The sequence below is a fragment of the Paraburkholderia sp. GAS33 genome (assembly GCF_050436645.1).
In the GTDB taxonomy this organism is placed as follows: domain Bacteria; phylum Pseudomonadota; class Gammaproteobacteria; order Burkholderiales; family Burkholderiaceae; genus Paraburkholderia; species Paraburkholderia phenazinium_B.
The window spans coordinates 1-57,671 of the sequence record NZ_JBNDMP010000009.1; the positions used below are offsets into that span (position 1 = coordinate 1).

A 57,671-nucleotide genomic window follows, 5' to 3' on the forward strand; every position below is an offset into this window, starting at 1 on the left:
TGTGTCAAAGTGATGCCCATCAGATCGGAAATGATGGACATCACTTTGATGTCGCCCTCAGCCAGCGTCTATAACGGCCGGGACGAGCCGCTTACGCAGTACCACTCTGGAATGACACGGTACGCATTGCGTATGAAATCCAGACCGTCCGGGATTTGAGAAAATCCATACCGAGCAGCATGTCCACCCCGGAGGTGGATGCGTCCTGCACCAGTACCGGGCCACGTGGATACGTCGCGGTTCCGATCTCAATCGTTTCAAAGATATGAACGTGTCCATTGGCGCGCGCGCCCGTTGCACTGCCAATCGTCGCAGCCCGCTCCTGATCGAGGATTTCTTCATCGACGCCTGACCTGATCGCTGCATCTCGCGTCGCCGACGTACGATATGAACCCGTGTCTATCAAGGCGTGGACCGGATGGCCATTCAGGCGAATCCGGATCATGAGCATAGCTCGGAGTGAGTCCATCGAAGGACGCTCAAGTTCGAGCACCTGCAAGTCGCCAGTCTCGGGTGCGAACGGGCCGTCACAGAGGGTGTACAAAGTCATCGTGTGCTTCGGAAAATCCAGCACTACGTTATAGCGTGATAGAAGATCGGCTCCAATCGAGCCTGAAGGCAAAGTGGGATCGAGGTCGTCGGGACCGAGAACATTTGCTGTAACCAGGTGCACGTCTTCCCAGTTTTGGGTACCGAACTGAATCGAGCGCGCAACCATGAGGTGTTGCGGTCCAAGTTTGCCGCCGATTCCGTTCACAACCGCCATGCGATTTTCATCGTAAGGCAATCGAAGCATCGCGGCAGCATGTGACGTCAACGTGCTCATGGTTGTACCCGTGTCGATCATCATCGATACGGGGTGACCATTTATTCTGACAGTCGTAACGAATCGACGGTCCACTTCTCGGATTGGTAATTGCGCCTCGATTGTCGTCGGGCACTTTCGCGCCGCGGCGGGCATATCGTTGGACGTGCATCCGCAAAGAACGGGCACAGCGAGCATGAACAGAACAAGAAACAGGAGTGTTGATGATGCGCACCTGACCGAAGATGCCAAGCGGTTCGCGAAGGGCATCGTTGCTCCGTGAATACTCATTGCCTGTTTCTCCAGGACGACACACTTGCGAAATGGTCAACGCTCCCTCGCGTTATCAAGATCGAGCCTTCCCAGACTTCCAGCGAGCCGCAGCCGCGCCGCACGCCAGTCTGCGAGAGCCTGGACACGCTGTTGTTGCGCATTGGCCAGAGCGGTTTGCGCATTGAGCAATTCGAGGATGTTTCCTACGCCGGCCTGATAACGGTGCTGCGCAGCGGTGAAGGATCGCTGTGCGATGTCGAGTAGTTCCGCGCTGTCCTTCACGCTGTCGATCGAAGTCTGAACCGCCTGGTAACTATTCCAGACCTCCAGCCCGACCTGTCGACGCGCGTCGTCGAGTGCGTCTTCCTGCTGCTCAAGCTGGGCCCGACCCTGGCGAACCTGATACATGCGGCCAAAGCCCTCGAAGAACGGAATCGTTACCTGTACTCCAACGTACCATTCGTGTCCAGTGGCGGGAAATTCCGGGATACCGAGCCCCAGACTCGCCGGCTGGTTGTCCCGCGTGTATTTGGACACCAGGCTGATATTCGGTAAGCCCTCTGCACGTGTCTGGTCGACCTTCGCCGCCGCTGCGTCAACCTGGGCCTGCGCGGCCAGCACCGTAGGATGATCGCGCCTGGCGTCCTCAATGAGTTCGCCTACTGATTGCGTAAAGGTCGCATCAGGCTGCACCCCGGCAGTGACAAGTGGCAGTTCCAGCGGTATGTCCGGGGAAAGGTCCATGTCGGACGCCAAGGTGCCTGCTGCCGTTTGCCAGGCACCCTGCGCCTTGATCCTGTTCAGCACGGCCTGCGTATACGCGGTCTCTGCCTGAAGCGCATCCGATATGGGTGCAATACCCTTGTCGACACGTGCAGATGCAGCCTTCGCGCTGTCAGCAGCCATGTGCTCGATATCAACCGCCGCAGCGAGCGCAGCGGAGGCCGCTTGCGCGGCATAGTAGTCCTTTGCAACAGCGACGAAGAGACTCTGCAATGTTGCATTTTCGGTCGATTGGGCGGCAGCTAGCAGGGCCGAAGCATTGTGAACTGCCGCCGCACGTGCGCCGAAGTCGTAAAGCGTCCAGTTCAGTTGCACGCTTTCGGAATTGATGGTGGCAAGAGTCGCCGAACTCAAAGTCGGATGCCCTGTTACGTCGGTAATGGAATCGTCGCGCACAACCTGGCCATTACCGGTAATTGTCGGCAGATATGCCGCTCGCGCGACACCCAGGCCCGCCGCCTGGGCCTTGACGTCCGCCCAGGCTTCGCGGGTTTTAGGATTGCTGCATAGCGCGCGCTGAACGGCTTCCGCCAGCAGCAGGGGCTGTTCCGGCGCCCCGAACTGGCATCCGTTCGGGTCCGGCACGATCACACCAGCCGGAGTTGGCGAAATCCCTCCCTCGGTGCGCAGAACGTCAATAGCGTGCGTGTACGGGGATGCCACAAGCAGCCCTGCCACAGCAACTTTAGCCAGTCGTCGCCTAACGCTCACGCATACTCTCCTGAGCGCTTTCCACCAGTGGACCAAGGAAGTACCCTGCCACGCTCCGCTTACCGGTCTTGATGTCTGCCGTGACCTGCATGCCGGGAGTAAGCGTGATCCATTTGTCCTTCACACGAATTCTGTTGGTCGACAGCCGGATGCGAACCGGGAATGTCAGGCCAAGCTTTTTGTCCTGTACAGCATCGTTTGACACCGACACCACGGTACCGGTGATAAATCCATAGCGGGCATAGGGAAACGCTTCGACCTTGATGGCGACCGGCTGGTCGACGTCGACAAAACCGATATCCTTGTTCTGGAGTTGCGCCTCCACTTCCAACGTATCTGCTGGCACGATCTCCATGAGGGACTGGGCCGTCGTCACCACGCCTCCCAGCGTGTGCGTCGCCAACTGCTGAACCGTTCCGGACACCGGGGCAGTAAGGCTCAACAACGCCTGACGGGTTTGCGCCTTTGTTTCGTCATCCCGGCTTTGCGTGGCCTGCTGGGTATCCTTTTCCAATTCATCGAGCTGGTCATGCCGGAATTTCGACGAGGTCGATTCGATGTCCGCGCGCTGCTCGGCAATGCCTTCGGCCAGTTCACGGGCGTGACTCTGCTGTGCGACCAGTTCGTGTTCGAGACCAAGCGCCGTCTGTTCCTTGTCGAGATAGTCGCTCTGCGCAACATATTTATCTCCCGCGAGCGAACGATAATCATTCGCCTGCTGCCGTGCGAGGGGGGCCGTGGCCTGAAGTTTGGCCACCTCCTCGCGGGTGCTGTCGAGGTCAGCTTCGCGCTTGAGAAGTTCGGCCTGGGCGCTGTCTATGTTGTCCTGATACTCGCGGAACGCGCCGTCCGCGAGACGCTGGGCCTCCTGCATCCGCTCCCGCGGCGCCCCGTCGACGCCAGCGACCACCGGTGGCCGCTTGTCAATTAGCGCGGCCAGCAGCGCGTTTGCGCGGGCTGCGCCGAGTTCCGCATCAAGCCTCGTCGAACGCGCCTTGTCTGCGTCAGCCGCCGCCTGAGTCGTATCGAGCTTCACAAGCAACTGACCGGCCGTAACCTGCTCGCCGTCTTGAACCAGTATTTCTCTGACCACCCCGGTTACGGCGGGCTGGATCACCTTGACGCGCGCATTGGGCACAAACTTACCCGTCGCCGAGACGACGATGTCCAGTCTGCCGAAGATGCCAATCAGCAATACCAGCAGTGCCAGGATGACGATGATGCGCATCGCCCAGTGCGGTGCCGGATGAACCGGCGTCTCAACCAGTTCGAGCTGTGCGGGCAGAAAAGCGAGTTCGTGAACGACGCGGTCAGGCGAGTCAAACTGGTGCCGAACAGCCCATGCACTGCGAAACACTGAGGCATACCGCGCGCAAAGGTCGCCGAAAGCCTGCAATCTCAAGAATTTCATGGCTAACCGTCCTGCAATGAAACTAGGTGAGCGTAGTAGCCCCCGAGCCGAAGCAGTTCGGAATGGTTTCCCCGCTCAACTATCTGCCCCTTGTCCATCGCGACGATCTGGTCAGCGTGCCTGACGGCGGTCAGCCGGTGCGCGATGATGATAACCGTGCGTCCCGCACACATCGCCTTCATGTTGCTCTGGATAACACGCTCCGTTTCGAAGTCGAGCGCACTCGTCGCTTCGTCGAATACGAGAATGCGCGGGTTGGTCATAAGTGCTCGTGAGATCGCCAGACGTTGCCGCTGCCCCCCCGACAGATTCGAACCGTGTTCCCCGACGATCGTGTCGTAGGCTTCGGGCATTTCGCAGATGAAGTCATGCGCGCCAGCAAGCTTCGCTGCGGCGATCACCGCCGCGAGTGGCGCACCAGGGTCGATCAAGGCAATGTTGTCGCGGACAGAGCGGTTGAAGAGCAGGTTCTCCTGCAGCACCACACCAATCTGGCGGCGTAGCCATGCCGGATCCGCCAGCGCCAGATCAATGCCATCGATGCGCACGGTTCCCTGCTCAGGGAGATAGAGACGTTGCAGAAGTTTCGTCAGCGTGCTTTTCCCCGAACCGGAGCGCCCCACTATACCGATTACCTGGCCGGCGTCGATGTTCAGCGTTACGCTGTCGATTATCGGGGGGCCGTCAGGGCGATAGCGAAACCGGATGTTCTCAAAACTGACGTCGCCCTTGAGCGCGGGTAGCACCTGACGGCTCTGAGGTAATTCGGTACGCGAATTCAGGATGTCGCCCAGCCGGCTCATCGAAATACCCACCTGCTGGAAATCCTGCCAGAGTTGTGCGAGTCGGAGGACCGGCGCGCTAACACGCTGCGACATCATGTTGAACGCGATTAGCTCCCCGACGGTAAGTTTGCCGTCGATCACCAGCTTCGCTCCAAAAAACAGGGTGCCCAAGGTCACCAGCTTGCCCACCAGTTGTATCAGTTGCTGGCCAAGGTTGCCGAGAGAACTCACCCGAAAACCCGCCGCGACATAGGCCGCGAGTTGCGTCTCCCAGCGTTTGACGAACTGCGGCTCGACTGCCATCGACTTGACGGTCTCCACGCCCGAGACAGCCTCGACGAGAAATGACTGGTTATCCGCTCCGCGGGCGAACTTCTCGTTCAGGCGTGCGCGCAGCACCGGGATCATGCTGGCCGAGATCACGCCGTAGACCGGTAGCGAGATCGCAACGATCAGCGTCAGCCAGACGCTGTACACGCACATCACCCCTAGAAAAATGAATGAGAACGTCAGATCAATCAGCGCAGTCAGCGCCTGTCCGGTCAGAAAATTCCGGATGTTTTCAAGTTCCCGGACACGCGCAACCGTATCTCCGACACGACGCACTCCGAAATAAGCTAGCGGCAGTGTGACCAGGTGCCGGAAAAGACGCGCACCCAGTTCAACGTCGATGCGATTAGTCGTATGCGCGAAGACATAATTGCGCAGTCCGGTTAGCAAAACCTCGAATATGGAACTAACCAGCAGTGCTACGCATACGACATTGAGCGTGCTGTATGTCTGGTTGACCAGGACCTTGTCCATGACCACCTGAAACATTAGTGGTGAGACGAGGCCGAAAAGCTGCAGGACAAGAGACACACCAAGTACCTCGAGCAGAAGCCTTCGATACTTGACGATAGCCGGGATGAACCATGAAAAGTCGAAGCGAGCCAGCTCGCCAGCCAGGGACGCCCGCGAAGTGAACAGCAACATGCGGCCGCTGGAACGTTCTGCGACCTCTCGGGCGGGACGCACTGCGGGTGTCCGCATACCCGGCTCGAGCAGAAGTGCAGTATTGCCGTCCGATCCTGCCAGAATAAAATGCCTGCCCGTTAGATCCATGACAAGGGCAGGAAACGGTGTTTTGCTGATGCGATCGGGCTGCAACGGAACTGCACGTGCCTTGAGTCCGATGCTTCGTGCAGACAACACAAGATCAGCCTCGGAGAACGCCTCGCTCCTGACCGCCGCTGAGTGCCTCAACTGGGACGCATCCGTCGCAATGCCGTGAAAGCGCGCGATAAATACAAGTGCGGCAAGGCCGGCATCTTCCAGTTGTTCTGGTTGTTCTTCAATGCCCATTATTTAGCCAGAAAAAGTGCTGCTCAATCTGTCGGGCTGCCGCATCGAACGCCGCCTCGAGTGGCCCATATACACGTGCAAGCCTTAAAGAATCGGTACGTCCCGTACGTTGAGCTCGGGTTTCTCCCAGAAGTGGGTATGCGCAAACTTCGCGAAGATATCTGGCGGAATGCCCGGTTTGCGCTCCTGATGCTCAACTTTCTGCCGAACCTTGTGCAAGCCCGGCATGCCGAGCAGCGCGTCATAGTCGGGTTCGTCGTATACGACGTTGTCGAAATCGTGACTAAACCACGGTTCGCCCAGTGCATCATAGAGTCGACGCAGCGTCCTTTCCGGGGCGCGTACCAGATGGTCGTAGGGGACGATGATCAGTCGTCTTGCTTCGTCTCCGAACCACGCTTCACGCAGATTGCTCCATGACAAGCCGATCAGTCCGCTCTCGGAGTTCATGAGCGATTCCACCCGCGAATAGACCGATGTCCCGGGTTGGAACTGGAACATACGCGAAAGCTGCAGCGGATTCTTCGCAAGCATCCGTTCGATGCTGTCAATGATCCAGCCCGTCTCGCGCACGCAGCAGATGATGCGGGACGCGGGGTACAACTCTCCAAGTAAAGCCGCTCTTCCGGTCCACGTTCGGTTGGTGTCGAATACCACCTGGCTAAACTGGACGTCTGCGTAATAGGCGTCGAACACGCTGCGCAACATGGCGGCGCGTTTCGCGTCGTCGAAAAACACAGCAAACTCTCCGCCACACATTTTTTTATGAAGCGCAGTGCACAAAGACGAGACTGGGCTCGTCATGGCCGCCTTGAAACGCGGATTCTGGCGCAGTAGGGCACAAAGCAGGGTTGACCCGGAACGCGGCAAACCCGAAATGAGATGAAGCGTGTTGACCACAGAAAATCCCCGGTAGGTCCGAAGCGAACGCTGCCGGACCATAAGCAATTGATACAAGCCGTCGTACGCGGGTGGTCGCATGCTTGCGACCACCCGCGGTGCGTTCTGCGTCCCCGCTCAGGCCTGATGTGCCGACATCGCAAGTTGTGCTTGCACGTTCTGCTGGTCGATGGCGGCAATGCCCGTCACGCCGGCTGGCGCTGGCGCATACGAAGCCATGGCCTGAATTAACTGGGCGAGCTGCGCAGTTGAAGCACTGGGTGCAAGTGGAACTGATCCCGAACCGTACAACAACTGGATTCCCGCGGTATCGGTGCTGTCCAGCGTGCGATTGCTCGACGTCAGGTCGTAGTACATGATCGAGTTCTGGTCGGAATTGTCAGCCAGACCGAGCGCATGGCCGATCTCATGAAGTAGCACCTGCTCAAGGGTTGCTTCGGTGCCCGAGTATGTTAGTTGACCATCTGCCCCAGCGACAAGTGCATCCTGATCAGGGCTTTCGAGTTCGATGTTTGTACCGGGCGCCATCTGTCCGTTCTGCGCCTGGTACGTCGTATAGCCCACCACGCCGGTACTCGCTGTATTGAGGTCGCTCCACCCAATGCTGATGTCGGACTGGGCCGAACCGGAGACTTCCTTGAAGGTGATGCCCGACGCCGCTGCCCAGGTAGCGAACGCCTGCTCGACGTCGGCCTCGTAGGCGGCTTCCGAAGCACTACCTGATTGGGAGCCGCTCGCGTCCGGCGCTTCAGCGAAGCTCCAGGTAATGATCTGACTATCCCACTTCGCACCCTCGAGTACCGAGGAACCCGTTCCGGCCGTTGGCGTTGCCATTGCGGTATCGTGAGCCTGCTGAAGAGCGGTTTCGGCCGCCGCGGCGCCAGCCTCATTGCCCTTTGTCACGTCGCCCTGGGCGATCGATCCGATGCTGCTGCCTACCGCAGCCTTTACAGTCGATTTTTTACCGGCAAAACCATATCCACCGTAATACCCGCCACCACCGTAATACCCGCCTCCGTCGCCGCCGATGGGGTCGCCATCGGGATCGAAATCCCCATATCCGATTTCGCTTCCGCTTGAGTTATAGAGCTTCTCCTGGTACGAGGTCTCGTCGCCAGCCGCGTTATAGTCGAATGTAAAGTTTGCGATGTCGCCATTGGTTTCGGAAACGGACTGGGTCGTTAGCAGACCTGTCGCGTTCGTACTGGTGAAGATATCCGTAACTGACGCGTCTCCGGCCGGCAAGTCGGTATAGAACGTTTGCTGTGAAGTGCCCGAAGTAGAGTCGCTCAGTTGCCAGTTCAGGGAGCCTGTGCCATTTGCGCCGCTGTAATCGTCGACCAACTCAGTGAGCCCGCTCCCCAGGCCCGCGAGATACTGGACCTGCGAACCACCGGCACTGAAGTTGTACAGATCCTCGGTTTGTGTGCCTGAGGCATTTTCGCCGCTGAAGTATTCGGTAATCGAAGAGTCGCCGCTGGGTAGGCCAGAATAGAAAGTCTGCTGCGAAGTTCCGGAGGTGGAATCGCTGATCTGCCAGTCGAGCGAGCCGGTACCGTTCGCGCCGCTGTATTGGTCAACCAACTCAGTGAGCCCGCTCCCCAGGCCGGCGAGATACTGGACCTGCGAGCCGCCATCGGTAAAGTTGTATAAATCCTCCGTCTGGGTCCCCGTGGTATTCGTACCGCTGAAATACTCCGTTTCAGACGATTCACCGCTGGGCAAACCAGAGTAGAACGTCTGCTGCGAAGTTCCAGAGGTGGAATCGCTGATCTGCCAGTCGAGAGAGCCCGTGCCGTTCGAGCCGCTGTATTGATCAACCAACTCAGACAGGCCGCTACCCAGACCTGCAAGATACTGTACCTGCGAGCCACCATCGGTGAAGTTAAAGAGGTTTTCGGTCTGTGTACCCGTGGCGTTTGTGCCGCTAAAGTACTGCGTTTCCGACGACTCGCCGCTTGCCAGGCCAGAGTAGTAGGTTTCCTGGGAATTGCCCGCCGTGTAGTCGAGTAGCTGTGCAGTCAGCGTACCCGTGCCGTTCGCACCCGAGAACGCTTCGGCTTCGTAGGAGAGGCCATCGCCAAGCCCAGTAAGCAGTTGTTCCTGCGAGGTACCATCCGTGTAGTTAACGAGGTTCTCTGTCTGCGTGCCGGTTGCGTCTGTGCCAGTGAAATATTCCGTGACCGAAGAATCGCCGCTGGGCAGACCCGTGTAGAAAAGCTCCTGTGAATTGCCCGCGGTGAAATCCGTGATCTGGGAAGTTTCGGCACCCGTACCGTTCGCGCCAGTATAGTCGGAGACCAATTCGGAAATGCCGCTTCCCAGCCCCGTAAAATACTGAGCCTGCGAACCTCCGGCGGTGAAGTTGTAGAGATTCTCAGTGAGTGTTCCGGTGGCTCCGGTAGCGCTGAAGTCTTCCGTTTCCGACGATGTGCCGCTCGGCAGACCCGTGAACAAAACTTCCTGGGAATTGCCCGCAGTGAAATCGAAGAGCTGCCCTGTCAACGAGCCTGTGCCGTTCGCACCCGAGAACTCTTCGGCCTCATATGAGAGACCGTTGCCGAGTCCCGCGAGTAACTGCTCCTGTGAACCCCCATCTGTGTAATTGATGAGGTTCTCTGTCTGGGTGCCAGTCGCGTTTGTGCCGCTGAAGTATTCGGTAACCGAAGAATCGCCAGTGGGCAGACTTGTATAGAAAAGCTCCTGCGAATTGCCTGTAGTGGAATCCGTGATCTGCGACGTTTCCGTACCCGTACCGTTCGCACCGGTATAGTTCTGTATCAGCTCGGATATCCCGGCACCTAGCCCTGTAAAGAATTGATCCTGAGAACCTCCGGACGTCAGGTCATACGTGGCCTCGGTCTCCGTACCGGTAGCATTCGACCCGTTGAAATCTTCCGTTATCGAAGAATCGCCAGTGGGCAGTCCGGTATAAAACTGCTCCGCCGAATTGCCAGCCGTAAAGTCCGTGATCTGCGACGTCTCGGTGCCCGTTCCGTTGGCGCCGGTGTAGTTCTGTATCAGTTCGGAGACGCCGCTTGCGAGCCCGGTAAAAAATTGATCTTGTGAGCCGCCATCGGCGAGATTGAATACGGCCTGAGTCTCATCGCCGGTCGATGGGTCATAGAACACTTCGTTAGAAGAACCATCCGCGTTGTACTGGGTTGACTCGGTTTCCTGACTCGCGGTATTGAAGAAAGCCTGTCCCGTCAAGGCACCAGTACCTGGATCGTAGAACGAATCGGTGGAGGAACCATCTGCGTTGATCTGTGCCGATTCGGTTTCTTGACCGTCTGAATTAAGCATGATCACGCTCTGTGAGCCGTCGCTATTGAACGTGTAGTCGGTCTGAGAGCCATCCGCGTTGACAAGGTTCTCGCTGGTCAGTGTGCCGGTCGACGGATCGTAGAACATCTCCGTGGACGAACCGTCGGTATTGAACTGGGTAGACGCAGTTTCCTGTCCGGCCTGGTTGTAGAAGTTCTCGCTGGTCTCAACACCATTTGTGTAGTTGATCGCGTCGGCGATATACCCATTGCTGAATTGCTGATCCTGCGTGAGTTCACCGGTCGAGCTAAATGTATCGTTGTCCGTTTGTGTGCCGCTGGCATTCTGCACGGCCACGCTGAACGACCCATCGGCATTGAGCGTGACAGTATCGGTCACGCCGGCGCTCACACTGCCGCTCACGCCAGCTACGTCGATCGTGCCGTTTGAGATCGTAATATCCTGGCTCGTCACGGCATCAATGATTTCGTCGCCGCTATCGGAGCTCAAGGTTACGGTCGAGCCTGCGCCCTCCGTAACGAGATTTGCACTACCGCCAATCGTCGCACTTGAGCCCGCTGCGGTAGTGATGTCTGCGTTACTGATATTGGAAACAACCCCCAAACCGGTGATCGATTCGGATTCGACATCTGATGTGCCATTTTCGGCCAGCTCGACACTACTTGTTTGCGTCCCCTGACTGTTCTCTTCTGTGTAGAGAAAAGCATCGCCGCCCAATGCGGTTTCCGTGATGGTGTCCCCAGTCTGGCCCGGCATGACAAACTGGTCCGAACTACTACCCGGATCGTTCATGGGAAGTTGATAGTAGTTGCCAGGATCGGATAGCCAATCCTGCATCTGGTTATCCAGATTCTGAAAATAGTACGTAATACCATTGAGAGCACTGCTACCTGCCTGAAACAGAGCAACTCCGGCTCCGATCCCGGTGGCCACCTCTCCAATTTCGGCAAGGAGTGCAGCGTCGCCTGTCGAAAATCCCAATCCCTCCAAGGTGCTGAGCGACGCAGTGGTGAGGCCCGTTGCAGCTGTTCCAGCAAATGACCCGACTGCACCAAAGGCGTCGGATGTCATGGAAGTTAACGCGTCGCTCGCCGCGTCCGCATCGTTGGACTGAATCGCGGATTCATAGTTATTGTAGTCTTGATAAAAGGCGGCCGAGTTGGCTACGAAACCTGTTCCGTTTGAAAACGCAGACATCGCAGGGCTTTCAGAAAATGCTGTCAGCGCCGACATTAGTGACGTGAGTCCCGTCGCAATCGTCGGTGCAGTGGCATTCTGTAATGACGATAGAAACGTAGCCCATGTAGCCGCAAAAGAGCCGACGTTGACATCCGTCTGAAACACCTCAATTCCGCTCATATCACGTCCTTTTCAATTTAATTTGATAAAGTTGTGGCCATGCGAAACCCGATTGAACTATTTCGGGTATCAATCTTGTTTCCGGCCCTGTCGGCTGCACGCACAGCAAATGGAATGCTCGCCCAGCTCCCGCCTCGGGTGCGTCGGGCAGAGCACGATATAGCAATCGACTCAGGGGTCTCGCGATAAGGAGTGGTATATCCTAGACCAGAGCAATCCGAAACCCATTGATAAACATCGCCGAGCATGTCGAATAATCCCCATGGGTTGGGCTGGAATGATCCAACGGGTGATGTTCTGACGTACCCGCTGTCGCAATTCACATATGGACCGATCGGGTTAGCTCTTTCCTTTGAGAGATCCCGGGTGTTCTCATACTTACATTGTTTCGATCGATCGTCGCCCCAATACATGGCCGAGTCTGTTCCTGCTCGCGCAGCGTATTCCCATTCAGTCTCGGCAGGCAGGCGGTACCTATGTGTGCTTTCATTGGAGATTCTTGAATTAATCCACGCAATGAATTTCTGGGCGTCATTCCAGGAGACGCAAACCACAGGGTCCTGTTCTGACTGCCTGAATCCCGGATTCTCCCAGTCAGCTGTTTTGTCGAAAAACCACTTTCCCCCGTCGAAAATCCTGCATCCCTTACCTTCGAATCGGGTTTCCTTGGCAAAAACTGAAAACTGCCCCCGTGTCACATCAAATTTTGCGATACCAAATGAACTCACATTGACCAGATGTCGCGGGATTTCATCCTGATACATGAATCTGTAATTATCCTCACCTCTGAATTCTTCTTCAGTTGCGCCCATCATATATTTTCCAGCCGGAAGAACAATCATTTCCGAGCAGACGTCACAATCACGAAAATTTCTGAATGATGGCACTGCAACTTCCGCACTCGCAAAAGTCGATATAACACAAGGTAGTAGCAGAAAAAATAACGTACACAACAGATAAATCGCCTTATTCCGGGCGAGTTGATATTTATACAAGCCAGAAATCATTTTCTTTACACACTCAATCTTTCCGTCGATCCGGACGCCAAAGAATTTTTCCGACGGTGCCCGCGAAGCATTAGCTACCATATCCCGGAAGAATTGCGAATAAAAATCTGACATGACAAGGCCGATAATTTGTGCTTAAAGAAGAACGTAAAATCCAGTGAATTTTAATCTGCTTTGCCGAAAATCATAAAATTAATATCTCAACAGGTGTTCGGGTGTCGAAAACATTGCACCCGTGCATCTACTAGGTAAAGTTTTCTTTCGCAATGTGCGCCGCACAAAACCCCACACAGCTTCAGGCACATTTATTATCTTGCGTTCTTCTTAAAAGAGGTGACTTGTATAGAGCATAAAATAAGCTGACCAACCCCAGACAAGGTCGGCAAAAATGAGATAGCCGCGATAATTGAGCCAGACCGGTCCTATTTGATCTCTGGTTCACGCCAGCTTTTGCGCTAATCTGAACTGCCCGCCACCATCGGTGACGACCAGCATCACCGCCATTGGCTAGACGTGTCAAAACTCGAAACTTATCGGCTTCGAGGCCCCTCATCTCCTCTCCCGAATTTCCATGAGCCCACACAGAACGTTCCGATAGACGGCTTCTTTGTTGAACAATAGCGGCTCACGTTTTGAAACAGTCTCGACCAGTGAATATCTATGTTTTATTAGCGCTCACCAGCGGCAATAAATTAACAATCGACGCCAGATATTCAGAGCTTTATACACTTAATACTTCGTAGATTAAAATTTGCATCTATCGATGCAATCCGTCAACACAAAAATGAAAATGTAATATTTCAAAAAGTTACGCAGAATGTAACGGCCTTATCTTAAAGAGTCACAGGATCCGTTTGAAGTCGTTTGCCGGCCTGTCTATTTTATCTATGGCGCATAGTCGAATGCTGCGTTAGTTTGAAGTGATCTCTGCGATCAGGGCGATTCGCATGCCCGTCATTGAACGCTTCCCCTATCCGCTCTTGCCCAAAACGGTCGCGGCGCAATTCCGGGGCATCAGACTGTTACGCTCTCCTTTTGACTAGTGCAGTATCTGCTGCATTCGGCCTGGTTGAACGTGTCAGTCGCGCGATTCCATGCGGGCCTTTTGTATCGCAGCATACGGCGGCGCTTAGCCACGGGCAAATCCGTGACCTGACAATTTGAGAGTCCAATTCCGACCACGGAAGATTTGTTCCCACCGTCAGGTCGAATGGCCGTTTGTGGCCCAAACAGAGTCTTATGCGACCAGATAAACCGACCCACGAGGACGAGCCACATTGCTCGCAAGGAAACGTTCGTTGCCAAGCCTCTCGTCCTCACAAGGGAGGCTCGGTATTTCATAACGAGAGCCATTCCATGAACCCCAACATGCCTAGACAGATTGCGAATCGGGAGCCCTTTTGCTGATGTTTAATCCGACTGGGTGGCGAAGTCCGGTCGGTGAGGCAATCAGGTGCTGCGGTGACGCTCGCTGGGGCAGAGTTGCATTCGATCAGTAAGCGCTGGCGTCATCCACTGCCTCGATTGACTGGACGAACGGTGCATTAAGCAGTCCAGGATTCAGTTTAATGTCGTAGACGCGCGACTGTGGGTCAGCCCGATAGTGCGCCTCGCCACAGGTCAACGGCAATTTCGTTAATGTCGTGCCTCTCACCAGAGTCGGTGACGGCCTGTCGAGATACAGCCAGCAGTTCATATGCTTTCCACGGGTGATGACAGTGGTGCCCACCACACGAATCAACTGGGCCGTTAATAGCTTCTCCCCCAGATAAGTGTTCGCGATCATAGCCAACCCCGATCCAATGAAAATCGAACAGATCAGCGCCGAGATGACTGCGTTAAAGGCGGCTGCACCGCCTAGCGCGTGATTGCGCAAATGCGTCGGGATGACGAATACGCCCCCTGCGATCGCAAACACCAAGCCGAGCGCAAATGAATATTTCACGATAGTCAAAGGTGTTAGCGACGACTCCAGAAATGCAAGAGGAACTCCGTACACCAAACTGGCGCCGATCGCATAAGCGACATAAGGCCGTCCAATCCGATCGACACCAGTGGCGTCGTTCACATAAGCGCCCGCGACCGTTTCGAGCCGTGTAGCCACCGTCCCGACATAGTACGAAGACGCCTCTTTCGACTTGCTCGCGTTTGAATTCCCGATCGTGAATGTCAACTGGCTGTTTTGCAGCGTAATTCGCGAACCGGTCTTGAGCAGTGCCACGACGGCCTCAGCAAAGGCGTCGTCCCTTCTGAGACGCTCTAGTATTGAACCGTTCAAGCCAAAGACGACAATGCCGTCACCGAATGGCTCAGGCGGAGTGAGCTTGAGCAGGCGGACGAGGTGCGATCCCTGGCCACTCGCGCCGGCCCGCATGAAACAGACAGAGCCGGCTACGTCGCATGAGACTCTAATCGACGTCGTCTGCTTGCCTCGCAGCACCCGCACAGCGCGGGGCAGTTCGGCGATGACCGTGCCGCTATCGTTTGAAGGGTTCTGCTGGCTATTAAACATCGTTCTAGAATCCGATTCGTAGAGGCGACTAGTGGTGGATCTTTAATGGTATCGGCAGGGGTATAGGCCCTCACGCAAAGCCTACCGTATAAGGGCATCGTCGCTTTTTCTTCTCCGTTCTCATTTACAGCGCCCCCGCCAACATCTCACACCGAGCGGAATTGCGTGGAAACGTCGATGCGCTGGTTGCTCTCGAATGGAATCCTGATACTAAGACGTTCTCATCGCTTGTGGAATCATCTGCTAACGACCTCCACGCTTACGTAATCCAAGCCAACAATTGAACCGCCCCGGCAAATCCGGGGCGGTTCAAATCGCAAGTATGGCGACAGTCGGATCAGATCGCCTGCCAGGCAAGACTATGCCCGCGACATCGTTCAAGTCAAAGGTGGTGTAAGCAACTACTCCGTGCTCGGTGAGATTGACCAGCGGAGACAATGAATAGAACCGTGGCATTCGACGCCTCCTCGTCGGCAAAAGCAGCCTTGTAGAAATGACCACGCACCGGCACGGAGATAACCGGATTGATCGCGACACACCACTGGCAGCAGTGTGTCGGCCGGACGGGTGAGCCATTAGCGACCAAGCGCAAGATGGCACGTGCGGGTCTTCTCGCCGCGCCAGTTCGTCAGCGCGCCGTCTGCCTGAAACGCTGGCTGCTCCGTCGTCCCGGCAAATTGTCCAGTGAAGGCGGTAGTCCACGCGTGCTGCGCATCGGCATACTGGCCGGTGCCACCCAACCGCAACGTCAGATCGTTGGCGACCGTGCCGGACAGAACCTCGCGGTATGGGTGATCGCCGTGTGACTGGCGTACGAGCCGCGCCCGTCCGTTGCGGACGGTCAGCCTGACGTGATGAGACCATGCCTCCAGATCGGGCACCGAGCCTGAGCCACTGAATGCACCGCATTCATAGATGCCGTGCCAGTCGCCTTCGAGATCCGCCAGCACCAGCGTCCGGTTCGCCGGTTGTGGCGCGGGTGGCGTCGTCGGTGCCGGTGTCGACGTCTGGGTCTGGGCCCGCGCTATCGCCTGAGGCGGAGCCACTTTGGCGAGTGCCTCCTGCTCGGAGCGGAGCGCCCTGGCCCGTAACTGCTTTGCCTGCGTGTTGGACGGGTCGAGCAGCAGGATGGCTTCGGCGGTCGCAACAGCGCTGCCGTATTGCGCAGCGTGGAACTGATCCTGCGCCTTCTGCAACAGTAACTGAAGCTTCGCGGCTTGCGGCAATGCGTCTGCGACGGGAGCGGCGCTCGCGCTGCCCGGTGCCGGTGCTGGCGTACTACCCTCCGCGTGGCCCCACGGTTTTGACAGGATGGTCCTGAAGCCGCTCCCGGTGAATTCGATAAACTTCACCGTGTCGTCTCCATCATTGCCGTCATTGATCACGCCCGCAACGACCATCAACCGGCTATCAGGTCGCGTTTCGAGATCTTCGTCCTGCCCCGGCCTGGCCTCGCCATCAGCGTCCCTGTACTCAGGCTTAACCGGGGAGACACCTTCGAGGGTGACCGGGAGCTCATAGGCCTCGCCGGTTTTCAGATCGACCAGCCCACCCGTGATACACCCTCCCGTACCGCATCCCCATGTCGCGATGGCGTAGTGGCCAGCGACGATGCCCTGTGTCTGGGTGATACGCCCGTGGTCGCGCAAGTCCTTCGCATAGTAGTCGAGGACCGCGGACAGGTTGGTTCTGTATTCCTTTCCAAACTCATCGGGAACGAGTGCGTGAACTGGGCCGTTATACAGCGGCCCGGACGGATAGTCGGCAAACTTCGGAGTGGGGCCGCCAACGGAAGTGTCAGGCTCCGAAGTTGCGGGCGTAGCACTGGCGCTGTCAGATGCCACAGCGGTCGCTTCAGGGACGAACGCGGCGACGTCCGATGAACCCTGCGCCGAAGGCACGGTTGCCGCCGATGAAGGGGCGCCAGAGACCTGGGAAGCGCCGCCGGTTGCGACACTGGACGGTTGCGTATCGGTTGTATCGGTCGTGTTGCTGGTCGCGCCGGTCGCAGCCACCGGGGACGACGAAGGCTGAAACAGCGACGCAATCCTCTCACCCAGTCGGTGAAAGAGGCCGGGCGGCAATCCGCTGTCGGGCGAATTAACTGCTACCGGCCCATCCCCGTACAGTGGCGTTATCGGCGATTGATCGCCGCTGAAATTCAGGCCCATGTTCATCACGCGCATGGTGTCCGCGATGACGTCGGCGGAAACGTAATCCCTGTTCAGCATGTGCCATCCGCTGTCACTCTGGGTCAGCGGAACGGCGTCGAGAACCTGGTAGCGGTTTGTTGTCTTCGTGCTGTTCATGGCCTGACGTATCCGCAGAACGACCAGAGTCGGACATCCGGCAAAGTCATCCTCGTTGGTGGACGTTCTGAACTGATCGGGGTCCGTGAGCGTGACGACAGCGGAGAACTTGATCGCGTACATCGGCCCAACGCCCGGCTCCCGGATGGGCACGCCGTCGAGACGTTTGATGTCGCCGACCGTCCATTGCCGGCACGTGCCATCCATTGCCTGCACTGCGGTATTGAGTTGAGCATCGTTCGGTTTCGAGGTATCCAGCCTGTCGCAGCCGCCCAGCAATACCCCGAGAGCAATGGCCGGCGCGATCAGCAACGCCGTCCTGAGTGTTGTGTATATGTGCATGTTTTTGTCAGATTGATTGAACTGCCCGAGTGAGCGTGGCGTCTTTCGGGTCTAAATTAATACTTTGAGTTTGGTTTTTGAGCGTACTTTACTCCAAACCAAACTCAAAGTGTGTGGTCTTGAACGAGTCATGCCGGAACACTTCCGGCATGCCCAACCCAACTCAAAAGTGTGATGTCCAGCGCCTGTTTGCGGCCAACATGCGCCGCATCCGCAAGGCGAAAGAACTGACGCAGGAGAAGATCGCTGAGCTGGCCGAACTGCATCCGAACTACGTCAGTTCGGTCGAGCGCGGCGAACGCAACATCTCGATCTGCAACATCGAACGAATCGCGAAGGCGCTCGGCGTCACGATGGCGGAGCTTGTCGCCGCACCGGTACGCGACGCCGAAGCAACGGCGGTGGCACCCGGCGACGCTCCTCGGTGAGTTGCGCGCGTCCACGCGAATCAGCCATCATCGGCGCCCCTGCCGTCGCCCACGTAGTCGACTGTGTACCTGCGGCACTCGAACGATAGCGTCTGCGCGTACGCGAGGACTTCGCCCAGTTCGACCTGCAACCGGCCAACGGCGACCGCATGATGCGCGCCGATGTTGCCGTCCGCGATCTGCTGTGCCGTGCAGGCATGAAGCAGCCCGATTGCCGAGAATCCGTCGTGCACAATCTGAAGCACGAGTTCGGCCGACTCTGCCAGTTGCACCAGCAGGTCAGGCTCAGCCTGCGCGTAGTCGGGCTGGCCGGATTGCGTCACGGGCAATTTTGGCAACCCTGCGAGCAGATCGCGCAACGGGCGGCGAACCAGGTCAGGCGATGCCATTTGTGGCGCGGCGGGAAACGAGCCTGTCATGTCGTCGCCTTCCGCGTGTGATTGAGCAGCATGATCACCTTGCTGCCATATTCCCCCATCGGATACACCTCCATGTACCAGTGGATGTCCGGCAGGCTCGTTCGCACGTAATCGTGCGGCTCGATCCAGTACGCCGGGTCGATCACGTACTCGACCTTGACGCCTGGGTCCTGGCTGGCGCGGGCGCGGTGGAACAGCACGTGCCGGCCAAGATTGCTGAGCTCGTCGTAGTCGACAAGAGCAATCGCCAGATCGGGTATTTCGCTGGCTGACGCAGGCTCTTCATACATGCCTGTGTTGTAGCCGTGGTGCGCAAGCAGCTGGGCGATGAAGTCGCCGGTTATCCAGTATGGGCCGTGCACCGGATGCCGAAACCGCCTGATGGCGACGTTGCGAACTTCTTCAAGGGTCGTGCCGCAGATCATGGCGATGACCGCAAACGGGCAATCGAAGTCGTCGCATTGCTGCACGCGTCGGAACGCCGGTACGAACCCGGCTCCGATCATGGTGACGGTGGTTGGGATGGCCAGCATGGTCAATACTCCGAGGGGAACAGCAGCGTTGTGGAACTGCGGTCGGCTTCGGTGATGATCCACACCCGCTCGCCGGCCACTTCATACGACGACAGGATGCGCGAGCCATGCTGTACGGCCAGCCGGTTTGACCTTGCATCTTCGGGCGGCACGTCACCCCAATCGCCGGTTACGTGCCGTCTGAGAAACGGGTCGGCCACAACGCCATGATGTTCGAGATGCGCCAGTACCCCCCTGGTCGCCACGATTCGCCCCAGCCGGAACAGCGGCGACGGCTTTTGCAAGGTGCGGCACGGTGCGGTGCCCGGTTCGGGACTCTGGTTGTTGGTATTCATCTGTTTCTCCTTGTACGCTTTCTTGCGGTCACGATAGGCACCGCCAGAAATGCAAAAAGGCCAGCGCGTTCAACACTGGCCCCGGTGCGATGGGTAACTTTGGCTCTGGCTGCGCGACTACTTGCTGGCCGCCTTGACGTTCATGGCGTGGATGCCGATCGCCCAGTGACCGGCAATACTCTTGAAGTTGGTTCGAACACGGTCTGCGGGTTTGCACCATGGCGCCGGATCGAGTGCGTATTCGATCGTCGTGCCGGAGGCGTGACTAGCCTTCGCCCGATGGAAAAGGATGTGCCGACCGACCTCCATGTCGGCGTTGTAGTCAACCATCAGAAAGGCGACATCGGGAATATCAGCGACGCGACTGATCTCCTTGTACACGGTCGCGACAAGCCCTAACTGGGCAAGCAGCGCTGCGATCTGCAACTCGCCGAGGTAGTACGGACCTCGCGCTGGATGCTTTGTTTTGGCGATAGCGATGTCCCGGACTTCTTCGATTTTCTTGCCAGAGAGCATCGCCGCACATGCGAAGACGTCATCGAAGTCGTTGGTTTGCGGAACGAACGTGAACGCAGGGGTAAAGGTTGTTGGGGTGCTCTCGACTGTCGTCGGAATGGTGATGGTAGGCATAGAGGAATCCTTAACAAAAATGAAAGCGCGCAGCAACGCCTGCCTGGCGGCATTGGACATTTCGGGTGGGTCAGCGGGAGAAATTCGAAGCGAAATCCGGCTAACTTCCGGCGGATTTGCTCAGGCATGCGCTGCGGCGCGAGCGGCGAGCCGAAACCGGCTTTTTGGTCGGTTTTTCACTCGTATCGTTATGCTACCAGGGTCAAATCGCGTCTTCAACGCCCAAATAACTTTGTCAGGCATGCACGAAAGAGGCGATTTTTGCAGTCAGATTCCGGGGATCGACCCGTCCTCAAGAGTCACCGCGTAACGGTGGCCACAGCCGGGCGGTATGAACCAGCGCCAGTACCCACACTAGCTCGCCGGAAACCTCGTACACGATCTGGTAGTTTTCGTGGGCAACCAGTTCACGGGTTCCCGGGATCCGGCCCAGACGGCCTAGTTCCGGGAATTCAGACAATCGTTGCGCAGCGGTATCGAACAGTTCGTCCATACGCGCAGCAGCAGAAGGGCTATCCGTGGCAATGTACTCCCAAACCAGTTCACGATCAGCTTCGGCTTCGGGAGTCCATATAACCCTCATGCCTTGCCCGCGACGTCAGCGCGCCGTTTTGCAAACCGGGCTGCAACCTCGTCGTTCGGGCTGCCTCGACCTGCCCGTACGGACGCACGCGCCGCTTCAACCTTTTTGCCAAGGAATTCGTCGTACTCGCGCCCTTCCCGCTGGCGCTGTACGAATTCCCGCATCAGTTCGCGCACGACCTGCGACGCAGGCCGATGCGTCGCCTCAGCTTCGGCCATGAACGCATCGCGCAGTTCGGGTTCAAGCTTCATCGTGAAAACGGCCTCTTTCGACATGGCGCCCTCCATTGGTCATTACATACTAACCAAGTATATACGTTTTCAGTACATAACTCGTGGTCGAGATAGCGCTTTAACCTGTTGACGTCCCGACACGGCGTAGCGTGTGGGATATTGAACCGCCAAGGCAGTACAGCTGCTTGAGTTCGAGGAGGTGACGGATCGGCGGAGACCCGAGTTGAGCGATGATGAACGAGGAATGGGTTATGACGTGCTTCTCTGGGTAAAGGAAGCCGTGGCGCTCTGCGGATTCGTTCTTCTGAGAATCAGCGTGGACTTAGCCAACGCTTCGGCTGCCGAGAAGATGCACACAGATATCGAGGCAATCAGGAGAATAGCGTCTGATGCGTCGGGTGACGCGGAAAGATAAGGCATTCGCCCCAACCGGAGGTATCAAGTTCGGGCAGAACTTGCCGATAGAAGTGATGTTGCGCGAAGATTTGTCATACCCCAATAAAGACAGGTTGCAATACCATCCTCTGAGCGTTCCTACGCCGAATCCGGATCCAGCGGCCCTGCACAAGAAAATGGCGGAATACATCTACGTTGCAAGCAATCCCTCAATGGACGGCCTGGTGAAAGTCGGCAAAACCACCACGTCACCGTCCCAGCGAATGGTCGAGTTGCATTCGACCGGCGTGCCGACTCCGTTCGTGATCGAGTTTGCCGCAGAGGTCGACGATTGTCATGCCTGTGAGAAGGCTGCGCACCGGGTGCTCGCTAAATATCGCTTGTCATCAAACCGCGAGTTTTTCCGGACGACCGTGAGACACGCCATAGCGGAGATGCTGCCAGTCCTCGGCGAGTATCGGCTGATTGACGTGAGAGAATCCCACGGGATCGAAAAGATCGAGTCGGACCTCACGCGCAAGCGTGAGGAAATCGCGGCGCAGGAGCGAAAGCGTAACGCCGAACGCGCCCAGCAGGCGCAGGCGCGCACACTGAAATATCGAGCCGAACTGACTGCTATCCAGGGCCAACTGGCCATTGCACGGGCGAAACTGGCTGCTCTCGGACCGCAGCCGGTGCGGCCGCAAGCTGGCTCGCTCGCAGTGCTGTTATTTTTCTGCCGACTGCCGATTCCGCCGCTTGGCCTAGCTATCTGGCTAGGGACGCTGATGATATTCAAGACAGAACTCCAGACAGGCGGTCTCGTTTGTCTCGCAATACTCGTCGCGTCCTTTCTTTCCCGGGCACATGAAAAGGAAAAGGAGCAGAAATACAACATGGCCGCGCGGCCGTTTGAGCCGCTGGAGCATGAGATCGGCGAGCTGGAGGCAAGGATCGCTGCAATCTCGGTTCCGAGCCAGGCAGCCTCCGCACCCACGCCGGCGAATACGGTTCAATCTAACAGCGGAGCCGTCGTTGCATCGATGTCCAAATCGCGCGCGGCATTGCCCGAAGGCCAAGCCACTGAGGTAAAGGCCATCGTACCGTGTCCTGAGTGCGGCGGCCGGATGCGGCTGCCGGCATACAGGCGACTCGATGCGACCTGCCCCCATTGTCGGCACGTTTTCCGGACAATTGCCGACTCAAACTTCGTGGACCAATCTGTGCGACCCGTCAAAGAGGCAGAACACGTAGCGGTCGCGGTTCAGGCCACAGCTTCTGAAAAAAAATCACTCAGTCCTGAGTCAGCCCTTCAAAAGGGAATAGCTCCGTCCCGGTCGGCCGACCAAGGCTGCAAGTCCGGGCCGAACATTGAAAGGCGTGAAGAACCCGTCCGCCCAGCCCAGGAATCGCTTCCAGCGAACATCTCGACGCCCGTTTCAACCGCGATGTTAATCGATCGTTGCATCCAGCAACTTGCGCGACACGGGTATAAGGTTTCGGCGAAGGTCGGTGCTTGGAAAATCACTGAGCCGCCAGGTGGTCGGGCCGAAGTCCGCACACTCGAAGATTTGATCGAATATGCGCAATCAAAAACTCGCCAAACGATACTTGCGTTCGACGAACACGTTCAAGAGGTCGACAAGGATAGCGAGAACGTTCAACTCGAAAGCGGTATAAAAAATTTGTCCGCGTTAGGCTACCGTGTTACCAAAACCGGCTTTGGATGGACGATCCGCGAACCACTTGGTGGTCACGTTCGCGCCACCTCGGCCGGACAGTTGATTGAATACGCGGCATCAAAGCTCACCCAAAATCGCGAGCCTTGAACTCAGGAATACCCAGCGACGCAAGCCCGTGGTTCTGCCGCGTGCCGAGAAGGTATAGGCGATGCTCGTTGAAATGGTGGTCGCCATTTACTCGCGACGGCACGCGCAACCTCTCGACCGGTTACCGTCTACCGACGTCTCACTGCAGACACCGGCAAGTGACGGTATTTCTGACGGTATACTGGCGCCGTTTCACCACCTCAACTATACAGGCCAAGCGTTTGCGACCAGACTCAACAAATTGCACGTAGATGCTCCTGATCGTCTCCTCAGCGCCAGGTGCCAGTGATGATCGATCGAGGCTCCCGTTCTCGATCCGCGCCACGAACAAGCTGGTAGTTCGCAGCACACCCTGGATGCCCTTGATGAGCGCCTGGCGCTCCCGCATTCGACGCCGGGCATCCTCACGTGCGAGAAGAATCGCCGCAAAAACTGCGGCTATGGTGCCAAAACTTCCTGCCCATGTTGCCCAGTCCCCAGTCTCATGCGGCGGCCATTTGGCGAGCCCGGTAATGACCGGGACTCCGATCAGGGTTACCAGCGGTCCGATCCAGTCCGATTTTTTCATCGTGAATGCTTAGGTAGATTTCGCGTGCGGTATCGAGCTACGCATCGATGAAATCGATCACGCATGGAAACGGCCAACCATTCGTGCGCCTGCTGCGGTGGAAGGATAAGGCTGGTGAAATCGTTGCGGCGGTACTTCCGCCAGTAGTGTTTCAGGCGTTCGAATCGATCGATCCGGCCATTATGTTTTAAAATGTGACACGCAAAGTGACGGAACTGTTGTGCAGACAGCCATTGAGAACGCAGATTGTCCCGATCAAAGCGAGAATCAGACACAAAGAAAGTCGACTCGAATTCGAGAACATGCTTTCCGTCTATGAAAGTGTCACTCAACTGCCGTTGCTCAACTGTGATGTCAATACCACGGTCACGAAACTCATACAGTTGTTTGAAGAGATCCAACGTCTCAAGGTCAGCGACGTAGGAATGTTTTAAAACTCCACAGACAAGCGGATAACTGCCGTTTTCATTAGATAGATATTCGCACGCAAATTTTGCAACGATGGTCCGATGATTTCCACCCGAATCGCAGTACCACAGTCCGCCATTCAATGAACTGAAGTACATGTCATTCTGCACCTCTCCGGAAAAGTAGTACGACGGATTGTCGTCGTACTTTCGAAAGGCCGAATCCGTTTTGGATGGCGCACACTGAGGGTCCGTTACCGCCTCCAACCAGGTCTGGCCGGCAAAATGCCCGTCCTGACCGATGACTTGGCGCATGTCGATCTGTGACAACGGCTCATATACCTCCTGCGTGACAAAGTGCATCACATTCGCCACGCCGCTTCGGTCAAATATCTCTTCCCAGTTGCGAATGACTTCGTGTGCCCAATCGGGAGGATTCTCGACGACAGTTTCGATGAAAGGCTTGCTCAAACCGGACTCCACCAGGTGGGGTTCCAAAATTCAGACTCACCACAGATAACGTCGTCAACGAGCAAAGCTTTAGAGCCACGCTACCGTGGCTCATGTTGAGCATTGGTTCAGATGACGCAGCGAGCGGTATTTCACCGTGAGGAAGGACGCCCCTGATACGGGAGCGAACATCCTTGCCATGTCGGCATGGCCAACAGAGATGCAACGCCCCTTGGCAAAACCGAACTTCCCGAACATGTTCACTCGCGCAACCCTAATAGCCGCCAACGCTGTATAGGCTGCGTGAATCTGTGCAATTGAGAGCTCGAACATCACTTAAGTTTCGACGAAAACAGCCGATATACATCCGCTAGTCAAAAATGCTCGTGTGCGCGAACGGGTACAAGCGGATTGTTTCTCTCGCGATACTCGCCATTAATGGCTACCACATCAACGACACGCAATTAACTGGAGAACAGCTTGAGCAACAACAAGCCACCAACGTCTGAAATCGTCTTTGCCTCCATTAGCTTCGCTTTGCTTTTGATACTTTTCCCCCTCGCTGAATGGATCAGAGTCCACTGTCCGGACTGGGCTTTCAAAAGCGTCGCAGGATACCTGCTCGGCACCATTGGCGCATTCTCATACGCGACGATAAGCAGGTTATGCCACGACATCAAGAAGGACGGCGCAGCAGCAATTGACGAGAACGTCTGGACACGTCCTTTTTCGATCTTGTTTTACTTGCTAATCGCTGTATTCGGCCTTATCGCTTGGATTACGAGCTGGGAAGGAAAAACCGGCATCGCATACGGCGTTGGCGTCTTGATCGGTGCAACTCTTATGGAAGCGGGCGGCGGTTCGATCATCAAAAAACGGTGAGCGACGGCAGGGACGGCCTATCCTACTGACACAGCCGCCAAGCGGGAAATCCTAACGAGCCAATAGGCGACTTGCTCCGTGACACGACAGTGGTCGCCTTACCGAGCTGGCACGTGCGGCTAGCTCGAAATATCGTGATCTGTGCCAGTCTTCCGATCGAACAAGATGGCTAAGGATCCATTCGTCATGCCAGTTGACCAGCACATCTCGCAGTGGAGACCGACGAAGAGTCTATTGGCGCTTGCTAAGAATGTTCCCCTTTTTCAACAATTCCACATTTGTTATGAACCCCTCGTACGTCGCCGACTTCATGCTCATCAAACTCCCGCCAGAGCTTGCGAGCCTTATCAGCCAGGAACACGCTGACCTCAGATTGGATAATCCGACTGAGGCGAGTTTATTGCTTCATGAATGGATTCACTACATGCAGAATATCTCGACCATCTCCGGGATATACGCGTTTGCGAGCTTGATCCATTTGTGGGCTCACTTCCGTTCCACCATAGACACGTCGGGCGAATCAGTTGCATCGCAGAAGCTGAACGACAACGCGAACAACGCCGTGATGCGCACCCATTCGTACCGTGCTACGGCAAGGCAGCAACGAGTTAACGGCGGGCCGTTGTCGGAAGAGCGAGCAGATTTTTCAGTCGTCAGTGCAACCACTCGCGAGACGCCGCTGGCAGCCTGCCTTCCTGGTGAAGACGAGGAAAAGGCAACACTCGTCGAATGCGGAATACAGGTGGGTTCGAGCGAGGAAATTGTTGTAGCTGAAGTTGGGACTCTGGAAATCATGGAGGGCTTGGCCTGGATGATCGAATCCCGGTACCTTTATACCTATAAGCAGTTTTCAAAGATACCTAAAATCGCGCCCTATCAACTGCTTCTAAAGCTTTGCCGCCGTATCGTCCCTGACATCAATGACAACGACGCGATCGCGTGTGGAATTGCTGCCTTGCAGGACAGGGATCCCCCCGCTGGCCTTTGGAGAATCCTTCACGGGGTGAAGGCAGTCAATTCGGCGAGCAGGCGTTCGACCGTGGCACATCTAACATCGCACCACCTCACTCAATCGTGGAATTTGATTGAGACTCTGCTTCGTCAAACCGACGACCATTTCCCCAACGACGAGGCGATGGGTAATGCCGTCAAACACATAACCAGCCTCATGCGCAGCAGCATGGTCCGTCGACGGGACAATCCTCTTTTTGAATTGGATACGTTGGATCGACTGGAGCAAATCAACGAGACGACTCGTGCCACAGCTCTCAGAGATATCATCCGCGAACTGTCCTGCTGCCGCATTTTGTCAACCGCCGGGGGGAAGCCCGACACGATCGGGCGAGATCAAATTCTGTCTTACGGTCACCGTGGCACCAACGCCGAAGAGTTCGACTTCGGCCACCAGAAACTCCACGCCGCGCTGCACTTTACGTCGTTGCACCTCAAAGATGACGGTTTTTCCGAAACGTCATCCGTTGACGTATCCGATAAACGCCGAGAGTGCCCGTTTTACACCGCATGTACGCACGAATTGAGGCATCACATGCCGAACCTCTGCGCTCATCATCCGTGGGAATCGATCAAGATAAAGACGGACCCTCGCGTCGCTTGTTGGTACCGTGCGGGGGTAAGAGCGACGAGGCCACCACATGATGACCCCATGACGTGATACGTCCATCCAATACGGTCTACCTCCGTCTCGCTACAGACACTGTCAGGTGACGGTATTTTTGACGGTATACTGGTCATTTTTTGCCACACCGTCTATGTGTGGCAAGCGTTTGCAGCCAGACTCAACATAATTGCAAGGTATGTGGAGCGGGTGCTTAGCACGTCAGAGAACAGCCATAAATAGGTATCCGTCACGCCTCCAGAAAAACGCGTCCCCGAGGTGCCCGAACCGGCTGTCGGCCGTGCCGATCATGCCTTGCCGCACACTCGCGTGCGGCGCATACAAAAGAGTACGATGCGCCCAGCGCGAGCTGTTTGACGCTTGAGAAACGGCGTCTCGGTCAGATGGGTTTATCGCTCGGCGGCTTGCCGAAACGGGTACTCGCGTTCTCGCCGTCCTTCTCGAAGTCGTTATACGGCCATTCGAATTTCGCGGTCGACGTCGCGAGCGAACGATTGAGTCCCATCCCATATTCGGTCAGATACGTACGACGCGCTTTGTTCTGGATGATGCCATCCTTGGTGTCCTCGCACTCCAGGTCGATCGCCTTGCCGGTCAGCGCGGCGTTGACTTCGGAAGCCGGATAACAGTGGCCAGAGTGACAACTCCATACAGTACTGCGGAAGTTGACAATTGAACCGTCGTGCCTATCTTGAATGTCGTGGTGTACGTTGTATCTTCCTCCGGCGCATCGAACGCGAACTGATTATTGTCGCTGTCATGCACGATGAACGGAATGAAGGCCATCGTCTGCGAGTACGATGCCGTCTCCTGTTTCAGGCTGTACATGTTGAGGTACGAAAGGCTGAAAGTCGCGCCGCTCGGTACATCGTTAGCCGACGTTTCGAGGACCTGCTGGACCAAATCCCTGTCTTCGCGTTAATCAGCGTGGCTTTGAAATCGCTCTTCATCGTGACCGTACCGACGTGCCCTAAGAATGTGCCCGACATCGTCAATACCTTGAACGGCAGCGTGTGCGTACCAGGAGCTGGCAGTTTGTCGAGTACCCCAGCGGGCAATGATTCGATACTGAAGTGCGTCGCGAGATATGCTGGCTTGTCGCTAGCTATATCCTTCACGTACACGAACTGGACGCACCCGGCCAACAGCCCGATGGATGCTAATGACACGCCGGTCAGCGCGTTGGTCTTCTTGATCTGCATACTGTTCAATCTTTTATCGACTTATCGCGTCCGGGCGTTTAAGTGTGTACCGGCTAACTCGCGGTGACATGGACACGCCGATCTGCATACCGGCACCCGGGAGTAAATCTTTAGGGCGCTGTCGGTGCGCACTGGGATTGTCATCAATTTGGACGAGCCGACTCATCGCCGTCTTTTTGGGGCACGGAGTCTAATGCAATCGCCATAGAACGACAGGCTAAAAACTGATACGCGACCGCGAAGTGGCACTACTGACTAAAGAGGCTAGTCCGGCCACAGTTCGCAAGGCTGGCGATACGCCGTGTCGCAAGCGACATTTCCGAATTTACTCGGGAATCAGTGAATCCTGCTTTGCGAGTTTTATCTCATGCATCTGCAATCACGGTACGGTGTATATCTCCACTAAATCGCCACATGAACTTACCTTTTGTTTCAACTTGATTAACATTGCGCATTTTTATAGTCTGTAGAATTGAACGTGAGAATATCGTGTAAATAGAGATAATCCAAAACGCATAATGCGGGAAGGGGATAGCAATGGGGGCGCAGGACATCGCGGGGGCGATCCAGGGCGGTTTAATCCAGCAGGACCGGCTGGTCAAACTTGACACGCCCCTCGGCAGCAACGTGCTATTACCGCAGCGGGTGTATGGCCGCTCGCGCATCGGGCGTGATTTCGAATTTACGGTGGATCTTGTCTCGACCAGGGATGATATCCAGCTCAAGAAGCTGATCGCCCAGCCCGTCACACTGTGGCTCGAACAAACCGACAAGAGCTATCTCCCACATCACGGCTATGTGCACGGGGCACGCCGGCTTGGCGCAAATGGCGGCCTGACGAGTTACCAGATCAGCTTCGCGTCCTGGATGTACTTTCTCAGGTTCCGTCGCGATCAGCGTATCTGGCAGGACAAGTCGGCGGATCAGATACTGACCGACGTATTTAACACGCATCCGCAGGCACAAGGCCGTTTCCAGTTCGCACTTTCCCAGCCGCTGCCATCACGTTCCTACTGCACGCAGTACGAGGACGACTGGAATTTTGCCCACCGGCTGATGGAGAACGAAGGGCTGTTTGGGTTCTGGAAACAGGATGCAGGCGGTAATTCACACACGCTCGTTATCACGGACCGGCTTGAGACGCTGGATCCCCTGACGCCTCAACAGGTCCAGTTCTATCGGGCCGGTACCCAAAGCGAGGCCGATGCACTGGTGCAGTGGGCGGGCACCCGTATTCTGCAAAGCACGACGCTGACCACGCGTACCTACGACTACAAGAGTCCGTCATCGGTACACAATCCCAAAGGCACACTGACGCCAACGATGCCCAATCAGGGCGACCTTCCCGAGCAACTGGAGGTGTATGAATACACCGGACCCTACACCTACCAGCAACAGGGGCGCGGCGACCACCTTGCGAAGGTTCGGATGGAGCAGTGGGAATCGATCTCCAAGCGGTTCTTTGGCGTAGGTTCGGTACGCGGTATCGATGCGGGTCGCTGGTTCGAGCTGGTCGATCATCCGGAACACAGCCGCGACGCGGCCGATCAACGGCAATTCGCAGTGATCGAGACGGTGTGGCTGATCGAGAACAATCTACCCACGTCGACCACGCAGGCGAATTTTCCCCATAGCCTTTCGGCAACGCTGGCCGCCGCCAGAACTGCGCAGACGGGGAGCGCGTCTGTCGGAGCCACGGCACACGCAGATGGTTCAGAGGGTTTCTTCTCTGTCGAAATAGAAGCTCAGCGCAAGAACATTCCCTATCGCAGCCCGTTCGAGCATCGCAAGCCGGTCATGCAGATGCAGACCGCAGTTGTCGTTGGTCCACAGGGAGCGGAAGTCCATACGGATCCGCTGGGCCGCGTGAAGATCCAGTTTCACTGGGATAGGATCGGCCAGCGGGACCAAAGCAGTTCCTGCTGGGTGCGCATCGCACAGGCATGGTCGAGCGGCGGCTTTGGCAGCGTCCAGTTGCCCAGGGCCGGCGACGAGGTAATCGTATCGTTTCTTGACGGCGACCCGGACCGCCCGCTCATCACCGGACGCGTGGGAAACGGCACCAACACTCCGCAATGGACGCTGCCCGGCCAGCTGGCGCTGTCGGGTTTCGTCAGCAAGGAAATCGGTGGCGAGCAGAACAACGTCTGGCTGAAGGACGACACACAGGGCCAGGTGCAGACCCAGATACGCAGCGATCATCTGGAGAGTGGTCTGCACATGAGTTACCTCACACGCGTGACGGAACCTGCCGGCCGCGGTGACAAGCGTGGCGAAGGCGTTGAGTTGCGCACCGATGGGCATGCTGCGGTACGCGGTGCGCAGGGTCTGCTGCTGACCACGCATCCCCGCGCGGGCGCAACAGGTGACGCATTCAGCGTGGATGAGGTTAACCTGCAGCTGGCCGGTGCGCAGGATACGGCCAGCAGTATCGCGCAGAGTGCGCAAACCGCAGGTGCGCAGGATGGCGAACAGAAGAGTGTTGCCACATCGCTGAAGGCACAGGCGGCGGCGATCAAGGGAGGCGGCACGCTCAAGCAGCTTTCGCAACCGCAACTCGTACTGGCAAGCCCTGCCGGCGTGGCGATCAGCACGCCCGCGCAGATTCACCTCAGCAGCGACAAGAGTACTGCGATCACGACAGGCGAGCATGTGTCGGTGAGCACGGGAGGCGGTTTCTTCGCCAGTGCGCGCAACGCGCTGCGCTTGTTCGCCTATCAGGCAGGCATGCGGCTCATCGCGGCCAGCGGCGATATCGATCTCAAGGCGCTGAAGGACAACATCAATCTTCTCGCGAAGCTCAACGTCACGGTGACAGCGACCAAGGTCACCATCAGTGCGCAGCAGGAAGTGGAAATCAACGGCGGCGGGAGCTACACCCGCTGGACCTCCGGGCAGATCCAGAGCGGCACCTCGGGTGGCTTCGTGGTGCATTCGGCAAGTCGTGCGTTCACGGGGCCGGACAATGTCAGCACGCCAGCCATTTCGGCGTTGCCGCCAGAGAAGGAGCAGCTACATTTCGCGTTAGGCGCATTACCGGGTGAGGGGAATCAACTTGCCAGTGAGCCGTACGATCTATACAAGGGAGGCGCGAAGATTGATGAGGGTGTGACGGATGAGTTCGGCCGGATTGTCGTGAAGGATCATCAGCCCGGTACACCAGCCTACACGGCCAAACTGAGCAACGGCTCGGAGTACGACCTGAACGTAAAGGACGCGCTCGAAACAGATCCCGATCACGTTGACCAGATCACAAACCGGGGCGAGCGGCAAGTTTGAGCGCGCCGACCGCTATTGAATGAGGATGCAACCGTGGCAGACTTCCCTCTCAAGACTCACAAGGCAGCGAAGGTGGCGATCGATGAGCAGACCCGTATGGCCACGGGTTCGCTACAGTGGCTTCTTGAAAAGAGAGACAAAATCCCGATTTCGCGGGGTAACACCCTGAGCTTCATGATCTGCGGTGAGGATGGATTCAAGTCGATCGCGAAAGACCTGAGAAGAGCGAAGGCGACGGTGGATATCGTCTGCTGGGGCTTCGATCCCGGCATGGAAATTGAGCGTTCGGGTGACACCTGGCCTCGCGGTATCCGTTACGGCGAGCTACTCAAGGAAATCACAACGCGCAAGGAGAACCCGGTCACGGTGCGGTTGCTGATCTGGTCCACGCCTAGAGGTTCGGCCTTGCAGAACAATATGCCCGGCTACTCGGACGTCGACAAAGGCTGGAGTAGCGTGGGTAGTCCGGTTGTCGAGCACTTCACGCAGAAGGATCCGTACAACAACCCCGCGCGCCATCAATGGTGTGTGGACTGGTGGGCCGAAAATCTGCCGGGCGGAAAAAGTGATGCCGGAAAAAATCCCCGACTTCGCGTCGTATTACGTGAGGTATCGGAAGCCGACGCAACGCAGTTGCTGTCGGTTGCACCTGCGGAAGAAGACAAGCCCGTCACCAGTACCTTCAGTGCCGTCGATGAGCGCAGCGGGATGGAAGCGTACGCGACCCATCACCAGAAGCCAATTCTTATCGACTACGACTGGGACGATGGCAGCGCAGCGGTCGGTTATGTCATGGGGCTTAATTCCGTGACGGACTATTGGGACCGGACGGCTCATGCGGTTGACGACCCCATGCGTGAAACCTTATCGCCCGATCAGATCAATGCTGAACTGGATCGCGAGACTGATACGCAGCAACCACCAAGCAATGCGAGTTTGCCAAGCCGCCTTTATGATGACATGAAGCAAAAGCTGTCGAAGCCGCAGCCGAAAGAGGGATTGGGTCACGAGCACTATCTGCATGGCCGTCCCTATCAGGACTACGCATGTCGGGTGGTTGGTCCTGCACTCGCGCAATTGCATTACAACTTCGAGAACGGATGGTCTGTAGCACTTGGCGGCGGCCTTGCATATCCGACCCCACCGAAACCGCCAGCGAAGATTCAAACTGCCGCGGGAAATCCGGCTCACCTTGTTCAGATTGTGCGTACGCAGGCCCACGAGCAGGAAAAGTCTATAAAGGAGGTGTATTTGCAGGCATCAGCCTGTGCCCGCAACTACATATACATCGAGAATCAGTACTTCTTTTACCCGGAGTGGGCAAGGCATCTGAAGCAGACACGTCAGCAGTTCTGCGCCGACTGGACCAAAAAGTCTGGTAAGCCAGTCACCGAAATCCCGAAACTTCACCTGTTCATCGTGATTCCGCATCCGGAGCGCAAGGAGATGGTGCCACGGACGTACGATACGCTGACCGAACTCGGGGAGGGCTCTGCCATGCCCGACCAGGCACATCTCGCGGATCAGGGCAAACTCAGCCAACCTTATCCAGACTCTCACCCAGGGGTCAACGGCGGCCAGGTAATCGATCGTCCTAGCGCGCAGGACCTCGACCGAACGCTCGGGCTCGAAGTCAGCGTTGCGCGGTTACGCACGAGCGGACCCGATTCGGGCGGCAAGATGGCCTATCGTGAGATCTACATCCACTCCAAGCTGATGATCATCGACGACGCATTCATTACCGTGGGTAGTGCTAACCTGAATGAACGCAGCATGTCTATCGACAGTGAAATCAATATCGCAGCAACCGGGCAACTCTACGCCGCCGATCTACGCCAGCGTGTGTTCACGCTCATGTCGACGGACATTCCGGGAAGCGGAGATCCAAAAGAATTGCCGGCCATGTTCAGGCGGTGGAACGACCTGATGGCAAGTAACGACGACCAACGGCAGAACGGTGCTCCAATGAAAGGTTTCCTGCTCCCTTTCGAAGATTACCGCTCCACTACGACACTGCTCGGCTCGATCTCTGTGCCATCTTCCAGCGATACAGCCGCCTCACCGGATCTTGCATGAAAGTACTATTCAATGCGTTGCGTATAGCCGCTGTTGCCGTGCTATTACTGGGAAGCTCGGCCCATGCAAGCACCCTGACTTCTATAGATAACAAGATAACAATTGCCATGTCCGACCTGCCACGCTACGAAAAACTGCCGCTCTTCGACCCGCACCGCAAGGACTTCGCCTGCTTATATCAGGCACAACAGGTCCCCCCTCTCGATCCGCAGTCCGAGCAGTGGTTTCAACAGGCGCTAGCGCTGGATGATCCCAATATTCCAGTCGGGAACGTCGACTACGCGAAGGTGTATCAACTGTATCGGCAAGCGGCCGAAAGGAATAACTGGAAGGCCATGCTGAACCTTGCGTCGCTGATTTTGAGCAACCGAGCCGGCGTGCCGGAACATGATCCAGAAGCCGCGATCCGGTGGGTTGAGAAAGCGATGAAGCTGGGTATCCCGGATGCCTACGACCGCATGGGAATTTATCACCAGAATGGATTGGTCAAAGGAGGTGACGCTACGAGCGCCTATGCGTTCTTCCAACGTGCGGCTGACATGGGGAGTCCGTCCGCCATGACGTTCCTCGGGGAAAAGCTCGCCGGAACGTACGATGATCCCGAAGGGGAGTTCTGGGGCAATCTCCCGGTAGCGACCCAGATGTTGGAGTGTGCGATGGCGCAAGGCTATGGGCCAGCCGCATTCAAGCTAGGCTACATCTACAAGCGTCCTAATACTCCGGACGCGAAAGAAAAAGCACTTCGAGTCTTTCAGGAAGGCGTCAAGCTCGGATGTGAGAAGTGTGCAAACAAGTTGTCTGTGGAGTTTGATGGCGCTTATCTGACGGACGGCACTAGTGTGGTAAAGGCAATCGACAAAGCACGTGCCGAACGTTACGGCAAGATAGGCGATTTCCTGAAGCTTTACGATGGGCGAGTGAAACTTCCGAATCTGGACAAGGTGCTGCCGTTACCTCCTGCTCCACTCCCTAAATGGGATGGCAACATGAAAACGCTGACTGACGCGGCGAAAGCGGTGACGCCACAGTCCAAAGCTCAGCAGGGAGCAGCCTTGGAGGGCCGTGAATTCATCCCTCCAAGACATGTCGTTCTATCTCTCGAGCAAAGTGCGTTTTCGGTGACTGGCGATCAGTCTGTGCCGCGTGACGGCTACTGGCTAGCACTCTACGGTCCGGCATCGACTCCCAAAGACAGGTTGATTCCTGCGCGGGGGAACAGGCCAGAGCGCTATCTGACAGGAGAGCGCTTCGACGCATCCCCGTTCGCGTGGCTCAACGCCGATCAGGTCCAATGGCACTACCTCGGCGAGGCCTCCGCGTTGCCGCCACAGCGTGAAGATTTCCTGAAGCATATGGTCGAAACTGGATTGATACGTGAGGTGCCGGAGCTGACAAGGCCATTCCAGCGTGACGGTTATGAGATCTGTGCGAAGACTGGTATCTGGGAAGCACGGGTTGCTGCGGATCACCCGCTCGCATCCATTTATAACCGCTGGGACCAGCAGGCCTTCGTAGAAGAAGGCAGTGCATTTCCACGGGCCAGCGAACGATTCGTCGATATCGCTCCAGAGTCGGTGCGCTGGACGTATCTCGGTAGCCCGAATGCAGACACCGGTGTGCCCGGACGGCGAGAGATTGCCTTGTAGTTTCACTTCCAGTGGCTGCAGCGGACGTCGACGTATGAACAAGATCACCTATGAGCAACGTGGTTTCAGGAAGGGGCTGTTGATCGGGCTGGCAGCTTCCGTTTTTTCTATTGCCTTTTTGGGTCTGCCCATCTTCTGAGCGTCGAAAGAAGGGACGGGGCTAGGCGCTCTGCATGATTTCGCAAACAAATATTTCTACGCGTTGGTGGTCATTTAGTTCGTACTGTTCGTTGGCCTGCCAGGCTCAGTTCTATTGAAGCAGGGGCGCGTTAAAGGCCTCGCAGGTATGCTGCTGGTCGTTGTGCCGGTGGGTGGTTGCCTGTGGGTCGCGCTTTACGTCGCCGCCTTAGACTCGTTTCTCAGTTAGGCGCTTGGGGGCTTACGGCTGGAGCTAGCAGCTCCCGGTATAAGGTGCAAGCTCATTCCCGGTTTCGGTTGGACGGTCAGTTTTGTTGTGAGGAGCAACCAGATGGTCAGGCAGGTCATTGTGGTGGGTGACACGCTGGCGCCGCACGGCGGCACCGTGATCACCGGCTCGAACGTCGATACAGTGGAAGGCAAGCCGGTCGCTCGCAAGAATGACATGGTGGATTGCAAGGAGCACGGTCAGCAGGCGATCAGCGAGGGCGACGAATCGTGCATGCTCGATGGCCAACCAGTAGCACTGCAAGGCCACCACGCCGCGTGTGGGTGTACGCTCGTGAGTCGGGGCACAACACTTTCTATCGGGTAGAGACCGAACCTGGCAATGCAACGTCACGCGCGGGACCATGAGTCCCACTTTTGAAATGGGCGCTAAAGCGCTGCGCTGCCGCGGCGTCCGGTACTACTCTGCGGGCGACGGCGGCGCGCAAAACGCCTCGTATGGCATAGCCAACTCCTCGGCCACTTGCGTCAACACGCCAGAACGTCGCCATTTGAGGAAAGCGATGTAGCAGGTCTGCTGCGGGGGATACGAGGCTGGCAGGTGACTCCATTCGTGGTCATCGAAGCAGGCCCAGAGAACGGCATCGAGTATCTGACGTGCGTCCGCTCGTGGGCGACCACGGCCGGGACTGCCGGTCGGGAACAGATGCTCGATACGCGACCAATCCGCGTCGGACAGACGGGCGGGGCCAGTTGTGAACAACGCGCGCAGCGCAGCTTCAGTCATATGACCTCCCTGTCCCGATCCACTTCAGCAGCAAAAATCGGACCGCGGTGCTTTTTATGCAGGAGGCGGAGCTGTCGCTCGCAGGAAGACGTCTATTCCGGCATCGCAAGGTCGCGCTTGCCGTCCCTCGGCTCCGGCCCGATGTCCGTCGCGCCCCCTGCGGATTCGGCAAGCCACACCAGTTCCTCCATATTGTGCTGGTGCATGCTCTTTGAAGTCAGCCGGTCGTCGACCAGATTGACGACAACCAGGTCGAGCGAGGGCACCACGACGGCATATTGGCCGTGGCTACCATCGGCCCAGTAGGTTGGCCTGAGCAGCGCCACCTTCGGACCACGCGGGCCGCTTGCGGGCGTACTTGTCCACCACATGTATCCGTAGCCGCCGGTCGGGGTGTTGGAGTACGAGGCTGTCGATTCGGCAACCCACGCTGCCGGAACAATCTGCTGGTCGCGCCAGCGGCCGTCATGCAGATACAGCAGGGCGAAGCGCGCCAGATCGCGAGCGCTCATGTTGAAGGGATAAGCCGGATACCGGGTGGCAAGGCCGCCCGATACGTAGTGCCCATCCGAAGGACGATAATCCTGCATGCCGATCGGATTTGCGATCTCAGTCTTCAGGGCGTCGAAGATGCGCTGTCCGGTGGCCTTTTCGTAGATCGCGCCAACCGTGTTGAAATCCCAGTTGTTGTAGTACCAGAACGTGCCCGGCGCATGGCTATAGCGCGGTGGCTTGGACGCCTCCATACCAGCGGTTTCATACACCGTCGGGTGATAAACGCCCGAGCGCGCTTCGAGCAGCATACGCACGGTTGCCTGCTTCTCGACCGGCGTCAGGGAGGGCTCGCTGTCGTCGATACCGAGTTGTGCCAGCGTCTCGTCAAGATTTATCTGGCCCTGTGCGACGGCAATGCCAATCAAGGCGCTCGCGAAACTCTTACGCGCTGAATGAAGATTCGACTTCCTTGAAACGTCGCCCCATTGGGCGACGACAAGGCCGTGCTGGACAATCATGCCGGAGGTCGATCCTTCCCGCTTTGCATAGGCGACGGCCTGGTCGATTCCTTCCTGTGAGAAGCCTGCTGTCGCAGGATCGACACGGGTCCATTCAGCACCGGGAAACGGCGATTGCGCACTGTACTGGCCGGGCACAGAGACTGGCGGCTGGTCCGTAGCACACGCGCTCAATAACGATGCGAGCAAGACACTACTGGCGATACAACCTGCAGGTTTGATAGAGGTAGTCATCCTGTTTCCTGTACTGGTTTCTGGCTGCCATCACGCCGCTCGGACAGGTGCTTTATATCACCCCGGCGTGAGCAATCTCATATACTCCCAACACGTACCAATCGCGGCCACGATCCCGATCGTGCCGTCCGTTTCCCCTCAACCATCGAAACGATGACGACGCCTTCGACATGGATTCCGTTTCGATACAGCAATATTGCGAAGTCTGGTTCAAGGAAGGTCAACGGGCGTACCAGTCCGGCGACCTGAACACCGCAGCGCAGTTGCTTGAGCGTCTGATCGCGGTCAATCCTGCACATGCCGACGCGTTGCATCTACGCGGCCTGGTCGCCTTCAACGCGAACGAGCACGCTTCTGCCGAAGCATGGGTTTCGCACGCAATCAACGTCTTCCCCAATCCGGCGTTCTACAACAGCCTGTGCATCGTCCAGTTGACGATGAAGGCGTTCACAGCCGCGGCTCAAACCGCGCGCGAAGGACTGGCGCGGCAGCCGGATTTCGCCATGCTGCATTACCATCTGGCACTGGCTCTTCAGTTCGACGGGAATCTATCGGACGCTGCCCTCCACTATCGCAAGGCAATTGAGCTTGATCCGGGCAATTCCGAGGCGCATAACAATCTTGGGACTGTCCTGAATGACCTGGGGGATCCGGAGGCGGCTCTGCAGCATGTCCGCGAAGCACTTGAACTCGCGCCAGACGTTCCGGCGGTACACAACAACCTAGGCAAAACGCTCATGTCGTTGGGCGATATGGACGGAGCGGAACTGCATTTCCGACGCGCCATCGCGATCGACCCTGAGAATTTTTCGTATTACCGGCTTCTGACTCAGAGCAAGCGTCTGTCTGTCACCGATCCATGCGTTGTCTCCATGGCCGCTCGGGTAAAAAGCGTTGACCCGCTATCGCCAACTAACCAGATGCACCTGCACTTCGCACTCGCACAGGCGCTGGACGACAACGGCAACCATGAGGAATCGTTCGAACACTTCCAGCGCGCCAATGCCCTATATCGCGCCAGCATCGACTACGATGAACAAGGCGCGCTCGACCTGCTCAGACGCATCCCGAGCCTGATAACGTCCGAGCTACTGGAAGCCAATCGCGGCACAGGCGCCCTCTCCCGCTCCCCGGTCTTTATCGTAGGCATGCCACGCTCGGGCTCAACGCTGATCGAACAGATCCTGGCCAGCCATCCGCAGGTGTTCGGAGTCGGCGAACGTCCCGACTTCGAAAAAGCATTGAAGACACGGATGAACCCTGGCAGCAAGATAGACATCGACGCACTCCACGCAATCGCAGCCACACCATTGACTTCAATTGGCCACGACTACCTGCGCCGTATTCAAGCAGTTATCAGTAATCCTCAAGACTATCCGCGGATCATCGACAAATACCTTTTTAACTTCATCTATCTGGGGGTGATTCATCTGGCGTTGCCGAATGCCAGGTTTATCCATATCCACAGAGACCCGGTGGAAAACTGTTTATCGATCTATTCGAAGCTGTTCGGAGATATTCCGTTTGCCTACGACCTGGGTGAACTTGGCCGCTATTACCGCGCTTATGAGGAACTGATGGCGCACTGGCGAAGCATCTTGCCCGAAGGCGTCATGCTCGAAGTGGAGTACGAGGATCTGGTCAATGATTTCGAGCGCAACGTGCGGCGGATGCTTGCCCATTGCGGGCTCGAATGGGATGAACGCTGCATGGCGTTTCATCAAACGAGGCGTCAGGTCCTGACCATGAGTGCGCCGCAGGTTCGCGAACCGCTTTTCAGATCGTCATTGCAGCGTTGGCGCCCGGCTGAGGTGTTGTTGCAACCTCTTCTGGATGGCTTGCAAGCCTGAAGGCCCGGCTAGGCGCGACGCGTAACTCGTCGCGCCCTGCCAATCACAAAAGACGGCCGAATGAAGGAGGATCCTCATCCGGAGGACCGCGATCAATACCGCCTTACTCTTTATCGTCCTTCAGTTGCGGAAGCGCCAATGCCTCACCCGGCGTAAGCAGTCCCACCTCCGAATAGATAAGCAGCTTCGCACGCGTATCCGTGATGTCGAGATTGCGCATCGTCAGTTGACCGATCCGGTCGCGCGGCGAGAAGGTCGATTCAACCTTCTCCATCGAAAGCCGCTCCGGCTGGTACGTCAGGTTCGGCGACTTCGTGCTCAGGATCGAGTAGTCGTTACCACGGCGCAGTTCGATCGTGACTTCGCCGGTGATCGCGCGTGCCACCCAGCGCTGCGCCGTTTCGCGCAACATGATCGCCTGCGGGTCGAACCAGCGGCCCTGATACAGCAGGCGCCCGAGACGCCGGCCGTTCTCGCGGTACTGTTCGATGGTATCTTCGTTGTGGATGCCCGTAACGAGACGCTCGTACGCGATATACAGCAGCGCGAGGCCCGGTGCTTCGTAGATGCCGCGGCTCTTCGCCTCGATGATCCGGTTCTCGATCTGGTCGCTCATGCCGAGACCGTGACGGCCGCCAATGCGATTCGCCTCCAGCAGCAATTCGACTGCATCCGTGTACTGAACGCCGTTAAGCGCGACTGGACGTCCTTCTTCGAAGCGGATCGTGATTTCTTCTTTCGCGATCTGCACCTCATCGCGCCAGAATGCAACGCCCATGATCGGATTGACGATCTTGATGCCGCTTTCGAGGCTTTCGAGATCTTTCGCTTCGTGCGTCGCACCGAGCAGGTTCGAGTCGGTGGAATACGCCTTTTCCGCCGACATCTTGTATTCGAAGCCCGACTGGCGCATGAACTCGGACATTTCCGCGCGGCCGCCGAGTTCGTCGATGAACGCCTGGTCAAGCCACGGCTTGTAGATCTTCAGGTCCGGATTGACGAGCAGACCGTAGCGGTAGAACCGCTCGATGTCATTACCCTTATAGGTGCTACCGTCGCCCCAGATGTTGACGCCGTCTTCCTTCATCGCGGCGACCAGCATCGTGCCGGTTACAGCCCGGCCAATCGGCGTCGTGTTGAAGTAGGTCACGCCGGCGGTCGAGATATGGAACGCGCCGGCTTGCAGCGCGGCGATTCCTTCGGCGACCAGTTGAGCCCGGCAGTCTATGAGCCGCGCCCCTTCTGCGCCGTACTGGATCGCGCGACGCGGGATCGAATCGTAGTCGTCTTCGTCGGGCTGGCCGAGGTTAGCCGTGTACGCGTATGGGACGGCGCCTTTGATCCGCATCCAGTGCAGCGCGGCACTCGTGTCGAGTCCGCCGGAGAACGCGATGCCAACTTTCTGGCCGGTCGGAAGACTTTCAAGGATTGTGCTCATGTGGAAAAACCGTTAAATCGAGTTAGAGAGAATGCTGGGCGACGTGAAAGGATCAGCGGTGCCTGACCGCCCGTAACCCTCATTTGTATCATACTCGGTCGAAACGGCTGAATTCCGGGGAGTACGTGGCATTGCGGCGCAACGCGCACTCCCGATAAATACGAGGAAAGCCGTCTGGCTGAGACGGCTGCCGCGGTCCTCAAAACGGCTTGGTCGGCAGATATTTACCGTCCAGCGTGATCACGGCGCGCTTGCCGCCTTCAGGATCGTCGATTACCTGAAAGTCCAGCTTGAAGTTAATCGCGCTAATGATCCCGTCGCCGAGCTTTTCATGGACCAGCGCTTTTAGCGTCGAACCATATACCTGCACGATCTCGTAGAAGCGGTAGATGGTCGGATCGGTCGGCACGCCGCCCGGAATGCTGCCGCGCACGGGAATGGCCTGCAGCAGACGCAGCGCGTCCTCGCCGAGCTCGAGCTTGTCGACCACCACCTTGGCCGCATCGGCCGGCAGCGGATGCTGGCCGAGCAGCGCCGCGGTAACGAATGCGAGGCTGAGGCCAGTGCCTTCGTTGATCTGCTCGAACGTCAGGTTTTTGCGCAGCTTCGCGTCCATGATCGTGTCGGTCAACGCTTCACGGGATGCCGGGCTGTGTAGGGATTGCGTCATCGCGATACTCCTTGAGGTGGAAGTCGATTGACGCAGCATATGCCGCCTAAAAAAATAGCGTCGAAGACCCGGTCCCCGTCCCCTTACGCTCCCGCCGCACTCACATGCGTATCGATCCACTTGAGGATCCAGTCCGCCACATCAAGGTTGTTCCGGTCCTGCATCATCATGTGCGTATTGCCGTGAATGCCTTCGTTCGGCAGCAGCACGAGTTGCGCGCGGCCGCCAGCACGGTCCACTGCGTCGACGAAAGCCTGGCAGCTTTTGAGCCGCGGAGCCCAGCGAGGAGACAGGTCGACATAGTCACCGAACAGCACGAGGATGGGCAGGCGGGTGTACGGCGCTAGATCGCCGGTCGCAGACGGGCATTCGCCGGGTTCGATGGACACGATGCCAGCAATACCCTGCGTACTGATAGCCGCCGTCTGGAACGGGTAAATGCCAGCCTGCGAGTGACTGATCAGCACCGTATGACGGAGCCGGATCGCCAGTTGCGAAAGCGCCGGAACGGTCGGATTGGGCACGCCGACCGACGGGCTCCAGTCAGGCACCATCTGCTGCCAGAGGGCCGCTTGCGCATCGACGGGAAACTGCTCGCCGGGGAAGGTCTCCGGATATTTCGGTCCGAAACGGAAGATGGCCCACGCCGATTCGTGCGACGCTGCGAACACGTTCGGCAGCTGGGAAGCCGGCGCCTTGCCGCTGCGCACGGCATTGATCGCGCTGATATCAGTCGCCGAACGTCCGCGGTCGGACTGATCGATCACATACGTCGGATAGCCGTTCCGGACGAAGTACTCCTCCCACCCCATCCGCCCATCCGGCGTCGTCTCCCATGTCATGCCCGTCAGGCAACAGCCATGTATTAGCGTAAGCGACACCGGCTTGGCGCTCGTGGGAACCTGGTAATGAACATACATCTGGTCGACGGTGACGGTGCCCGAGGCCACGTAGTTCGGCAGCGTCGAAAGCGTGTCCGAATGCACGTCACGTCCGCCTATGAAAAAGCTGCCCTGCTTCGCAATCGACATCGGGCCGGACAGCGCGGCGGCGCGATTGACCGGAGACGATGCGCAGGCAACCAGTCCGACGGCGCATGCGGCCGCAACCAGCATCGTGCCAATCAGACCTGCTGTGAGCTTTCTCGTACGTATCATGCGACTGTCTCCTCGTTAGCGGTGGGTGCCTTGGCGATCAAGGCCGTCATGCGCAAAGCGCTCTGACGTTGCCCATGATTCTGGGTCGATATCGTACAACGAGCGCTTGCGGGACGTCCGTCAGCCGCTGACGTTGAAGGCTCCCGGCCGTGGATCGAAGGTGGGATTTTGAAAGCGGGACGGTCTAAAATAGTCAAATTGGCATCGGCGCCACGCAGCCGAATCCGGAGATCCCATCATGAAGATTGCGAAAGTCGTAATCGGAATAGCCGCCCTGGTCGGTGTAACCGCAGCGTATGCCGACGGGTTCGTCATCACTAGATCCATTTCGAACGGACGCGAACTGCGCCTGCTGGAGCACACCAGCGAATGCGATGGCGGCCCGGGCGCGTTCATTTACCGGCGCGGCAAGCAGATTGACCAGACCTGCAATGTCAACGTCACCGCACGAGGCGCGACGGTGATCATGCCGGCTTTCGAACCGCGCATGTTCTTCCCGCGCGACACGCTGTACCAAAACTCGAAGTCGTAAGCGCAAGGTGCGCTTGCCCGCGCGAAGTCAACACAATGACTGCGCGCAGGCAACCACCGATCAACGGTTAGAACCTCTTCACTTCCTTGCTCGAAGCCGCCGACGCTGGGGCAGCCCCCCTGCCCGCGAGCACAGCGTCGCTCATCTGCGGGACGCTGGGTGCCTGTCTGGCCCATGCCCTGCAATGCCAGTTCCGCGCGAACAACATTGTCATTCGCATGGCCACCGGCATCCCCCGGGCCTATACTGCCGAACAGCCGATCAACGTCGCCATGGAGCGTCAAAAGAACTCGGGCGTCGCAAGTCGGACTCAAAAAAACTGGAGGAAGACAAAATGAAGCGATTCGTTTCCCGCTGTATGGTTGCCGTCTCAACGATCATCGTTTGTTCGCTGTCGGGACTGGCGCACGCCGATGCTGCCCATCCAGTGGTGGCGCTCCTGCCCGGCGTGGTTGATCCGTTCTACTTCACAATGCATCGCGGCGCCGAGCGGGCCGCCAAGGAAGAGAACGTCGAATTGCTGTTTCAGGTTCCCAAAGAATGGAACACCAGTGAGCAGGTGCCGATTCTCAAGGCATTTATCGCCAAGCATCCTGATGTCCTGCTGATTTCCCCAGTCGACAAGCAACAGCTGATCGGACCGCTCAAAGAGGCCGCCGACGCTGGCATCAAGGTGATTACCGTCGACACCTATATCGGCGATGGCCATTACCAGACCGGCAAGGGCGATGCGGATTTCCCGCTGTCCTATATCGCTTCGGACAATCTGGAAGGCGGCCGCGTGGCAGCGCGTGCACTTGCCAAAGCAATCGGCGACAAGGGCACGGTCTATTGCGAAAACAACAAGCCGGGTATTTCAAGCACCGACGCGCGTGCTGAAGGTTTCGCGGACGAGATGAAGAAGCACCCGAATATCACCGTGCTGCAGACCCTCTATAACGAAGACGACGCCAACCAGGCGGCGGCTCACGTCGCCGCGGTTCTGGCGCGCAATCCGGGTCTGGCCGGCGTGTTCGGCGCCAACACCTTCTCGGGCAGCGGTGCGGCCCAAGGCGTCAAGGCAGCCGGCAAGCAAGGCGTGGTGAAAGTCGTCGTATTCGACGCGGTTCCGGGCATCGACAAGCAGATCAAGAGCGGACTCGTCGACATCGCGATTGCCCAGCGCCCGGACGAGATCGGCTACTACGGCGTCAAGTTCGCCGCCGACGTGATTCACGGCAAGAAAATCCCCACCCTCAAGAGCACGGGTTTCGAAGTTCTCGACAAGAACAATATCGACCAGCCCGACATGCAGCAATACATCTATTCGAACTAGCCAAAGCAGGCCGGCTGGAGCCGTAGATCGTCCCGCGTGCGCTGCAGCGCATGCGGGTTTTTGCTCCTGGCATTGCTCCTGATAAAGCGGATCACTTCATGGATAACTCGCGTCTCGACCGGATCGCGCTGATTACCAAGCTATGGCCGTGGCTGTTCCTCGCCGCCTTGCTGGTCTTTTTCGAGGTGTATGCGCAGGTGTCGGCACATCGGTCGTTTGTCTTGAACGCCTACAACCTGCAATCGATCGGTCTCGCCGCTGCTGCCCCGCTGCTTCTGGCCATTGGCCAGACCTTCGTGATCATCACGGCCGGCATCGATCTGTCCGCGGGCTTCGTGATGGGACTCGCGGCCGTCTGCGTCGCGCAGTTCACGTTGTTCGGCAACGGCTCGCCATGGATCCTGCTCCTGTCTATCCCGCTCACCGTTGTGGTCTGCCTGATTCCAGGTCTCGTCAACGGTGTGCTGATTGCGTGGCTGCGCGTGCCGGCTTTTATCGGCACGCTCGGCATGTACGGCGTGGCGCGCGGTGCCGGCTTTCTCGCGGCCGGCAGCGGCATGACGGTCTCGGTGGACAACCCCGGCCTCGTCTGGCTCGGCGCCGGCTGGACGCCGGTGTTGCTCACTGCCGTGTTGCTGGTCATCATGCATCTGCTGCTCTCGAAAACACGCTTCGGCCAGTATACGTACGCGATCGGTGGCAATCCGCAGTCCGCGGTTCGTGCGGGGATCAATGTCAAACGTCATCTGCTCGTGGTGTATGTGATCGCCGCAGCGTTCGCCGCGGTCGGTGGGATCATCTATACGGCGCGTTTTGCTGCAGGCGCAGCCAACGCCGGCGAGCCGATGCTGCTCGATTCGATCGCCGCAGTGGTGATCGGCGGCGCGAGCCTGTTCGGTGGGACGGGCAATGTTGTCGGGACGCTGATCGGTGCGCTGATCATCGCGGTGATCCAGTTCGGCCTGGTGTTTATCGACGTCAACGCGTTCTGGCAATTCATCGTGGTGGGCATCGTCATCATCCTGTCGGTGCTGATCGATCAGTACAAGGACCGTCTCGGAGGTGCGCAATGAGCACGCCCATCCTTGAGGTACGCGACATCTCGATCCGCTTTGGCGGTGTCGAGGCGCTCAGGAACGTGTCGCTGCAGCTGATGCCGGGCGAAGTACTGGCGCTTGCCGGCGATAACGGCGCGGGCAAGTCGACTTTGATCAAGATCATCTCGGGCGTGTACCGGGCCGATCAGGGCGAGCTGCTGTTCGACGGCGCGCCGTTGCAATTGCGCGATCCGCAAGACGCGCGCGCCCAAGGGATCGAGACGATCTATCAGGATCTCGCGCTCGCGGACAACCTCGACGTGGGCAGCAATATCTTCCTTGGACGCGAACCGACACGCAGGCAACTCGGCTTCCACGTGATCAACCGCCCTCGCATGGCGCAGGTCGCGCGCGAGGTGCTGGAGCGCCTCGACATCGTGATTCCCGAACGCAAGCTCGGCGGTCCTGTGAAGATGCTCTCAGGCGGCCAGCGCCAGGCCATTGCAATAGGCCGGGCCATTTACTGGAACGCCCGCGTGCTTATCATGGATGAGCCCACCGCCGCGCTCGGCGTGCCCGAGCAGCGCAAGGTCATGGAACTGATTGCGACGCTGAAGACGCAAGGCGTGTCCGTGATCCTGATCTCGCACAATCTGCACGATATCTTTGCAATCGCGGATCGCATCGTCGTGCTGCGGCGTGGCGAAGTGGCCGGCGAGCGCCGGGTCGGGCAGACCAATGGCGATGAGATCGTGCACCTGATGGTCGGCGATACCTACGTGAGTCCCGGATAGGGAACACAGACAGATGGCGCCGATCCGGTCACTTCATGCGCACTTCCTCAAATTCCAATCAGAAGAAATGACGCAGGCCGATAGTCCCGACAAACTGCGTGGGTCCCGACGAAGGCGTGGTGTTTTGCGAATCGCCGACCACTGCCACCGCGCTGACAATCGAAGTGCCGTTCGACGCCAGCGCGTCTCCGCTGGCGTGCTGATAAGCCTCGAGGAAGTAGATGCAGGTCCGCTTCGAGAACGAATAGGTCTGTTCGAACGAGACCTGGTTATAGCGCGCCGAATCCGAGATGCCGTTCGATTCGCTCGCCCGCGTGTAGCTGTACCCGCCGGCCAGCGCGATTGCTGGCGTCAGCTGGTAGGTTGCGACCGCGCCGTAGGTGTTGAACACGGCCGTCTGCTTGAAAGCCGACACGGTACCCGGGCGATACACCACATTCGAGTAATTCAACCCGACCATCGCACCACCGAACTTGTACGTGGCGGCCGCGGCTAGCATCTGGTTGCTTTCGGCGCTTGCGTACGCAACGTTGACAGGCGAGTTGTCGGCAACGGTACCGAGCGCCGTGCTGGTGGAGAGATCGTTCAGCCGGATGTAGCCCACCGCGGCCCTGAAACCGCCCATCTCGTATTTGAGCGCCGCACTCAGCGTATTGCCTTCCGTGAAATCGCCCGCCACACCGCCCAGACCGTACTGCACACTGCCTTGCAGACCGCTGATCAGCGGCGACGTGTAGGTCAGGGAATTGTTGAAGCGCAAGGTGGTGTCGAGTGCGTCGAGGTCGCCCGGATGTGCGCCGGTCGCACCCGTCAGATAACCCGTCGGACCTAGCGCACCCACGAAGTTGAAGTACGGAGTGTACTGGCGACCTACCGTCAGCGTGCCGTACTGCTTATCGTTAAAACCCACGTAGGCCTGGCGGTTGAATATGTAGCCTGACGAGCCGGAGGCACCCGTCAACGAGTTATAGCCGGCTTCGAGCCGGAAGATCGTCGACAGGCCGCCACCCAGATCTTCCGAACCGAGGAAGCCGAATTTACTCGCGTTCAGGGCGCCCTGGGTCAGGTAGATGTTGTGGTTGCCCTTCTGGTTACTGCTGTAGGCAATCGCATTATCGATAGCGCCATACAACGTCACGCTGCTCTGGGCCTGTGCGACTAACGGAACCCCCGACGAGACTGCCGCACAAAGTCCTGTCACCATGCCTCGGTAAAGCGCTGCTCGTTTGATACTCATCTCAAGATCTCCGGTTGAATGCCACTACTATTTCGTTAACCTGATTATTTTTTCTTTTCTGCAAGATCGAAAAATCAACGCCAATGCGAGTCTGTTTCCGATCAGTGCTCGTATGGACTCAGTGTGCTGACGAGAGCCGAAATCATCTGGTGCGCAAAACCGCCGACACGGCCACCAGGCCGCAAACCGGTTGCATGATCGTGTGGCCAATCTGGAACGCGCCTACCACGTACGAGTACAGCTGCGTCACGCGTGTTGGCATGCGCAACCGGGCTTCCGGGCCGTTACTCGCGCTCAAACCGTCAATACGTGAACCACCACCTGAATTTGTCGGTCATCGTATCTCACCGTTTAGCGCGAAGTAAAGCGTGGATAGTCGGTGTTTACCCACGTTTCAGCTTGCTGGAATTTTCTGCTAGGGAGATCACCCGGCACATCCAAGGATATGCTTATCTCTATGTAGACAATTCCCTGGCAAACAAAGAACTCAGGCCAATCTCATTTTTTGTTGTATGTCGTCGTATAACTATAAATGATATGGCAGCAATGGAATCAGGCCAAGCCACTCTCTTGTCCTTTTCAGCCTGTCCTATAGTGTTCTTCGCCCTGCCGTGATTCAACGCGCGACGTGGCACGACGGGCACCCCTGAACAACAAGGAGAGTCTCGATGGCGGGAAACAACATGAGCCGACGCGAACTATTAGCAATGCTGGGAGGGATCGCCCCGTTGCTATTGACCGGAGAAGCCGAAGCCAGTCCGATCGATACCAACCAGACCCTGTACACGCTGCCCGGCGATATCAAATTCACCCCGCAGGACGGCGCTCCACCGCAGAGCGTCGAGAGCGCATTCCTCTACAGCAATCCGTCGAAGCAAGGCATCTATTACGCGCTGTTACGCTGGCACCCTGGCTACATGAGCGCGCCGCACAGCTACGCCTCGGATCGTCTCTGCGTGGTGTTGTCCGGCACCTGGTGGATCAACAGCGGTGCGGACTTCGATCCCGCACATACGGTCCCGGTGCCAGCCGGCACCTTCGTGCGGCGCATTGCCCGCACCTGGCATTACGACGGTGTCCCACGCGGCGAAGCAGGGCCGGCGACCATCGCCATCTGCGGCATCGGTCCGGTGGACATCCGCCTGGCGGAACCGGATAAGCCTCTCGCGCGGGCCGTATAAACCAGCGCTTCTGCTTTCGTTGCGCTCGCAACGACTACGAATCAGCCCTCATCCAGGCGCTCATGCCGCGGGTCGCTGCATGCGGCCCTACGCCTTTCATCGCGCTTACCACGCCGCGACACGACGCCGCGACACGACGCCGATTTTGTTGCAAGCGTTGCAAGAATGAGACATCGCATTGGTTTTACAACGCGAAACAATCGGGTTTGAACTGCTTTCACCGAACTTTAATCTGGCGACGTCAGCATCACTCGGGCCTGAAAGCATGCGTGTCCCGCGAGCCCGGCGGGACCGGCGAGAACCGCTCTACAAGGTTCGTTCTTGCTCTCGACAGGTTGATCGGAGTGCGAATCTCACAGCGTATGACTTGTGATACGCGCATCGGGTGACCGACACGAATGGATCACGTTCGTTATGCGAGCGATAGATCCATCCTCTAACAACACGTGAAAGACAGATGAAAATGAAAAAGACCTCGGTGGCTCTTCTGGCGCTCGGCGCATTTGCCGGCGCTGCACACGCACAAAGCAGCGTGACCCTGTACGGCATCGTCGACACAGGTATCCTCATCAACAACAACGTCAAAGGCTTGCACGAGTACGCACTCTCGCAAGCAACCTCGTCGCGCTGGGGCCTGAAAGGCACAGAAGATCTGGGTGGCGGTCTGTCGGCGATCTTCGACCTGGAAAACGGCTTCACCACGGGCACGGGCGCGCTGTCCCAAGGTGGCCTGGAATTCGGCCGTAAAGCATTCGTCGGTTTGAGCAGCAAACAGTTCGGTACGTTGACGGCCGGCCGTCAGTACTCGGTCAGCAATGACTACACCGCCAGCTTCGCGTCGGGCGCCGACTGGGCCGCTTCGGGCCTCGGCTACGGCACGCGCGCAAGCGACGTCGACAACGTCGATACGTCGAACCGCATCCAGAACTCGCTCAAGTACGAAAGCCCGAACTACAACGGTCTGCAAGTGGGCTTGCTGTACAGCCTGGGCGGTGTGGCAGGCAACTTCTCGCAGAACTCGATCTGGGACGCGTCGATCGCTTACTCGAATGGCCCGATCAGCCTCGGCGCAGGCTATACGTTCGTGAAGGATCCGTACTACTCGTTCTTCGGCAACCAGGGCAATTCGTCGACACCGTCGACTGCGGTTTCGTCGAGCGCAAACGACAACATGAACAACAAGATCTTCGGCGGCTACGCTTCGGCGGGTTCGCAGCAGATCATCGTGGCGGGCGGTTCGTACGCACTCGGACCGGCAACTATCGGCCTGCTGTACTCGAACACGCAATTCCAGAACCTGGGTTCGGTCACGGCCGTCGGTGCGATCGCCGCTCCGAAGTACGAGGGCGGCACGGCAACGTTCAACTCGGGTGAAATCAACCTGAAGTACCAGGTGAACCCGGCTCTGCTGCTGGCAGGCGCGTATATCTACACGCACAACGGCGGCGCGGACAACGTGGGCAGCGCGAAGTACAACCAGTTCAACCTGGGCGCAATCTACTCGCTGTCGAAGCGCACGTCGCTGTATGCGATCGGCTTCTACGAAACGGCTTCGGGTATCGACTCGACCGGCAAGGCAGCCGTTGCCGACCTGAACGGCAGCGCCTTCTCGGCTGACAAGCACCAGCTCGCCGGTATCTTCGGCATCACCCACAAGTTCTAAGCGGGTGGACCGACCGCTCTCTGGCGGCCGGTCAGTCTGAACAAGCTGATACCAGGCCTGGCTTTGTCAGTACCTGGACATGGACACCCTTGGCGACGTTGCCACGACGGTGTCCATTTATTTTTGGTCCCCGGCTGATCCTGCTAGCCGGCGCCCTCTCGTTATCACCGTGAGGGCGCCGCAGCCAACGCGGCCTGGGCGCGCTGCAACCATTCGCGGTTGTGCTCCTTCGCATGCCTCGGCCAGTGCCTTGCGTCCTGCGCAATATCTGCGTACAGGCTCATGGCCCGTTGACGATCCGCCTGATCGCCTTGCTTTACCAGCCAGTCGGCAAACAGACATCGCGGCGCCGCATCGCTTGCACAGGCCAGCGATTGCTCGAACGCTGCGCGCGTGCCGGGTGCATCAAGCGCAGCGAGGGTCCGCGCATAGAGCAACGCCGGTTCGGGCTGCTGACGCGCCTGCGGATTGGCTTCGAACAGCCGCGCGAGGCTGGAGTCCGCCGCCGCATGCTGGCCAACTGAGAATTGCGCCTTTGCCATGCCCAATAACAGCGCGGGATCCGTGGCAAACGGACCGCTCGCCGCAGCCTGATAGTGCTGCAGTGCCTCGCCGGGCTGTCCGGCCTCCAGCAACGCCGCACCAAGCCGCATCCGATGCTCGACGGTAGGCGCACGATCGAAGTTATCGCGCGCCTCGCGCACCGCGCGATTGGGATCCACCAGTTGCGAAATGGCGCGCGTAGCGGCCCGGCCGCTGCGCGACTGGCGCAGGCTTGGCAGATAGATCGCAAAGAGATACACCAGGCTGCCGAGCAGCGGGAAGGCGAACAGCAGCAACAGCCAATACATATTCTGGTTAGTGCGCACCACATGCACAGCAAAAAACAGCGCAATGATGACGTGAATACCAATTCCGAAAAATGACATGTTGATTCGACTTGTGACGAGTTAAGACCACAGTCTACCTAAGACGGCGCGGGCAATGTCCCGACCAGGCTCGCCGCTTCACAGCACCTTTCGGCCCGTGCCGCCACCCGCCAAACGGACTATCCCATTCGCCGCAACGACGCGGACCCGCGCGTGGCGTAAAATACGCGCTTTCCCGAAATTCTCGCCACCATGACGCTCGCCTCCACCCTTGAGATCATCGCCGAACTGAAAGCCGGCCGGATGGTGATACTCGTCGACGAAGAAGACCGCGAAAACGAGGGCGACCTCGTGATTGCGGCCGAATTCGTCACGCCGGAAGCGATCAACTTCATGGCCCGCTACGGTCGCGGCCTCGTCTGCCTGACGCTGACGCAGGAGCGCTGCAAGCAGCTGAACCTGCCGCTGATGACATATCGCAACGGCACCCAGTACGGCACGGCCTTCACGGTCAGCATCGAAGCGGCTGAAGGCGTCACCACGGGCATTTCGGCGGCCGACCGGGCCCGCACGATCCTCGCCGCCGTCGCGCACGACGCACGGCCCGAGCATATCGTTCAGCCTGGTCACGTGTTTCCGATCATGGCCCAGCCCGGCGGCGTGCTGGTGCGCGCCGGCCATACCGAGGCCGGCTGCGATTTCACGGCGCTCGCGGGGCTGACGCCCGCCGCGGTGATCTGCGAGATCATCAAGGACGACGGCACGATGGCGCGCCTGCCGGACCTGATCGCGTTCGCGGACGAACACAACCTGAAAATCGGCACGATCGCCGATCTGATCCATTACCGCAGCCGCACGGAATCGATCGTCGAGCGCATCTGCGAGCGCACCATGCAGACCGCGCACGGCCCGTTCCGCGCGGTGATGTACCTCGACCAGCCGAGCGGCCAGCCGCATATCGCGCTGGTGCGCGGCAAGCCCACGCCGGACCAGGAAACGCCCGTGCGGGTGCACGAGCCGCTATCGGTGCTGGATCTGCTCGAAGTCGGCGCGTCGACCCACTCGTGGACGCTCGACGCCGCGATGAAAGAGATCGCCCAACGTGATCTCGGCGTGGTCGTGCTGCTGAACTGCGGCGACTCAAAAGATCATCTGATCGACGTCTTCAAGGCGTTCGATTCGAAGGACAAGGCCGATGCGCTCAAGCGCCGTCCGGTCGACTTCAAAACCTACGGCATCGGCGCGCAGATTTTGCGCGAGCTCGGTGTCGGCAAGATGCAGGTGCTGTCGAACCCGCGCAAGCTGGGCAGCATGTCGGGCTACGGTCTCGAAGTCACAGGCTTCGTGCCGATGCCGGGCTGCCCTTCCCAGGCGCCGCAGACGCCCTGACCGGCACTCGCAACGCAAGCCTGATCCGACCATTCACGCGCCCTGGCGCTCACTCAAACACACTACGGACTCACTATGGAAATCGGACAATACCAACCGAACCTCGACGGCGACGGACTGCGTATCGGCATCGTCCAGGCGCGCTTTAACGAGCCCGTCTGCAATGGCCTCGCGGATGCATGCATCGAAGAACTCGAGCGCCTTGGCGTTACCGGCGAAGACGTACTGCTCGTCACGGTGCCCGGCGCACTGGAAATCCCGCTGGCGCTGCAAAAGCTCGCTGAAAGCGCGCAATTCGACGCACTGATCGCGCTCGGCGCGGTGATTCGCGGCGAGACATACCACTTCGAACTGGTGTCGAACGAAAGCGGCGCCGGCATCACGCGCGTCGGCCTCGACTTCGGCATCCCGGTGGCGAACGCCGTGCTGACGACCGAAACCGACGAGCAGGCGGTCGCACGCATGACCGAAAAGGGTCGCGACGCTGCACGCGTGGCCGTCGAAATGGCGAACCTCGCGGTCGCGCTCGAACAGCTCGGCGGCGACGATGACGACGAGGAAGAAGACGAGGACGACGAAGAGGCACAGGCATGAAGAGCGCTCGCCGACGTTCCCGCGAACTGGCCACGCAGGGGCTGTATCAGTGGCTGCTGTCGGGCGCGCCCGGCGGCGAGATCGACGCGCAGCTGCGCGGCGCGCAAGGATTCGACAAGGCCGACCTCGAGCATCTGAACGCGCTGCTGCACGGCGTGATCCGCGACTCGGAAGCGCTGTCGGCCGACCTCACGCCGTGCCTCGACCGCCCCATCGATCAGCTCTCGCCGGTCGAGCGCGCGGTGCTGCTCGTCGCAGCGTATGAGCTGAAGAATCACGTCGATATTCCGTACCGGGTTGTGATCAACGAGGCCGTCGAACTCGCCAAGACGTTTGGTGGCGCGGACGGCTACAAGTACGTCAACGGCGTGCTGGACAAGCTGTCGGCGCAGTTGCGCGTTGCCGAAACCCAGGCCAACCGCAAGCAATAAGATGCCTGTATGAACTCCGTGACCGAACCACTGGTGCGGCTTGCTGCACGCGTCGACGCCATCCAGCCTTTCTATGTGATGGAGCTGGCGAAAGAAGCCGCCCTGCTGGAGCGCGAAGGACGCAACATCATCCATATGGGAATCGGCGAGCCCGATTTCACTGCGCCCGAGCCGGTCATCGAAGCGGCCGCGAACGCGATGCGCCGTGGCGTCACGCAATACACCAGCGCGCTTGGCCTGCACTCGCTGCGCGAGGCGATCGCCGGGCATTATGCGCAGGCCTATGGCATCAGCGTCGATCCGGCGCGCATCGTGGTCACCGCGGGCGCTTCGGCTGCATTGCTGCTGGCGTGCGCGGCGCTGGTCGACCGCGACGATGAAGTGCTGATGCCCGATCCGTGCTATCCGTGCAACCGGCACTTTGTTGCCGCCATGGAAGGCAAACCCGTGTTGGTGCCGAGCGGTCCTGCGGAGCGCTTCCAGTTGACCGCAGCTGACGTCGAAAGCCTATGGAACGAACGGACGCGCGGTGTGCTGCTGGCGTCGCCGTCCAATCCCACCGGCACGTCTATCGAGCCCGCGGAATTGAAGCGCATCGTCGAAGCGGTTCGTGCGCACGGCGGCTTCACGATTGTCGACGAGATCTATCAGGGCCTGAGCTACGGCGCGCCGCCGGTTTCGGCGTTGTCGTACGGCGACGATGTGATCACCGTCAACAGTTTCTCGAAGTACTTCAACATGACCGGCTGGCGTCTCGGCTGGCTCGTCGTGCCGCCGTCGCTGGTGGGGGCGTTCGAGAAGCTCGCGCAAAACCTGTTTATCTGTGCGTCGGCGCTGGCCCAGCACGCGGCACTCGCCTGCTTCGAACCGGACACCCTGGCAATCTACGAAGCACGCCGCCTTGAGTTCAAGCGCAGGCGCGACTTCATCGTCCCGGCGCTCGAAACGCTCGGCTTCTCAGTGCCGGTGATGCCGGACGGCGCGTTCTACGTCTACGCGGATTGCACTCATGTGACCCACGCTGCAGCTGGCGACAGCGCGGCACTCACCAAAGCCATGCTGCACGACGCAGGCGTCGTGCTGGTGCCGGGGATGGATTTCGGCAATCACGCGCCGCGCTCGTATATCCGACTGTCTTACGCCACGGCGTATTCGAAGCTCGAAGAGGCGGTCGAGCGCCTGCGCGGATTCTTTTGATTCTGCCCAGCGTCAGCGTCAGACCATAAAAAAAGGCACCCTCGGGTGCCTTTCCTTTTGGTCCTGCTTTGCTTTTACGACTTCAGGCGCCCAGCTCCGGCGACGCTGCATGCTTGGTCGCAGTCTCGGCGTCATCCTGCTCGGGGGCCTTCACCGGCGTCGTGGCAGTCAACGGATGCGCTGCATCGAGCGTCACCTGAACACGCTTGGCCGGAGCGGCTCCCGCAGCCGGCGCCGGCGTCACTGACGCGGTCGTCGTAACCGGCGCTTGCGGTGCGTTGATCGGCACCTTGCGGCCGCGCGCCACGTCACGCAGACGGCCGCGCTCAGCTACAACCTTCGCGCCGTAGCCACCGTCGTCCTGGGTGCTAGAGCCTACGTAGAGACGCAGCCCACCCGGCAGTGAACCGCCGCGTGCAATGCAATCCTTCAGCACGAGCGCCCCAACCTTGATGTTGGCGAACGGATCGAGTGCGGCACTCTGGCCGCCGAAATACTGGAATTTGTCCGAATGTACCTTCGACATCACCTGCATCAGACCCTGCGCGCCTACACCGCTTTCGGCATACGGGTTGAAACCCGATTCGATCGCCATCACGGAGAGCAGCAGCAGCGGGTCGAGGCCGACTTCACGGCCGGTATCGAACGCAGCCTTCACGAGTTCGCTGACCGGTTCCTGGGCGACGTGATAGCGCCGCGCCAGGTAGTTCGCCACCAGATCCTGCTCGCGCGTCGAGACCAGCACGCGGTCGTCACGTGCGTCAGCGGCAACGCGTTGCGAAGGAATCAGGTGCGCCAGCGCGCTGATGCTTTGCACGGAATGCGGGTCGAGCGTGTTGACAGCTGCGACGCTGAGGCCGCTGGTGCCACTGCCGTCAAAGGCTCCGTCATAGCTTGTGTTGCTGCTCGTAGCGCCGTTGCTGACGTCGCCGCCAACGGAATTGGCAGACAGCGACTCGTCGGACGACGACACCCCGGAGGGTGCGAACGACGGTAGCGGATTGCCCTGCAACAGACGGGCGGGGCCGGCCTGCACAGCAGCGGAAATGACCGGCATCAACTTTGCGGCCAGGGTGCCGCGCCAGGTCGGCATCAGCCACAGCGCGACTGCCAGCAGGATGGCGGAACCGCCAACAATGCTGAACAGATGATGACTCATACGCGTACCGCGACGTAAGACTGCGCGTAAGCCTTGCGCAAGTCGTTCGTCGGGACGCCACGATAACCAGGCGTTCATTCAGATCTCCCATCTTGCATGCTCTGCGAACCCCACCGGTCGAGCCGGCATCAAATCACGTTCGCAGAGTCAAGACGTCGCGTGCTCTGGTTAGGGCAGCTGCGGCGTCGGGAATACGGCATAAACCGTCGGTGGGGAGCCATCTCGAAACTGCTCGGCGCCGTGCTTAAAAAACACGCACGCAGAGGCTCCCACGCGAAAAACCAGCGTCAGATTGCGCTGGCGAGGACTGCAAAAAAGACCGTCAAATACCGTGCAGGGGGGTCGGTAAGCGGTGACGCGTTGCGTCGTAAGGACCGGGGGCGGAGGTAAAAAGGTTCACGCCCTGCAACCAATGTGACCGGATTCTAGCAGGGTTTAATAGATCGTCAACACTATAGACAGGCAAATGTATAACTAATTGTAATAACGAACAGTGTTCAGCGTGTGGAAAGCCGCGCGCTGCGCGCCTCTTGGGTCAGTTACAGTTTTCGGTCCGCAACGTACGGTAACCAACGCAGGTAAAATCGACAATCGATCCCGCGCGGCGATTGCCTGTCGCGCCCCACTTTCCCGCCGCGCTGCGCGGCCCCAATCCCGACCAGATGAAATACAAAGACCTGCGCGACTTCGTCGGCCGTCTCGAAACGCTAGGCGAGTTGCGCCGTATCCCGCAAAACGTTTCGCCCGTCCTGGAAATGACCGAACTGTGCGACCGCGTGCTGCGCGCCGGCGGCCCGGCGTTGTTGTTTGAGAGCCGGCAAAGCCATGCGTTCCCGGTGCTCGGCAACCTGTTCGGCACGCCGCGGCGGGTTGCGCTTGGCATGGGCATCGACTCAGGCGAACAGGACGGCGATAGCGCGGCACTGGAGTCGCTGCGTGACGTCGGGCGTCTGCTCTCCGCCCTCAAGGAGCCGGAGCCGCCCAAGGGCCTCAGGGACGCCGGCAAACTGTTCTCGCTCGCCAAGGCAGTTTGGGACATGGCGCCGAAGACTGTAAGCAGCCCGCCTTGCCAGGAAATCGTCTGGGAAGGCGCCGATGTGGATCTCGCAAAGCTGCCGATTCAGACCTGCTGGCCGGGAGACGCCGGCCCGCTGATCACCTGGGGACTGACCGTTACGCGCGGCCCAAACAAGAGCCGCCAAAATCTAGGCATTTATCGCCAGCAGCTGATCGGGCGTAACAAACTCATCATGCGCTGGCTTGCGCATCGCGGCGGCGCGCTCGATTTTCGCGAGTTCGCGCTGCAGAATCCCGGCAAACCGTATCCGGTCGCTGTCGTGCTCGGCGCCGATCCGGCCACCATCCTCGGCGCGGTCACGCCGGTGCCCGATACGCTCTCGGAATACCAGTTCGCCGGC

Annotated in this window: 49 protein-coding genes (1 of these 49 running past the window's edge); 21 read left to right on the forward strand and 28 right to left on the reverse strand. The window is 58.3% G+C overall.

Going from position 1 to position 57,671, the window contains the following annotated elements; genetic code table 11:
* Positions 1-91: 91 nt before the first annotated feature.
* The 9 genes from P3T24_RS25015 to P3T24_RS25055 all read right to left on the reverse strand — a co-directional run bounded on the left by P3T24_RS25015 (position 92) and on the right by P3T24_RS25055 (position 17,829).
* Positions 92-1,096 carry an aspartyl protease family protein gene (locus P3T24_RS25015; RefSeq protein WP_429438857.1) on the reverse strand — a complete coding sequence of 335 codons (1,005 nt, stop codon included), beginning with the start codon at positions 1,094-1,096 and terminating at the stop codon, positions 92-94.
* Positions 1,097-1,132: 36 nt separating this feature from the next.
* Positions 1,133-2,572 carry a TolC family protein gene (locus P3T24_RS25020; protein ID WP_429438860.1) on the reverse strand — a complete coding sequence of 480 codons (1,440 nt, stop codon included), beginning with the start codon at positions 2,570-2,572 and terminating at the stop codon, positions 1,133-1,135.
* Entirely contained in the window at positions 2,562-3,800 is a 1,239-nt protein-coding gene (locus P3T24_RS25025) for an HlyD family type I secretion periplasmic adaptor subunit (protein WP_429438862.1), read from the reverse strand. The genes P3T24_RS25020 and P3T24_RS25025 overlap by 11 nt, the downstream gene beginning before the upstream one ends.
* Positions 3,801-3,985: 185 nt before the next feature.
* Entirely contained in the window at positions 3,986-6,112 is a 2,127-nt protein-coding gene (locus P3T24_RS25030; RefSeq protein WP_429438863.1) for a type I secretion system permease/ATPase, read from the reverse strand.
* 84 nt (positions 6,113-6,196) lie between these two features.
* The gene (locus tag P3T24_RS25035; RefSeq protein WP_429438866.1) at positions 6,197-7,093 is read right to left on the reverse strand and encodes a sulfotransferase family protein; all 897 of its coding nucleotides are present in this window, start codon (positions 7,091-7,093) and stop codon (positions 6,197-6,199) included.
* 36 nt (positions 7,094-7,129) lie between these two features.
* Positions 7,130-11,659: a matrixin family metalloprotease gene (locus P3T24_RS25040; protein WP_429438868.1), complete on the reverse strand. Its 4,530-nt coding sequence runs from the start codon at positions 11,657-11,659 to the stop codon at positions 7,130-7,132.
* Between the two features lie 17 nt (positions 11,660-11,676).
* Positions 11,677-12,780 (reverse strand): formylglycine-generating enzyme family protein, encoded by a 1,104-nt coding sequence (locus P3T24_RS25045; protein ID WP_429438869.1) that lies wholly within the window; start codon positions 12,778-12,780, stop codon positions 11,677-11,679.
* A gap of 1,378 nt (positions 12,781-14,158) precedes the next feature.
* Positions 14,159-14,887, reverse strand: a complete 729-nt coding sequence (locus tag P3T24_RS25050; protein WP_429438871.1) for a hypothetical protein — start codon at positions 14,885-14,887, stop codon at positions 14,159-14,161.
* Positions 14,888-15,753: 866 nt separating this feature from the next.
* Complete coding sequence (locus P3T24_RS25055; RefSeq protein WP_429438873.1) at positions 15,754-17,829, reverse strand: hypothetical protein; 2,076 nt, start codon at positions 17,827-17,829, stop codon at positions 15,754-15,756.
* A gap of 149 nt (positions 17,830-17,978) precedes the next feature.
* Between P3T24_RS25055 and P3T24_RS25060 the strand changes: the two genes are divergently transcribed.
* Positions 17,979-18,257, forward strand: a complete 279-nt coding sequence (locus tag P3T24_RS25060) for a helix-turn-helix domain-containing protein (protein WP_429438875.1) — start codon at positions 17,979-17,981, stop codon at positions 18,255-18,257.
* 20 nt (positions 18,258-18,277) lie between these two features.
* On the opposite strand, the gene P3T24_RS25065 is transcribed toward P3T24_RS25060, so the two are convergent.
* The 6 genes from P3T24_RS25065 to P3T24_RS25090 form a co-directional block, all read right to left on the reverse strand.
* Positions 18,278-18,676: a hypothetical protein gene (locus tag P3T24_RS25065; RefSeq protein ID WP_429438877.1), complete on the reverse strand. Its 399-nt coding sequence runs from the start codon at positions 18,674-18,676 to the stop codon at positions 18,278-18,280.
* Positions 18,673-19,209: a hypothetical protein gene (locus P3T24_RS25070; RefSeq protein ID WP_429438879.1), complete on the reverse strand. Its 537-nt coding sequence runs from the start codon at positions 19,207-19,209 to the stop codon at positions 18,673-18,675. The genes P3T24_RS25065 and P3T24_RS25070 overlap by 4 nt, the downstream gene beginning before the upstream one ends.
* Positions 19,210-19,211: 2 nt before the next feature.
* On the reverse strand, positions 19,212-19,544 hold the full coding sequence (locus P3T24_RS25075) for a hypothetical protein (protein WP_429438881.1): 333 nt from the start codon (positions 19,542-19,544) through the stop codon (positions 19,212-19,214).
* 117 nt (positions 19,545-19,661) lie between these two features.
* Positions 19,662-20,234, reverse strand: coding sequence for a hypothetical protein (locus P3T24_RS25080; RefSeq protein ID WP_429438883.1), 573 nt, complete (start codon positions 20,232-20,234; stop codon positions 19,662-19,664).
* Positions 20,235-20,466: 232 nt separating this feature from the next.
* Positions 20,467-20,757: a type II toxin-antitoxin system RelE/ParE family toxin gene (locus P3T24_RS25085; protein ID WP_429438885.1), complete on the reverse strand. Its 291-nt coding sequence runs from the start codon at positions 20,755-20,757 to the stop codon at positions 20,467-20,469.
* Entirely contained in the window at positions 20,754-21,032 is a 279-nt protein-coding gene (locus tag P3T24_RS25090) for a CopG family ribbon-helix-helix protein (RefSeq protein ID WP_429438888.1), read from the reverse strand. The genes P3T24_RS25085 and P3T24_RS25090 overlap by 4 nt, the downstream gene beginning before the upstream one ends.
* Before the next feature lie 181 nt (positions 21,033-21,213).
* Here P3T24_RS25090 and P3T24_RS25095 point away from each other — a divergent pair, with 181 nt between their 5' ends.
* Entirely contained in the window at positions 21,214-21,405 is a 192-nt protein-coding gene (locus P3T24_RS25095) for a hypothetical protein (protein ID WP_429438892.1), read from the forward strand.
* A complete protein-coding gene (locus P3T24_RS25100) occupies positions 21,380-23,194 on the forward strand; it encodes a GIY-YIG nuclease family protein (RefSeq protein WP_429438895.1) in 1,815 nt (604 codons plus the stop codon). Before P3T24_RS25095 ends, P3T24_RS25100 begins: the two co-directional genes overlap by 26 nt.
* Positions 23,195-23,333: 139 nt before the next feature.
* Here the strand turns inward: P3T24_RS25100 and P3T24_RS25105 are convergent, their stop codons facing one another.
* Together P3T24_RS25105 and P3T24_RS25110 are read right to left on the reverse strand one after the other, a co-directional pair.
* Positions 23,334-23,762, reverse strand: coding sequence for a hypothetical protein (locus P3T24_RS25105; RefSeq protein ID WP_429438898.1), 429 nt, complete (start codon positions 23,760-23,762; stop codon positions 23,334-23,336).
* Complete coding sequence (locus P3T24_RS25110; protein ID WP_429438901.1) at positions 23,759-24,640, reverse strand: hypothetical protein; 882 nt, start codon at positions 24,638-24,640, stop codon at positions 23,759-23,761. The genes P3T24_RS25105 and P3T24_RS25110 overlap by 4 nt, the downstream gene beginning before the upstream one ends.
* A 459-nt stretch (positions 24,641-25,099) precedes the next feature.
* On the opposite strand from P3T24_RS25110, the gene P3T24_RS25115 reads away from it, so the two are divergent.
* Positions 25,100-25,501, forward strand: coding sequence for a hypothetical protein (locus tag P3T24_RS25115; RefSeq protein ID WP_429438903.1), 402 nt, complete (start codon positions 25,100-25,102; stop codon positions 25,499-25,501).
* Between the two features lie 250 nt (positions 25,502-25,751).
* Positions 25,752-27,173 carry a hypothetical protein gene (locus P3T24_RS25120; RefSeq protein WP_429438904.1) on the forward strand — a complete coding sequence of 474 codons (1,422 nt, stop codon included), beginning with the start codon at positions 25,752-25,754 and terminating at the stop codon, positions 27,171-27,173.
* Positions 27,174-27,516: 343 nt separating this feature from the next.
* On the opposite strand, the gene P3T24_RS25125 is transcribed toward P3T24_RS25120, so the two are convergent.
* From P3T24_RS25125 to P3T24_RS25135, 3 genes are all read right to left on the reverse strand, one after another.
* The gene (locus P3T24_RS25125) at positions 27,517-27,642 is read right to left on the reverse strand and encodes a hypothetical protein (protein WP_429409225.1); all 126 of its coding nucleotides are present in this window, start codon (positions 27,640-27,642) and stop codon (positions 27,517-27,519) included.
* Between the two features lie 89 nt (positions 27,643-27,731).
* On the reverse strand, positions 27,732-27,965 hold the full coding sequence (locus P3T24_RS25130) for a hypothetical protein (protein WP_429438907.1): 234 nt from the start codon (positions 27,963-27,965) through the stop codon (positions 27,732-27,734).
* The gene (locus P3T24_RS25135) at positions 27,953-28,339 is read right to left on the reverse strand and encodes a hypothetical protein (RefSeq protein ID WP_429438909.1); all 387 of its coding nucleotides are present in this window, start codon (positions 28,337-28,339) and stop codon (positions 27,953-27,955) included. The genes P3T24_RS25130 and P3T24_RS25135 overlap by 13 nt, the downstream gene beginning before the upstream one ends.
* Positions 28,340-28,876: 537 nt before the next feature.
* Between P3T24_RS25135 and P3T24_RS25140 the strand changes: the two genes are divergently transcribed.
* The 4 genes from P3T24_RS25140 (at position 28,877) to P3T24_RS25155 (ending at position 36,073) form a co-directional block, all read left to right on the forward strand.
* Complete coding sequence (locus tag P3T24_RS25140; protein WP_429438912.1) at positions 28,877-31,618, forward strand: type VI secretion system Vgr family protein; 2,742 nt, start codon at positions 28,877-28,879, stop codon at positions 31,616-31,618.
* A gap of 33 nt (positions 31,619-31,651) precedes the next feature.
* Positions 31,652-33,694 carry a phospholipase D-like domain-containing protein gene (locus P3T24_RS25145; protein WP_429438915.1) on the forward strand — a complete coding sequence of 681 codons (2,043 nt, stop codon included), beginning with the start codon at positions 31,652-31,654 and terminating at the stop codon, positions 33,692-33,694.
* Between the two features lie 107 nt (positions 33,695-33,801).
* The gene (locus tag P3T24_RS25150; protein WP_429439388.1) at positions 33,802-35,340 is read left to right on the forward strand and encodes a DUF6396 domain-containing protein; all 1,539 of its coding nucleotides are present in this window, start codon (positions 33,802-33,804) and stop codon (positions 35,338-35,340) included.
* A gap of 469 nt (positions 35,341-35,809) precedes the next feature.
* Positions 35,810-36,073 (forward strand): PAAR domain-containing protein, encoded by a 264-nt coding sequence (locus tag P3T24_RS25155; RefSeq protein ID WP_429409229.1) that lies wholly within the window; start codon positions 35,810-35,812, stop codon positions 36,071-36,073.
* A gap of 93 nt (positions 36,074-36,166) precedes the next feature.
* On the opposite strand, the gene P3T24_RS25160 is transcribed toward P3T24_RS25155, so the two are convergent.
* Both P3T24_RS25160 and P3T24_RS25165 read right to left on the reverse strand, forming a co-directional pair.
* The gene (locus P3T24_RS25160; RefSeq protein WP_429409230.1) at positions 36,167-36,493 is read right to left on the reverse strand and encodes a transposase; all 327 of its coding nucleotides are present in this window, start codon (positions 36,491-36,493) and stop codon (positions 36,167-36,169) included.
* Between the two features lie 92 nt (positions 36,494-36,585).
* Complete coding sequence (locus P3T24_RS25165; RefSeq protein WP_429438918.1) at positions 36,586-37,740, reverse strand: serine hydrolase domain-containing protein; 1,155 nt, start codon at positions 37,738-37,740, stop codon at positions 36,586-36,588.
* Between the two features lie 170 nt (positions 37,741-37,910).
* Between P3T24_RS25165 and P3T24_RS25170 the strand changes: the two genes are divergently transcribed.
* The gene (locus tag P3T24_RS25170; protein WP_429438921.1) at positions 37,911-39,590 is read left to right on the forward strand and encodes a tetratricopeptide repeat-containing sulfotransferase family protein; all 1,680 of its coding nucleotides are present in this window, start codon (positions 37,911-37,913) and stop codon (positions 39,588-39,590) included.
* A gap of 103 nt (positions 39,591-39,693) precedes the next feature.
* On the opposite strand, the gene argG is transcribed toward P3T24_RS25170, so the two are convergent.
* The 3 genes from argG to P3T24_RS25185 form a co-directional block, all read right to left on the reverse strand.
* The gene (argG, locus tag P3T24_RS25175; RefSeq protein WP_429438923.1) at positions 39,694-41,028 is read right to left on the reverse strand and encodes an argininosuccinate synthase; all 1,335 of its coding nucleotides are present in this window, start codon (positions 41,026-41,028) and stop codon (positions 39,694-39,696) included.
* A gap of 199 nt (positions 41,029-41,227) precedes the next feature.
* A complete protein-coding gene (gene cynS / locus P3T24_RS25180; RefSeq protein ID WP_074263606.1) occupies positions 41,228-41,698 on the reverse strand; it encodes a cyanase in 471 nt (156 codons plus the stop codon).
* Positions 41,699-41,781: 83 nt separating this feature from the next.
* Complete coding sequence (locus tag P3T24_RS25185) at positions 41,782-42,855, reverse strand: esterase (RefSeq protein ID WP_429438926.1); 1,074 nt, start codon at positions 42,853-42,855, stop codon at positions 41,782-41,784.
* Between the two features lie 238 nt (positions 42,856-43,093).
* Here P3T24_RS25185 and P3T24_RS25190 point away from each other — a divergent pair, with 238 nt between their 5' ends.
* From P3T24_RS25190 to P3T24_RS25205, 4 genes are all read left to right on the forward strand, one after another.
* A complete protein-coding gene (locus P3T24_RS25190) occupies positions 43,094-43,387 on the forward strand; it encodes a hypothetical protein (protein WP_429438927.1) in 294 nt (97 codons plus the stop codon).
* 334 nt (positions 43,388-43,721) lie between these two features.
* Positions 43,722-44,702 carry an ABC transporter substrate-binding protein gene (locus tag P3T24_RS25195; RefSeq protein WP_074263603.1) on the forward strand — a complete coding sequence of 327 codons (981 nt, stop codon included), beginning with the start codon at positions 43,722-43,724 and terminating at the stop codon, positions 44,700-44,702.
* 98 nt (positions 44,703-44,800) lie between these two features.
* Positions 44,801-45,775: an ABC transporter permease subunit gene (locus P3T24_RS25200; protein ID WP_083611355.1), complete on the forward strand. Its 975-nt coding sequence runs from the start codon at positions 44,801-44,803 to the stop codon at positions 45,773-45,775.
* Entirely contained in the window at positions 45,772-46,533 is a 762-nt protein-coding gene (locus P3T24_RS25205; protein ID WP_429438929.1) for an ATP-binding cassette domain-containing protein, read from the forward strand. Before P3T24_RS25200 ends, P3T24_RS25205 begins: the two co-directional genes overlap by 4 nt.
* Positions 46,534-46,591: 58 nt before the next feature.
* On the opposite strand, the gene P3T24_RS25210 is transcribed toward P3T24_RS25205, so the two are convergent.
* Positions 46,592-47,770: a porin gene (locus tag P3T24_RS25210; protein ID WP_429438932.1), complete on the reverse strand. Its 1,179-nt coding sequence runs from the start codon at positions 47,768-47,770 to the stop codon at positions 46,592-46,594.
* A gap of 668 nt (positions 47,771-48,438) precedes the next feature.
* Between P3T24_RS25210 and P3T24_RS25215 the strand changes: the two genes are divergently transcribed.
* Positions 48,439-48,951 (forward strand): cupin domain-containing protein, encoded by a 513-nt coding sequence (locus tag P3T24_RS25215; protein ID WP_429438935.1) that lies wholly within the window; start codon positions 48,439-48,441, stop codon positions 48,949-48,951.
* Between the two features lie 463 nt (positions 48,952-49,414).
* Positions 49,415-50,614 (forward strand): porin, encoded by a 1,200-nt coding sequence (locus P3T24_RS25220; RefSeq protein ID WP_429438938.1) that lies wholly within the window; start codon positions 49,415-49,417, stop codon positions 50,612-50,614.
* 164 nt (positions 50,615-50,778) lie between these two features.
* Here P3T24_RS25220 and P3T24_RS25225 read toward each other — a convergent pair whose 3' ends face one another.
* Positions 50,779-51,543 carry a tetratricopeptide repeat protein gene (locus tag P3T24_RS25225; RefSeq protein ID WP_429438941.1) on the reverse strand — a complete coding sequence of 255 codons (765 nt, stop codon included), beginning with the start codon at positions 51,541-51,543 and terminating at the stop codon, positions 50,779-50,781.
* Positions 51,544-51,735: 192 nt separating this feature from the next.
* Here P3T24_RS25225 and ribBA point away from each other — a divergent pair, with 192 nt between their 5' ends.
* From ribBA to P3T24_RS25245, 4 genes are all read left to right on the forward strand, one after another.
* Positions 51,736-52,872 (forward strand): bifunctional 3,4-dihydroxy-2-butanone-4-phosphate synthase/GTP cyclohydrolase II, encoded by a 1,137-nt coding sequence (ribBA, locus tag P3T24_RS25230; protein ID WP_429438944.1) that lies wholly within the window; start codon positions 51,736-51,738, stop codon positions 52,870-52,872.
* A 75-nt stretch (positions 52,873-52,947) separates the two neighbouring features.
* Positions 52,948-53,466 (forward strand): 6,7-dimethyl-8-ribityllumazine synthase, encoded by a 519-nt coding sequence (gene ribH, locus P3T24_RS25235; protein WP_074263596.1) that lies wholly within the window; start codon positions 52,948-52,950, stop codon positions 53,464-53,466.
* On the forward strand, positions 53,463-53,897 hold the full coding sequence (gene nusB / locus P3T24_RS25240; protein WP_074263595.1) for a transcription antitermination factor NusB: 435 nt from the start codon (positions 53,463-53,465) through the stop codon (positions 53,895-53,897). The genes ribH and nusB overlap by 4 nt, the downstream gene beginning before the upstream one ends.
* 9 nt (positions 53,898-53,906) lie before the next feature.
* Complete coding sequence (locus P3T24_RS25245) at positions 53,907-55,094, forward strand: pyridoxal phosphate-dependent aminotransferase (protein WP_429438946.1); 1,188 nt, start codon at positions 53,907-53,909, stop codon at positions 55,092-55,094.
* 82 nt (positions 55,095-55,176) lie between these two features.
* Here P3T24_RS25245 and P3T24_RS25250 read toward each other — a convergent pair whose 3' ends face one another.
* Positions 55,177-56,331, reverse strand: coding sequence for a transglycosylase SLT domain-containing protein (locus P3T24_RS25250; RefSeq protein ID WP_429438949.1), 1,155 nt, complete (start codon positions 56,329-56,331; stop codon positions 55,177-55,179).
* A gap of 584 nt (positions 56,332-56,915) precedes the next feature.
* On the opposite strand from P3T24_RS25250, the gene P3T24_RS25255 reads away from it, so the two are divergent.
* Positions 56,916-57,671 carry the start of a UbiD family decarboxylase gene (locus P3T24_RS25255; protein ID WP_429438952.1) on the forward strand. The gene runs 813 nt beyond the window's last position, so the window shows 756 of its 1,569 coding nt (coding positions 1-756); it begins with the start codon at positions 56,916-56,918; its stop codon lies beyond the right edge, outside the window.

Excerpts from the sequence above, each read along its gene's own strand:
- P3T24_RS25015 (WP_429438857.1), bottom strand. The coding sequence starts at position 1,096 with ATGAGTATTCACGGAGCAACGATGCCCTTCGCGAACCGCTTGGCATCT.
- P3T24_RS25025 (WP_429438862.1), bottom strand. The coding sequence starts at position 3,800 with ATGCGCATCATCGTCATCCTGGCACTGCTGGTATTGCTGATTGGCATC.
- P3T24_RS25030 (WP_429438863.1), bottom strand. The coding sequence starts at position 6,112 with ATGGGCATTGAAGAACAACCAGAACAACTGGAAGATGCCGGCCTTGCC.
- P3T24_RS25035 (WP_429438866.1), bottom strand. The coding sequence starts at position 7,093 with ATGCGACCACCCGCGTACGACGGCTTGTATCAATTGCTTATGGTCCGG.
- P3T24_RS25040 (WP_429438868.1), bottom strand. The coding sequence starts at position 11,659 with ATGAGCGGAATTGAGGTGTTTCAGACGGATGTCAACGTCGGCTCTTTT.
- P3T24_RS25045 (WP_429438869.1), bottom strand. The coding sequence starts at position 12,780 with ATGTCAGATTTTTATTCGCAATTCTTCCGGGATATGGTAGCTAATGCT.
- P3T24_RS25055 (WP_429438873.1), bottom strand. The coding sequence starts at position 17,829 with ATGCACATATACACAACACTCAGGACGGCGTTGCTGATCGCGCCGGCC.
- P3T24_RS25060 (WP_429438875.1), top strand. The coding sequence starts at position 17,979 with ATGCCCAACCCAACTCAAAAGTGTGATGTCCAGCGCCTGTTTGCGGCC.
- P3T24_RS25065 (WP_429438877.1), bottom strand. The coding sequence starts at position 18,676 with ATGACAGGCTCGTTTCCCGCCGCGCCACAAATGGCATCGCCTGACCTG.
- P3T24_RS25070 (WP_429438879.1), bottom strand. The coding sequence starts at position 19,209 with ATGCTGGCCATCCCAACCACCGTCACCATGATCGGAGCCGGGTTCGTA.
- P3T24_RS25075 (WP_429438881.1), bottom strand. The coding sequence starts at position 19,544 with ATGAATACCAACAACCAGAGTCCCGAACCGGGCACCGCACCGTGCCGC.
- P3T24_RS25080 (WP_429438883.1), bottom strand. The coding sequence starts at position 20,234 with ATGTCCAATGCCGCCAGGCAGGCGTTGCTGCGCGCTTTCATTTTTGTT.
- P3T24_RS25085 (WP_429438885.1), bottom strand. The coding sequence starts at position 20,757 with ATGAGGGTTATATGGACTCCCGAAGCCGAAGCTGATCGTGAACTGGTT.
- P3T24_RS25090 (WP_429438888.1), bottom strand. The coding sequence starts at position 21,032 with ATGTCGAAAGAGGCCGTTTTCACGATGAAGCTTGAACCCGAACTGCGC.
- P3T24_RS25100 (WP_429438895.1), top strand. The coding sequence starts at position 21,380 with ATGCGTCGGGTGACGCGGAAAGATAAGGCATTCGCCCCAACCGGAGGT.
- P3T24_RS25105 (WP_429438898.1), bottom strand. The coding sequence starts at position 23,762 with ATGAAAAAATCGGACTGGATCGGACCGCTGGTAACCCTGATCGGAGTC.
- P3T24_RS25120 (WP_429438904.1), top strand. The coding sequence starts at position 25,752 with ATGTTCCCCTTTTTCAACAATTCCACATTTGTTATGAACCCCTCGTAC.
- P3T24_RS25125 (WP_429409225.1), bottom strand. The coding sequence starts at position 27,642 with ATGGGACTCAATCGTTCGCTCGCGACGTCGACCGCGAAATTCGAATGG.
- P3T24_RS25130 (WP_429438907.1), bottom strand. The coding sequence starts at position 27,965 with ATGTACAGCCTGAAACAGGAGACGGCATCGTACTCGCAGACGATGGCC.
- P3T24_RS25135 (WP_429438909.1), bottom strand. The coding sequence starts at position 28,339 with ATGCAGATCAAGAAGACCAACGCGCTGACCGGCGTGTCATTAGCATCC.
- P3T24_RS25140 (WP_429438912.1), top strand. The coding sequence starts at position 28,877 with ATGGGGGCGCAGGACATCGCGGGGGCGATCCAGGGCGGTTTAATCCAG.
- P3T24_RS25150 (WP_429439388.1), top strand. The coding sequence starts at position 33,802 with ATGTCCGACCTGCCACGCTACGAAAAACTGCCGCTCTTCGACCCGCAC.
- P3T24_RS25155 (WP_429409229.1), top strand. The coding sequence starts at position 35,810 with ATGGTCAGGCAGGTCATTGTGGTGGGTGACACGCTGGCGCCGCACGGC.
- P3T24_RS25160 (WP_429409230.1), bottom strand. The coding sequence starts at position 36,493 with ATGACTGAAGCTGCGCTGCGCGCGTTGTTCACAACTGGCCCCGCCCGT.
- P3T24_RS25165 (WP_429438918.1), bottom strand. The coding sequence starts at position 37,740 with ATGACTACCTCTATCAAACCTGCAGGTTGTATCGCCAGTAGTGTCTTG.
- P3T24_RS25170 (WP_429438921.1), top strand. The coding sequence starts at position 37,911 with ATGGATTCCGTTTCGATACAGCAATATTGCGAAGTCTGGTTCAAGGAA.
- argG (WP_429438923.1), bottom strand. The coding sequence starts at position 41,028 with ATGAGCACAATCCTTGAAAGTCTTCCGACCGGCCAGAAAGTTGGCATC.
- cynS (WP_074263606.1), bottom strand. The coding sequence starts at position 41,698 with ATGACGCAATCCCTACACAGCCCGGCATCCCGTGAAGCGTTGACCGAC.
- P3T24_RS25185 (WP_429438926.1), bottom strand. The coding sequence starts at position 42,855 with ATGATACGTACGAGAAAGCTCACAGCAGGTCTGATTGGCACGATGCTG.
- P3T24_RS25190 (WP_429438927.1), top strand. The coding sequence starts at position 43,094 with ATGAAGATTGCGAAAGTCGTAATCGGAATAGCCGCCCTGGTCGGTGTA.
- P3T24_RS25195 (WP_074263603.1), top strand. The coding sequence starts at position 43,722 with ATGAAGCGATTCGTTTCCCGCTGTATGGTTGCCGTCTCAACGATCATC.
- P3T24_RS25200 (WP_083611355.1), top strand. The coding sequence starts at position 44,801 with ATGGATAACTCGCGTCTCGACCGGATCGCGCTGATTACCAAGCTATGG.
- P3T24_RS25205 (WP_429438929.1), top strand. The coding sequence starts at position 45,772 with ATGAGCACGCCCATCCTTGAGGTACGCGACATCTCGATCCGCTTTGGC.
- P3T24_RS25210 (WP_429438932.1), bottom strand. The coding sequence starts at position 47,770 with ATGAGTATCAAACGAGCAGCGCTTTACCGAGGCATGGTGACAGGACTT.
- P3T24_RS25215 (WP_429438935.1), top strand. The coding sequence starts at position 48,439 with ATGGCGGGAAACAACATGAGCCGACGCGAACTATTAGCAATGCTGGGA.
- P3T24_RS25220 (WP_429438938.1), top strand. The coding sequence starts at position 49,415 with ATGAAAAAGACCTCGGTGGCTCTTCTGGCGCTCGGCGCATTTGCCGGC.
- P3T24_RS25225 (WP_429438941.1), bottom strand. The coding sequence starts at position 51,543 with ATGTCATTTTTCGGAATTGGTATTCACGTCATCATTGCGCTGTTTTTT.
- ribBA (WP_429438944.1), top strand. The coding sequence starts at position 51,736 with ATGACGCTCGCCTCCACCCTTGAGATCATCGCCGAACTGAAAGCCGGC.
- ribH (WP_074263596.1), top strand. The coding sequence starts at position 52,948 with ATGGAAATCGGACAATACCAACCGAACCTCGACGGCGACGGACTGCGT.
- nusB (WP_074263595.1), top strand. The coding sequence starts at position 53,463 with ATGAAGAGCGCTCGCCGACGTTCCCGCGAACTGGCCACGCAGGGGCTG.
- P3T24_RS25245 (WP_429438946.1), top strand. The coding sequence starts at position 53,907 with ATGAACTCCGTGACCGAACCACTGGTGCGGCTTGCTGCACGCGTCGAC.
- P3T24_RS25250 (WP_429438949.1), bottom strand. The coding sequence starts at position 56,331 with ATGAACGCCTGGTTATCGTGGCGTCCCGACGAACGACTTGCGCAAGGC.